We start from the raw sequence: 42,727 nt of genomic DNA, 5'->3' as shown, positions 1-42,727 counted from the left end.
GAATGGCTTATACCAAGAGCGAGGTTTTTCCTCGGAGCCCTAATTCTGACCCTTAGCTTGGAAGGTTGTTCAGGGATCCTCTCTCAGAGGAAACCCGTCCCGGGCGATAAGGACCGAAGCGATAAAATTTCGCAAGCCCCGGCGAGGGCGAAAGCTGAGGAGTCCCCCCCATCCAAACCCGCTCAACCAGGGGTTCCGATGACTCTGCCTTCGGCCGCCCCTCCCTCCTCTTCGCTCGTATCCCAGGCCTCTGTCCAAAGACCCCAACCCCCGTCTTCATCGGCACCAACCCTGCCATCCCCTCCTGCAAGGCCGACGGAGACCCGAACGGGTGCGGGCGTGGTCTTCAATTTCGACAACGCCGATATCTACGAGGTGATCCGGGTGATGGCCGAGGTGATGAAGATCAACTACGTCATCGACCCGAGGGTCAAAGGGGTGGTCAACATCCGGACCACAAGCCCCATCTCGACGGAGGAGGTCTTCTCCGTCTTTCAGTCGATCCTGAGGATCAACGGGGCCACGGCGGTCAAAAAGGAGAACCTCTATGAGATCGTTCCTTTCGGAGAAGCCAAGAAACTGCCCATCCCTCCCTCCGAAAGGATCGAACCTGGGAAGACCGTTGCGGACGGAAGATATGTCATTCAGATCGTCCCATTGAAGTTCATCCCCGTGGCCGAAGTATCGAAGATGCTCAAACCCTTTCTCTCCGACGGGGCCGATCTCGTAGAGCATCCCCCCCATAACATCTTGATCATCGGCGATCTCGCCTCAAACGTCAAAAAGGCCCTGGACATCATCGCCCTGTTCGATCTCGATATCTTCGCCGACCTCAAAGTGCGGATTTACCCCATCCTCAACGCCGATGTCACGGAGATCGCCAAGGAGATGGAACGCATCTTTTCCTCCTTCGAGGTCTCTGTCAAATCGGGAAGGGGTGTGGGCATCACCTTCACGCCCATTTCAAGGATCAATTCTCTCCTGGTGGTGAGCTCCATTCCGGGCATCTTCGAGAAGGTAGAGGGGTGGCTCAGGGAGCTCGACCGGATGCCCCCCGAGGGGACCAAAATGGGCGTACACGTCTACTTTGCCCAGAACATGAAGGCCAAAGATCTGGCTGACGTTTTAAAACAGATCTTTGTAACCGTCAAAGATAAAAAGGCCGAATTTAAGGAGAAGGTGACGCCTGCCGAGCCTACGCCAAGGGGGGTGAGGCCCGCACCTGCGGCCCCACCGGCTCTGGCTCCAAAAGAAGAACCCCCTTCGGTCCCGGAAGGGGAGATCAATATCGTTGTCGATGAGACGAACAACGCCTTGGTCATCCGGGCCTTCGAGAGGGATTACCGGACGATCCTCGAGACGATCAAGAAGTTGGACATCTATCCCAGACAGGTCTTGATCGAGGTATTGCTTGCCGAGATCACCCTCGATGATGAGAATCGCTTCGGCGTGGAGTTTCTGAAACTGCTCGACACCGCTTCCCACGGTCGATTCCAGCAGACGATCGATATCGGTCCCACCACTGTTTCGGGCATCGGGATCAAGTACTCCATCGTCGAGACCGCGGGAAGGTTTTCTGCGGCCATCAAGGCGGCGGCCAAGGATGAAAGGCTCAACGTGATCTCCTCTCCCCATATCCTGGCCTCCAACAACAAGGAGGCGAGGATCCAGATCGGCGTCTCCCAGCCGGTCCTCACCACCACCTATACGACCACGGCCACGGCCACGACGAACGTGGTGGAAGGGACCATCGAATACAAAGACGTGGGGATCATCATCACGGTGACCCCGAGAATAAGCGACGGAGGCCTTGTGACCATGGAGCTGACCATCGAAGACAGCAAGGTCGATACGACCGCCCTCGGGACGCTCCAGAATATCCCAGTCTTCAGGAAAAAGATTGCCAAGACCGTGCTGTCGGTCCTCGAAGGGCAGACGATCGTGATCGGGGGGCTTCTCGAGGATTCCAAGACGACGAAGAAGTCGGGCATCCCCTATCTGAGCAAGATTCCCCTCATCGGGTGGCTCTTTGGGACCCACGAGCGAGAGAAGGACAAGAAGGAGCTCATCCTCCTCATGACCCCCCACATCATCACCGACCATATCCGATCGAAGGCCGTCACCGAAGAGTTTAAAGAAAAACTGGAGGGGATCAAAAAGGAGTTGGAGAGCTGGGGCGAGAAAAGGAGAAAGGAGCGGTGAAAGCTTACCCCTCCGTCAAATGACGAGGGGGATGATGTTCCCGCCGGAGGGAAAGACCGCGACATCGGCCCGGTCCATCTTTTGAGAGACCTGCGCGATGGCCTCCTGTATGGAGGGGGCGAAGGAGAATTTCATCCTCCGCACCAGATCTTCTGAAAGCCCTTCGGTCACGTGGACCACATTGAATTTCTCGGCCAACTCTTTAAAGTAGACGACCTGCATGATGTAAGAGATCCCGAAGGAACGGAGGTGTTCCGGAACGTCTCCCGTGATCAGCCTTCTGTGAAAGCCATTGGCGCTCTCAGGACTTCCCATCTCTTCGATGAGGGGCAAGATCGCTCCTGCCTGCTTCTGGGGAGCTACCCAGATGATGGCCCCTCCCGAACGGGTGCAAAAACTGGCCATGGTCAAGGCCTTTGTAGCCTGCACGCCGATTTCGAGGGGGTAAGCCGAGGTGATGGTCACATCGGCCAATTTGGGAAGGGACACCGTATAGAGAGAGGAGGCGAATCGGGAGGCCTCCAGGTGTTCCGCTACCGGGTCTCCTGCAAACCCCCTGAGGATCTCCTTCTTCTCGTTGATGACCAGGTCGAGTTTAAAAGCCATCCTGGAGAGCCGGCCGGCCTCGACGATCTCTTCGAAGAAGTAATTCCCCTCGAGGAGGTTGACCCTGCTGTTTCGGTGTCGCATCCAGTGAAAATGGTGATCGGCAACGGAACGGTAGGAGCAAACTCCTGGCATGATGATCTTAAACCCTCCTCCAAAGCCCGCTATGGGGTGGGGCATACACTCTCCGACGCCGAGGATCAAATCGGCAGAGGCCACATAGCGGTTCAGCTCGATGAGCGTCCCTCTGTGGGTTTTACCAATAATCACCTGATCAGGGGCATGGGGATCGTGGGCGAGAAGGCGGCCCTTGAGCCGGACCGAAACCTCTTTGCCTACCTTCTGCTCGAGCTGTTGGAGGGCGGGAATCGGATGGGTTCCGAGGGCACAGATTCCGATCATCCGTTCGTCCGGTATCCCGGCGCGGTTCAGGCGGTTCATCATCTCGGGCAGGGCGAGATGGGCTGGCGTCGGTCTCTGCAGGTCGTCAAAGAGTAGTACGACCTCCATCCCTGGCCGGACAAGCTCTTCGATCCTTGGCGAGCCAATCGGGTGGTCAAGGGCCCGTCGAATCTCTTCGATGGGGTCCTTCAGGCCCGTCTGAGGTGGTCGGTCATCCGAGGAGATCACCTGCCATCCTTCAGGGATTGAAAATCCTAATTTTTTGCCTTCGTAATTGATAAAAAGGTCCATCTGGGTCTCACGATGTTCGGTTTTGAGGTTTTAAAATCAGTGTAAAATTAGGCGATTGTCGAAGTCAAATCCGAACTTGAAAAATTACGAAAACTGGGGTACAGTACACCACATGCGAAGGCTTGTCATCAAGAACCAGAAGACGATCCGAAAGAAGGTTTATGACTACCTGCGCGAGAAGCTTCTGAGCGGGGAGATCCCTCCGCATGAGCGGTTGATCGAGACGAAGATCGCAAAAGAGATCGGTACCTCCCGAACCCCGGTCAGAGAGGCCCTTCACAATCTCGAGATCGAGGGGTTGATCGAATCGATCCCGAGGGTGGGCTATGTGGTCAAATCGACGAGCGAAAAGGAGGTAGAGGAGATCTGCGAGATCCGGAGGGTGATCGAAGAACTGGCGATACAGTGGGCCATGGGAAAGGCCCGGGATCGGCTGATCGAAGAGTTGAAAGAGAACATCGCCCAGGCAGAATCGAAGGTCGCCTCCGGAGAGGTGAAGGCCTTTGTGGAATTGGACGCCCAGTTTCACGAGATCATCGCCAAACACAGCGGTAGCCAGCGGCTTCTCGAACTGGCCCAGACGCTGAGACGTCACATGCTCCGTTATCGCGTCCAGAGCATCTACCTGGCAGACAATGTGTTGCGGGCGATCGAGGGCCATAAAAGAATTCTCGAGGCCATCCAAAGGGGTGAGCTTTCGGCGGCGAAGGAGGCGATTGAGCACCACCTGAAACAGTCGAAGATCGATGTCTTGAGGTACGCCTTTAAGGAGGACCAACACCGGTGAAGAGGGAAGGAAGATGATCGAGATCAAGTTTAAAGGGAGAGGGGGGCAGGGGGTGGTCGTCGCCTCTGAGATCTTAGGGAAAGCCCTTTTCGAAGAAGGGAAATATCCCCAGTGTTTTTCCCTCTTCGGATCGGAGAGGCGGGGAGCCCCGGTCTTCGGGTTTCTCCGGGTGGACCAAAAGCCCATCCTCCTGAAATGCCAGATCAGGCGGCCCGATCATCTGGTCATCTTCGATCAGAGCCTGTTGGATGAGGCCGAGGTCCTCCAGGAATTGAAGCCCGGAGGCACGCTTCTGGTCAATACGGAGAGGGAGATCGATGCCTTTGAGAGGCTGAGGCAGTACCATATCGGCCTGATCGATGTGGGACCCATTGCGAGGAAGGCGGGCATCGGAGCCGTATGGAACACCGCCATCCTCGGCGCCTATGCCTCTTTGACCCACCTCGTTAAAAAGGAGACCCTGATCGAGGTCATCCGCAAGACGATCTCCACGAAGATCGAATCGAACCTGGAGGCCTTTGAGGAGGCCTACGATAAGGTGAAAACTTATGAAAGGGTCTGTTGAGGCGACGGAATTCGTCATTCCCATCTCTTATGAGAGCACCGAGCTCATTGAAACCGGCAAGTGGGGGTTTCAGAAACCCGAAACCCTTTTTTCCCTCGCGCCCTGCATGGAGGCCTGCCCAGCGGGAAACCCCATCGCCTCCTTCATCCATGCGGTAGGAGAGGGACGTTTCGAGGAGGCCCTCGAAATGATCTTGAAGGAGAATCCCTTCCCAGGAGTCTGCGGGAGGGTCTGTTACCATCCCTGCGAAGCCGGGTGCAATCGCACCCAGTTTGATCAACCCGTCTCCATCAATGCCCTCGAGAGGTATCTCTTCGATGTCACCGCCAGCTGGACTCCTCCTTGGAACCCTCCGGCCTATAACGATCCCAAAAGGGTCGCCATCGTCGGAGCAGGCCCCGCAGGTCTCTCCTGCGCCTATTTCCTCGCCCTGCTTGGCCACCGGGTGACCCTCTTTGAGGCGAAGGGCGAGCCAGGTGGGGTCCTTCGATGGGGGATCCCTGACTACCGTCTTCCCAAGTCAGTCCTGAGGAAGGAGATCGATAGGATTCTGAGATCAGGAGTCGAGCTGAAAACTGGCCTGACCGTGGGCAGGGATCTTCCTTTCGAGGCCTTAAAGGATTACGACGCCCTCTTCCTCTCGATCGGCGCGGGCAGGAGCCTTTCGCTCGGGATCGGAGAGGATGGGGTCGCGAAGGTCTGGCGAGGGATTGATTTCCTTGCACGGATCAATTCCGGCCAACGCCTAAGACCCGGAAGGGAGGTGGTCGTGGTCGGAGGCGGGAACACGGCGATGGATGTCGCTCGTTCCGCCAGGCGCCTCGGCTCCTCCGTGACCGTTGCCTATCGACGGACGAGAAGGGAGATGCCTGCCCTTCCGGAAGAGGTGGAGGAGGCCGAACAGGAAGGGGTCCGATTCCAATTTCTCCTCCAGCCCATGGAGGTGAAGACCCTTAAAAACGGCAGACTCCGCATCAAGTTCCAACGCATGAAGCTGAGGAAAACCCCCAAGGAGGATCGTCCGAGGCCCGTTCCCGTCCAGGGAAGTTTCTTCTCGATGGAGGCTGACCGGCTCATCACCGCCCTCGGGGAGGGAGTCGATCTCTCTTGGCTTCCTCCGGAGATGGCCTTCCAGGGATTCCTCAGGCCTTCGGCCCTTTTCGAAGACGGGAGGACGAAGGTCTTTGCGGGCGGCGATGCCATCGATCAGCCCAGGAGCGTGGTCATGGCCATCTCCTCCGGGAAGAAGGCGGCCATTGCCATCGATCTCTCCTTCAGAGGGTTCGATCCTGAGGAGGTCTTTTCGAAGATCCGGATCGGATCGAAAGGAGCGGTTTCGATGGAGGCCTACCTCAGAGGGAGGGAGACGGGGATCTGGGAGGAACCCCGAGGGGTGGTCCTTTACGATCAGCTCAATCCGATCTTCTTTTCCCCCTCGGAGAGGGTCTCTCCCAAGCGGATCGATCCCAGCAAGGCCCTGAAGGGGTTTTCAGAGGTGCGGGTCGGATTCTCCTCCGATGAGGCGAGGCAGTCTGCCCTGAGATGTTTTTCGTGCGGGACATGCAATTATTGCTATAACTGTTACTACTTCTGTCCGGAGGGGATCGTCACCTTCGAACCCCTTCGACGAATCCGAAAGGTCGACCTCGATCATTGCAAAGGGTGTGGCACCTGTGCGAGGGCCTGTCCGAGACATGTCATCCAGATGAGGCTGATCTCATGAGAGCGTTCATGACCGGAAATCATGCGGTGGCCCATGCGGTCAAACTCTGCAGGACGCCGCTCATCGCCGCCTATCCCATCACCCCTCAAACGCCCATTTACGAGAAGCTCTCCGAATGGGAGGCCTCGGGCGAGCTCAAAGGGATCATGATGCGAACCGAATCGGAGCATTCGGCCATGGCCTCCTGCATCGCGGCCTCATTGACGGGGGTTCGGACCTTCACGGCCACCTCTTCCCAGGGGCTCGCCCTCATGCACGAGATGCTCCACTTTGCGGCGGGCTGCCGGGTCCCTGTCGTCATGGCCAACGTCAACCGGATCATCTCCGCCCCCTGGGGGTTTTGGGCAGACCAGCTCGATAGTCTCTCCCAGAGGGATACCGGGTGGATCCAGATCTATTGCGAAAATGGACAGGAGGCGCTTGACAGCGTGATCCAGGCCTACCGGATCGCCGAGCGGGTCTATCTCCCTGCTATGATCTCCCTGGAGGCCTTCTTCGTCTCCCATTTTATGGAGCCGGTCGAGGTCCCGGAGCAGGAGAAGGTCGATCAATTCCTTCCTCCCCTCGATCTCCCCCATCGATTCGATATGGATAAACCAGGATTTTTAGTTCCGGTCGTCCCTTCGGAGTTGTACCGGAAGTATCGCCATATGGCCCAGCTCGCCATGGATTCGGTGAAGACGGTCGGGGAGGAGGTGGATGAGGAATTCAGGAGGGTCTTTGGAAGGGGCTACGGGATCATCGAACCCGTGAGGGTGGAGGAGGCCGAGGTCGTCCTCGTGACGGCCGGGTCGATCACCTCCACGGCGAGATTGGCCATCGAGGTCATGCGGGAAGAAGGGTTACCCATCGGGCTTCTCAAGATCCGCTTTTTGAGGCCCTTTCCGAGAGAGGCGATCCAACGGGTTTTGAAAGGGAAGAAGAAGATCGCGGTGATCGATCGAAACAACTCGATCGGAGGAGGCGGGATCTTCTGTCAGGAGCTGCGGGCGGCCCTGGTCCACTCGCCGGATCATCCTCAGATCTTCAGTTACGTGGCCGGGGTCGGAGGGACGGATGTCACGCCGGAGGTGATCCGGAAGATCGCCCTCGATGCGCTCGGCCGGAAAGAGGCGGTGGACGAGTCGATTTGGATCTTGGAAGGGTGATACCGAAAAAAGAAAATGGGTACGATTTCGATTGCCGGGTTTTCCAAAAAGAGAAGAGTTCGGGGAAAGCGCCTATGGTGATTTCTGAGCAAGAGGCCAAGTTGTTGAGGCCGGGCCATGCGGCCTGCGCCGGTTGCGGTTTGGCGGTCGCGATGAGGCTCGTCCTCGAGGCGATGGGGCCCAAGACGATCGCGGTCATCGTCCCCTCCTGCGAAGGATCGATCGGAGGGCTTTACCCCATCACCGCCTATGGAGTGCCCACCTTCCATTCCGCCTTCGAGATTGCCGCGCCCACCGCAGCCGGGATTGCCAATGCCCTGAAGATCCAGGGAAGGGAGGACATTCAGGCCCTGGCCTTCGCGGGAGATGGAGGGACGTATGACATCGGACTGGCTGCTCTTTCCGGGGTGACGAAGAACAACGAGGATATCATCTACGTCTGTCTCGATAACGAAGGCTATATGAATACGGGCATTCAGGTGAGCTCTTCGACCCCGTCCTTTGCCTGGACCGGGACGACCCCTAAGGGAAATCCGAGGCGAAAGAAAAACATCATGGAGATCATGGCGGCCCATTACAACCCGTATTCCGCAACGGCCACCATCGGGTTTCCCCAGGACCTCCAGAGAAAGGTGATCAAGGCCAAAGGGATCCGCGGGACGAAGTTCCTCCATCTGCTCACCCCTTGTCCTACCGGATGGCGGATGGCCCCGGATCTTTCTCCGGAGATCTCGATCCTCGCCGTGGAGACGAACATCTTTCCCCTCTACGAGGTGGAGGACGGGGTTCGATACACGATCAACCACGAACCCAGGCGGCTCCCGGTGGAGGCCTATCTTAAGAGACAGGGGAGGTTTCAGCATATCACGGAGAGGGAGATCCGGAGGATCCAGAGGGACGTCGACGAGGAATGGAAGAAATTGAAATGGAGGGCAGAGCAGTCGGTCCGGCGAGAGGAGGAGGAAGAATGAAGGGGGGTGGGATGAGAGGGCGGCTTGAAAGAACCAGAGGATGAGGATAAAAGAGAATCCAATCGAACAGGGGACCGATTCCAAGGGGATTACGGGTTTTGACAGGACGGGATCTTTTAAAAGGAGGGAGATATGAAAAAGAGGATACCTTGGTTCATCGTCGTTTCAATGGCCATAGTTCTAAGCATCGGAGGAATCGGGCGGTCCGGGATTCCGGTGGCCTATGGACAGGCGGTCAAGCCGGTGGAACTGAAATGGGGCCACTTCGTTCCCACCTCACATGCCATGCATGCCGAGGTGATCGAACCCTGGGCCAAGGAGGTGGAGAAGGCGACCGAAGGGAGGGTGAAGATCACCATATATCCCGGGGCGACCTTAGCCAAGCCCGGTGACCTCTATGATTCCGCCATCACGGCCATCGCCGACTTTGTCTATACCCTGCCCGCCTATTCTCCAGGAAAATTCCCCCTGACCGAGGGCTTGGAGCTCCCCTTTCTCTTCAGTTCTGCCAAGCATGTGACCGAGACCCTCTACGGGCTCTGGGAGAGGATCCCTGAGTTCAGGAAAGAGTACGGCGAGACGAAGATGTGCTGGATCTGGGCCGGAGATCCCGGACAGCTCTTCACGAAGAAACCGGTTCGCACCATGGCCGATCTGAAAGGAATGAAGATCCGGGTCCATGGCCCGGCCACGAAAGATCTGGCCACAGCCTTCGGGGCCTCGCCCATCACCTCGCCCGTGGGCGAACAGTATGAGATGTTGAAACGGGGTGTGATCGATGGGGTCTTCACCCCGTGGTCGGCGAGCCTTCACTTCAGGCTCTACGAAGTGACCTCTCATGCCACGATCATGAACGCCTATGTCCCCATTATGGTCTCGGTCATGAACAAAGAGAGTTTTGAGAAACTTTCGCCGAAAGACAAGAAGATCCTCGAGGAGATGATGGGCAAGAAAGTGGCGATCAAAGGGGCCATGATCTACGATGACCTCGCCCTGAAGTCGATCGAGACCCACAAGAAGGCGGGCATCCAGATCATCGAGCTTCCTCCCGCGGAGATGGAGAAATGGAGGTCGGCTGCGGACCCCTTGTACAAAGGTTGGATCACGAAGACGGAAGGGAAGGGCCTTCCTGGAAAGAGGTTCTTTGACGAGATGGTGAAGCTCAGCAAGGAATTTGGATCTAAATAATCCATCCTTCCTGGAAAGAGAGGTCGAGATGTCCTTCCTGAAGATCGCAAGGCGTGTGGAACGGGCCGTCTATCCCGTCGTGGGGGCCGTCCATAAAGTCGGGTTAGGACTGCTCATCGCGATGATGCTCCTGACCGTGGTCGATGTGATCGGGCGAAAGTTTTTTGACTCGCCCATCACAGGGTCTTATGAGCTGACCGAGTTCATGCTGGCCCTCATCGTCTTTTTTTCGGTGGGCTATACCCAGATCCAGAAAGGACATATCGCCATGGAGGCACTGGTCTCGAGGTTCTCTTCGAGGGCCCAGGCCCTTACCGATAGCATCGTCTATCTGATCAGCATCGGATTGGGAGGGTTGCTGACCTGGCAGTTGGTGGCCCATGCGAAACGGACCTACCTCGGAAAACATGAGACGGGCGTGCTTCACCTGCCCCTCTACCCCTTTCTCCTGGCTGCCGCCTTCGGTTGTTTGCTCTACAGCCTGGTGCTGCTGGTCGATTTTCTTCTCTCCCTGGAGAAAGCGAGGAAACCATGAGCCCCGAAATCGCCGGCCTTGTGGGAATCGTTCTCTTTTTCGTGGTCCTGGCCTTCCGGATGCCGATCGGCCTCTCCATGCTCTTCGTGGGGCTTCTCGGGTTTGCCTATCTCAGCAGTCCCAAGGCCACCCTGGCCAAATTGGGGATGGATGCCTTTGCGAGCGCAAGCGTCCACGCCCTCAGCGTCATCCCGCTCTTCGTCCTGATGGGGCTCTTTCTCCTCCATGCCGGGTTAGGCCGCGAGATCTACAAGGCCCTGGATGCCTGGCTTGGCCGGGTGAAGGGAGGCCTGGCGATGGCGACCATCGGCGCCTGCGGCGTCTTCGGAGCCCTCTCCGGGTCGATCATCGCCACCGTCGCCACCTTCACCGCGGTCGCCCTTCCCGAGATGCGACGCTACAAATATAGAGATATCCTGAGCACAGGATGTATCGCGGCAGGAGGGGGCGTCGATATCCTCATCCCCCCGAGCACCGTCCTCGTCCTTTACGGCATCCTCACCTACGAATCGATCGGAAAACTCCTGATCGGAGGGATCCTTCCGGGCATTCTCCTCGCCTTCCTTTTTATCGGGACCATCTACCTCTGGGTCAGGATCGATCCCAGCCTGGCTCCCCTCGCCCCCAGGGAGAGGATGAGATTCTCCGAGAAGGTGAGGCTTTCGGCAAGGTTGTATCCCATTGCTTGCTTGTTCCTCATCGCCATGGGAGGCATCTATTTAGGGGTCTTCACCCCAACCGAAGCGGCGGCCATCGGGGCCTTCGGCGCATTGATCTATTCTTTGGTTACACGACACTTAACACGCGAAGGGTTTTATAACGCCCTCAAAGAAGCGGCGAGCGTGACCGGGATGCTCTTTCTCATCCTGATCGGCGCGGGGATGTTCGGAAGATTCATCACGGTGAGCAAGATCCCCATGGCCCTTTCTTCTTTTGTGGCCAGCCTTGAGGTCTCTCCTTATGTCGTGCTGATGGGGATTTATCTCTTTTATATCCTTCTCGGCTGTTTTGTGGAGGGTTTGGCCATCCTCGCCCTCACCGTCCCGGTCATCTACCCCCTTGTCATCAGCCTGGGTTTCGATGGGGTTTGGTTCGGCGTGGTGCTGATCATCATGATCAGCATCGGCACCCTGACGCCCCCGGTAGGCATATGTGTCTATGTGACCGCGGGCGTGGCCAAAGACGTTCCTCTTGGAACGATCTTTAAGGGGGCGGTTCCCTTCTGGGTCGCCAAGATCGTCTTGGCGATCCTCCTCACCGTTTTCCCCGAGATCGTGACGTTCCTTCCCAGCTTGATGAAATAACGGAGGAGATGGTGCCCGAGCCAAAGGCCCTCTTTACAATCGGGAGGGGTGATGGTTAAAATTTTTAGGATTTTATAGGCGATCACCCGCAGGTTCGAATGAAGAAGAGATCCGTTTTTCTGGCTTTGTTGTTGATTGGATTATGGGGCGAGGTCGGGTGGACGACGTCTAAGGAGTTGACCATCGAAGGAAACCGTTTAGTTTCTCAGAAGCCCCCTTTCACCTCCACCGTTCCCTTACACCTCAAACTTGTCCATGCCTTCTCCCACGAGAACCCATCAGAGAGCTCTCTCACGAGGGTCTATTTCTACATCGCGGAGAAAAACAAGATCATTGAAGAGATGTTCATCGTCCAAATCGCCGATAAGACCAATCCTCAAGCCTTGCCCATGACGGCCCCGGCGCTCAAACCTTATATTGAGAAGAGGGCTTATTCAAAAGGAAAAGTAAAAAGAGGGGATCTTGACATCGAATACCTTATCCAGCTCATGGCGTGGAATCCGGAGGCAAAATCCCTACTGCCCATCGTGAAGAAGGGATGGGTGATTCCCAATCAATGGGCCCTTCAGGGACAATACCAGTTCATCTACCTCGGCGAGCATGGGATATTAGTCAGGTATTCCAAGGATATCAATACGTTCGGGGTTAAGGTCTCAACAGAGGGAAGAGATTGGGAGAGGGAGCGCCTCACCGGGAACGAAAAGAAGGCCTATCAACTTTTTCAGACCCATTTTATGGAAATGGTAAACTCCATCCAGCTAAAAAATTAGCCTTTTCGCTCCGTACAATTTATCGTTAAAACAACCCTCCAGATGGTCAACCTTTAACCACACCCCATTCGATTCTCCCCTTAAGCCCCCAATTGAGGGATTCAAGCGGGGCGTTTTAAAAAGCTAATATTATCCAAACATTAAAATGAATTTAAGAAGCCGGAGGCCATTAGAATGGCCTGGCATTTATTTTGCAAAAAAATTTATACATGACGGAAATGGTCTTCGGCGATCTCTCTCAGGTCAGACTCTTCGATGTCCTGAAGCCTCTTTTGACGGATAAGAAGACCGGCAAAGTTTTTATTAAAGGAAAGGAAGAAGGGGAGATTTGTCTGGAACAGGGAGATATCGTCCATGCAAAGACTTCCCATTTCGTCGGAGAGAATGCCTTTTTTTTGATGATGGGGTGGAGAACCGGCCGGGTCGTCTTTGAGGCGGGGGCCATTACAGACCAGAGATCGATTCCCATTCCGAGCGAACAGCTGATTCTCAACTGGGCCTCCAGGAAAGAAGAGTTTGAAAAGATCAAAGAGGCGATCCCATCTCCCCAGGTCATTTTCCGCCTCTCTCTCAAAATGGGAGGAGAAGAAAAACACATCACCGCGGATCAATGGAGCGTCTTAGCCCTGTGCAACGGTACCAAGACGGTTTTCGAGATCGCCCAATCCCTCGGATGGGAAGAATACAGGACCTTAAAAACCGTGTATCAACTAATCCAGATGGGGTTGATCGAAAAGGCCGAAGGAAGGGGGCCGGTCTCGAAAAAGCTGGTCAAAGAAGACTTCTTCCCCCTCCTTGAGTTGGAATTGAAAAGGGCGGTTGGGCCCGTGGCCCCTTTCCTCATCGATGACAAATTGGCTGAGTTCGACGAGAAAAAGGAATCCTTCCCGCAGGACAGGGCGTTGCCTTTCATAGAGGCCCTGAGCGAAGAGATTCCTAACCCGACCAAAAGGAATGAATTTTTAAAGAGGATCATGAAATTGGTCTCGTTCTGATCGACATCATTTGAATAAAGGGGAGCTCGGAGCGTTCCATCCTTGAGAAAGGAGGCACCGATGGCCGTTTCAAAAACCGTTCGAGTGGGTCTGTTTCCAAAATTGCTGATAGGGGTCTTTCTTCCGATCATCCTCGCCTTTGTCCTGATCGGGAGCCTCATTTTTTACAGCTGGGATTTTGGCCAGTTTCGCTTTGCCAGCATCAAAGATGTCGGGTCGGAGAGCTTGAAAGCGCTCTCGACTACGGCCACCCAGGAATCTAAGGCCTCGCTGGACAAATTGGGCGAGAGGATGATCCGGGAGAAGGCCATCGACGTGGCGGCCCAGATGGAGATTTACATCAAATCCCGTCCCCCCAAAACGAGGCGGGAGGATCTCTTGAAGGACCCCATTCTGAAGGAGATCGCGGTCCAGAAGGTGGGGGAGACAGGATATACCGCCGTTCATGATACCAACGCCATCAACCATTTCCACGTCAACCCCCAGATCGTGGGTTCCGATCTCCGGCAGCTGGCGGGTCGATTTCCTGCTTTCTGGAAGATCTTAGAGGCAAGCCTCAGCGGGCCGGCCTCGGGGTATTATGACTGGAAAGATGCCGATGGGAAGGTCAGGCCGAAATATATGTACTTGGCCCCGGTCAAGGGAACAGACCTGATCGTCGCGGCCACCACCTATATCGATGAATTTTCCAAACCCTCGCGATTGATCGAGGCGAGGTTGAAAGAGATCGAAAGGGGATACCTCGAGGAGTACGAAAACCGTATGAAAATCTTCTATACCATCATCCTCGCCGTCCTTCTCATCCTGCTGGTGAGGATCTTCTTCTTCGCCCGCTCCGTGATCAAACCCATTCTCCAGCTGGCGGAGGTTGCCGACAAGATCAGCATGGGAGAACTGGACACGCCGATTCAGGTGAAGGCCAAAGGGGAGGTGGCGGTCCTGGCCGAAGCGATCGAGAGGATGCAGACCAGCGTCAAAGCGGCCATCGAGCGGTTACAGAAGAGAAAAGAAGTGAGAGGATAACCTTTCCCGGGCGCAGACCCGTCCCTAGGAGGGGGAGGGGAGGTCAGGGTGATCCTTCCAAAAGGAGAAGCGGTTCATAAAAATCTCTCGACGGCCTACACCGACCTGGTGGCGCTCCTGGAGGCTTTGAAACTGGAGGACTTCTGTGGCACGGTGGAGCTCGATTTTCTCGAGACCAAAGGGGTCCTCTTTATTGACTCCGGAGAGATCATCAACGGGCAAGTCCAGGGTCGCGGAGAGACCGAGGTCTTGACCGGCAAAGAGGCGGTCAAAACCCTTTTGACCCTCTCAAAGCGGAAAGACGGGGTGCTCAACCTTCATCAGCTTCCTGCGGAGAAAGTCGCCCTCGTGGCGAACCATCTTCATCAGCCTTTGCTTTTTAAAGAACTCTCCACCCAATTTATCCGATTCGACGAGTTTCTCCAAAAGATGAAGGAGGAGAGGCATACGGGGTATATCGAGGTCCTCACCAGGGACCGTCAACCGATGGGGGTGGTCTTCCTGGAAGAAGGGGAGCTGATCGAAATGTTCATCACCCCGAAGACCGGACCTTCCATCTTCGGTTCGATCACCCTTCCGGCCTTCATCGAGAACGCCACCACCCTGGGGGCCCTGTTCAATGTCTACGGCGTCCCGGGAACCTCAGGAAAGGCCGAGGAGTCGGCCAGGGTTACCTCGGAGGAGGGAACCCCGAACCGCAACGAAGGAGACGGGACGGGTTCCCAAGGGGAGCGGGAGAGATTGCAGGATCTCCTTCATCTCTTTCAGAACTTCCTCTCGGATGCCGAGAAGGTTGTCGACAGCCTCACTCCTAAAGGGACTTTTAAAAAATTATTTAAGAAGGCCCGGATCGACCAAGCCGAAACCTTCGGATTTCTGGACCCCTTTGCCGGCGAATTTGAGTACGAAAACGGGACGATCCGTTTCCTTGGCGAGGTCACAAGGGAGGAGTTTACCAAAGGCCTTATTGAGGCCTTCCGCTCCGCCATGGCCCGCCTCGAAAAGGAAGTGCCCAAAGAGAAGATGGTCTCATTGAAGTTGAAGGCCGGCATCGAATCGTTCATTGTGGCTCACAGGGATGCTCTCGTAAGACTGAACCTCGAAGAGCCTCTATCCTCGCTTCTCCCTTGATGTCCCAATTGGAGGCCCAAACGTCTTGAAATCCCCTTTGTGAAAAAGATTCCTCTCTTGATTCATCCACGGATGAACCCGTCTTCTTCCTTCGGCGATGGGTCTCCGTTTTCGAACCTTCCTCCACCGAGAAAAACCCTCAAAGCCCATCTCCTAAAATGACTTGACAAAAATATTCTACCGATTATACTAAGTTCACAAAATCACAAGTCTGTTGTTGAATCTTGAAGTGGGGGTGGATCCTTCCTCAAGGGTTCACCAAATCTGCCAAAAGGAGGTGATCCAAAGAAAGAATTCAAATCCCATCAACCGCAAGTTCACACCACATCAGAAAAGGAGGAACTTATGGGACGATTTAAACTCGTTTTCGCATTATTAGGGATCGCCATCATCGGTGGGATGGGATGGGTGACGATGGCCTCAGCCCAGACCAAACCCATTGAGTTGAATTACTCCACCTTCTTTCCGGCTCCTCATCGGATGACCGTCCTCGCGGTGGAGTGGTGTAAGGAGTTAGAGAAGAGGACGGATGGAAGGGTTAAGGTGACGATGTTTCCGGGGGGAACCTTGACCAAGGGAGACGTGGCCTACGATGGGGTGGTCAAAGGGATATCCGATTTCTGCCTGACGGTGCTCGGTTACACGAGGGGGAAATTCCCCCTGTCCGAAGTGATCGATCTTCCCCTGGGATATAAGAGTGGTTATGCCGCAACGAAAATGGCCAACGATTTTTTGAAGCGGTTCAACCCCAAGGAGTTTGAGGATGTAAAGGTCATGTATTTACATGCCCATGGACCGGGGATCCTTCATACCTCCAAAAAGGCCGTCAGCAAATTGGAAGATTTAAAAGGCCTCAAGATTCGCAGCCATGGGTTGAGCGCCAAAGTGGTCGCCGCCCTCGGAGGGGCCCCTGTGGCCATGCCCATGCCCGAAACGTATGACGCCCTCAGCCGGGGGGTGGCCGAAGGGGTGATGGCCCCCGTGGAGGCCCTCGATGGTTGGAAACTGGCTGAAGTGACGAAATATACCACCCAAAATTTCGGCTCTGCTTACTCCACGGCTTTTATTGTTGCGATGAATAAGAGCAAATGGGCTGCTTTGCCGGCCGACATCCAGAGGACCATCGAGAAGCTAAACGAGGAATGGATCGAAAAGACCGGTAGGGCCTGGGATGAAATCGATAAAAAAGGATATGACGTGATCAAAGCCAGGGGGAATCAGATCATCACCCTCTCTCAGGATGAAGACTGGAAATGGACCAAATTGGTGAAGCCGATCTTCGATGATTATATCAAATCCATGAAAGAAAAAGGCCTGCCGGGGGAAGAGGCCTTTCGGTTCTGCCTGGAGGCGTTGTATAAATACCAAAAATAACGTTCCCACCCTTCGGGGGAGTGTGAGGATCTTTCCTCCTTCTCCCCCTTTTTTGTTAAAAAGGCATGGAAGAAGGAGCCCTCGATGAAGGTCTTTTTGAATAGCATTAAAGGATTCAGTCGTGCGATGTACGGGATGGCGGGTATCGCCCTGACGTTCATTATCGCCCTGACCGTCTGTGATGTCATTTTAAGGTATTTCCGGAGGCCGATCACGGGCACATTTGAGTTGGTGGCCTTTACAGGCGCCATTGTCATCGGCTTTGCCATCCCCCTCACCTCGTGGGTGAGAGGCCATATATTTGTCGATTTCTTCATTCTCAAACTTCCGAAAAAGATAAGGGATGCGTTCAATGTCACTACCCGATTGATGGGAATCGGCCTGTTTTTTTTAGCGGGATGGAACCTCATCAAGGTGGGAATGGATTTGAAGAAATCGGGGGAGGTCTCTCTCACCCTCCAGCTTCCTTTTTATCCGGTGGCCTACGGGATCGGGATCGCTTGTTTTGTCCAGTGTCTGGTCTTGGTCTGCGATATCATGAAAATCTTCGGAGGAGAATATGAGTGAGGTGACCGTCGGTATTTTAGGCCTGGCGATCGTTCTGGTTCTGTTTTTGACTGGGATTGAACTGGGTTTTGCCATGGCGATCGTAGGTTTCCTGGGATTTGCTTACATCATCTCGTTGCCCGCGGCCCTGAACCTCTTAGCGAAAGATTTTTTCGATGTCTTCGCCTCTTATGGATTTACGGTCATCCCCCTTTTCGTCTTGATGGGGCAGATTGCCTTCAACGCGGGGATTGCCAAACGATTATATCACGCCTCCTATAAATTCATCGGACACATCCCGGGTGGGTTGGCCATGGCGACCGTGGCCGGGGCCACGGCGTTCAAGGCCATCTGTGGATCCTCTCCGGCAACCGCCGCCACCTTCGCCAGTGTGGCCGTCCCCGAGATGGACCGTTACCATTACGATAAAAAACTTTCCACAGGGATCGTCGCCACGGTGGGGACCCTCGGGATCCTCATCCCCCCCAGCGTCACATTAATCGTATTCGGCATTATCACCGAACAGTCGATTGGAAAACTGTTCTTGGCCGGAATCATCCCGGGTTTGATCATCGCCTTTTTCTTCGTCGTCATCATTTATGGATGGTGTAAGATCAATCCTCGTTTGGGTCCCAAGGGGGCCAAATCGACCTGGAAGGAGAGGATCGCATCCCTGCCGGAAGTGACATGGGTGTTGATCATTTTTTTGCTGGTCATCGGAGGGTTGATGAAGGGGTATTTTACACCGACCGAAGCAGGCAGTATCGGAACCTTTGCCGTCCTTTTGCTGGCACTGCTGAAGGGCGATATCAACTTCAAGGGATATGTCAAATCGGTCGCCGAATCCCTTCGGACCGCCTGTATGGTCCTCATGTTAATTGCCGGGTCCACCGTGCTCGGCCATTTTCTTGCCGTCACAAAAATTCCGATGATCGCCGCCGACTGGATCGTAGGACTCCCCTTTCATAAATATGTGATTATGGTCTTCATCGCCTTCATCTATCTATTGGGAGGATCCTTTATTGATGACCTGGCCTTTATGGTCTTAGCCACCCCCATCTTCTATCCGGTCATCATCAAATTGGGCTTTGACCCCATCTGGTTTGGTATGGTGATCGCCGTCACGGTGATGGTGGGTGTGGTGATCCCTCCGGTGGCCATCAACGTGTTCGTCGTCAAAAATATTACCAAAGTCCCCTTCGGTACCATCTACAGAGGCGTTTATCCCTTTTTAATCAGCCTCGTGGTCGGTGCCGTGTTGCTCTTTTTATTCCCCCAACTGGCGACTTATCTTCCATCGGTATTGATGAGGTGAGACGGGGTGATCTGCTAAGGTGCCCCGCCCCATTTGGAGCAGAAGGAATCCAGGGCAGAAGGCTTGAAGGCCTTAGAACGTCCCTGACCCCCTTAAACCCCCGATAGCGCCCTTCCTCTGTTCGAAGGTGAGTTGCCTTCGTTTACGATCCCCCAGGCATCCCTGTAGGGAGGGAGGTTGGAAGTTGCTCCCTTGCCTCTCGGCCGAAAGGCCCCCGGTCTTTCCTAAGGGGGGTGGTGAAGGGGTCTTCTTTTGATGCGGAGTTCTTTTGGCCACCAGGGTAAGAACCCCGGGGGAACGGCGTTGCGGATCAGTCGGGGGACTTTCTCCCCTTTGGCCTCCGCTTCGAGGCCGAAGAAGAGGACGGCGTCTTTGAAATACCTTTTGGTCCGGAACTTCTTGGGCAACATTCCCCTCTGGAGGAAATGCCTTAAATTCCATTGGGCGGCAAGGACCTGGATGGTCAATTCCTTCGTTCCCTTTTGGACCGAGAAGGGGTTGAGGAGCTGGTGGACCGCCCATCGGATCATCTCGTTCCGATAATGGGACTGGACGTTCTTAGGGAGAAAGGGATGCTCGAAGGGAAGGGCCTGGAGGAAGGGTGTGACGAAACATGCCAGAAGGATCGCATCCGGAATGGTCTGGCCTTCCCTCACCATCCGGTCGACCAGATGGAAGAGGGAGAGAAGGTATTCCTGATTTTTCCTCCCTGTCCCCCCTTCCCCTCCTAAGGCCCGTTTCAAATCCGGAAAGAGGGGGAAGAGGAGGCCCGTGTTGATCATCAGTCGAAGCGATTCGACGGCATAGCCTTCTTTTAATTCCCTCAGAAATTCCTCCCTGACCCGGGAGGGAGCGCAGGTCTTAATCTTTTCGCGGTGGACGAGAAGGGCTTGATAGGTCTTCTCTTCGATGGGGAAACCGGTGCGGGCCGCATGCCGGATCACCCGAATCATCCGAACCGGATCCTGAATGAATTTTTCGTCGGGATCGCCGATGGTTCGGATGATCCCCTTCCGGAGGTCCTCCACTCCTCCCACATAGTCGATGATGGTAAAATCGGCGATGTTGTAAAACAGGCCATTGATGGTAATATCCCGACGTAAGGCGTCCTCCTCGGGGGTTCCGAAGGCATCGGTCCGGGTGGCCGATGCGTCCGAGGCCTCGATCGCCTCAAATTCTGAATGGCTCCTAAAGGTGGAGACCTCGATCACCTTCCCTCCCTTAAAGAAGACGTGTACCAGCCTGAATCGTCGTCCGATGATCCGGCTATTTCTGAAAAGCTCTCGGATCTGATGGGGATGGGCGTTGGTCACCACATCGAAATCTTTGGGTTTCTTCCCCAGCAGGAGATCCCTGACACTTCCTCCGACGAGATAAGCCAAAAACCCGTGTCGATGGAGCCGGTAAAGGACCTTGAGGGCCTCTTCGTCGATCATCGACCGCGAAAGGGGATGCTCAGACCGTTGTAGGATGATGGGATTCATCCTCATGCCTTTGATATAACCTTATCTACCCGAAGAATCAAAATGTCCTTGACAAAAGAGGAGTTTGGCCAAACAATAAGATGAGAGAGGTGATCCATGAAAATTCAGGAGATCAGGGCGAAGGCGAAAACCCTTGGGCTGAAGAATACCTTTGGATTGAAAAAGGGGGAGCTGATCCGAAGGATCCAGAGGGCCGAGGGGAATTTCGACTGTTTCGGAACGGCCACCGACTATTGCGATCAACTGCAGTGCTGTTTCCGAGAAGATTGCCTTGGCCATAATCGGAAAGACAGGACGGACCGGCGGGGATAACCTTCGGGTAAGGTGAAACACCAGGCACAATACCAACCGGGTTGAGGAGGATCTGGTGGGCAGCCCACGCCTTGGGTTCGGGTGGGTGGATCGGTCCTCTCCGCAAAGGTTCGGTATTCGACCCTCTCATTTGAATAAGTCAACCTGTGAAAGGTCGGGGATCCCTCGGGAGATCAGTCCTCTCACATGAGGAAAGGGGTCTCTCAAATGGGGGAGGGGCATGGCCTCGATGAACTCCTTCTGAAAATCGGGCTCGAGGGTCAGTTCGAGATATTCCACCCTTCGGGCGATCTCTCCCGCTTCCCTCCTCCTCTCCCGGTTCAAGAGGGCAATCCGGGCTCCCTCTCCGGCGGCGTTGCCGACGCTGAAGACTCTTTTTAAATCGCAATCCGGGATCATTCCAAGGATCATGGCCTTTTCAGGATCGATGTAGCTTCCGAAGGCCCCTGCGAGGACGACGCGCTCGGGTGCCTCTACTCCAAGTTTCTTCATCATCACCTTGGCTCCGGCATAGAGGGCCGCTTTGGCCAGCTGGACGTTGCGGACATCTTGCTGGGTAATGGTCACCTCTCTCCCATGGGAGGTTTCCTCCTTCCATGCGATGACGAATTCAGGGCCTTCGGCGGTGAATTTCAGACGCGATGAGGAAAGGGTCCTCTTGAACTGACCGCTCTCCTCGATCACCCCGCAACGGAATAACTCGGCGACGGCGTCAACGATCCCAGACCCACACAGCCCCTTTGCCCTCGTCCTTTCTGTTTTCCAGGTCTCCTCGCCGATCACTTTGTAGTCGACCTCCAGGGACCCGGGCTCGATCCTGACGCGTTCGATGGCCCCCAGGGCGGCCCGCATGCCGAATTTGATATGCGCCCCTTCCAGGGCCGGACCGGTGGCACAGGAGGTGGATAGGAGACGCTCTCGGTTGCCCAAGACGAGCTCCCCGTTGGTTCCCACATCGATGATCAGCGTCAGCTCCTCCCTTTCAAAGGGCCTTTCCGCAATCAGTACCGCGATGTTATCCGCTCCGACAAAACCCGCCTTGACGGGAAGGAGGTGGACGTTGGCGGAGGGATGGACCCGCAGCCCCAATTCCCTCGCCTTGAGGTCCAGAGAACGATTTAAAGCCGGGGCAAAGGGGGAGACGCCGAGATACCGGGGATCGAGTCCGAGAAAGAGGTGGTGCATCAAGGTATTGCCTACGACCGTCACCTCGAAGATCTCTTCCGTAGAGAGACGGGCCTCCTCGGTCGAGGCTTCGATGAGCTGGTTCAACCCCTCGATCAGTACCCGGTGGAGTTGGTTCGTTCCCTCGGCATGAGTGGTGGCGTAATGGATCCTGGAGATCACATCTTCACCATATTGAACCTGAGGGTTCATGATCGATTTCGTCGCCACGACCTCTCCCGTCCCGAGGTGGCATAGATAACCGACGACAGTCGTCGTTCCGATGTCGATGGCCAATCCGTAGCAGTCGGAAAAGGACCCTGGTTTCACATCCAGAAGTTCTCGGTCCATCCACACCAGGGCAGTGACCTTCCAATCCCCTTCCCGCATTACCCCGGGACCTTTCCTTAGCGCCAAGGGGTCGACCTCAAGGGGAGGGAGCCCGTAGCGTTCGGTGAGGGCCTTTTGGAGTCGATCGAGATCTCCCACGAGGTCCTGGAGAGTCGGGGGAGGCATCTCGACCGGGTAGGGGAGGAGGGCCGGATTGACCTCCACAGTCCCCGAAGAAATATCCTTCCGGGCGACCATCGCTTGGGTCAAACTTTCTTGTGGGGTCAAGAGCGTCACGTCTTCGACAACTCTGGCCTCGCAGGCCAGACGAAAACCAGCCAATCTTTCCGAATCGGTCAGGCGGCCTGTTTCCTCCTCCGTCAGCGGAGAGGCGACGCCCTTTAGAATTTGAACTTTGCATCTTCCACAGATTCCCTCACCCCCGCAAGGGGATTCAATGCCCACTCCCAATTCCCGAGAGGCCTCTAAAACCGTTTTCCCCGGTAGGACCCATCCACGTATCCCTACCGGTTGAAAACAAACCTGGACCTTTTTCATAGGGGTGCTCCCAAGGAGGCGATGGAAGGTATATAGAAGATTAAGAAGGGAGATGTCAAACGACACCGCTGGTTTTTTCCTTGGAAACTCGGGGCCCATCCGAAAAAGGAAGGGAATCAGGAGGGGATCTTTTCTGGGACGAGGGAGAGGAAGAGGTTCGGATTAAAGAAGATGTCTGTTGGGGGTCGAGAAATCGGCCTCTATTTCCGATACACTCCCGCTTCTTTGAGGTATCGGCACATCTCGACCAAGGCCTCGAGGTGGATCCCTTCGTGGGCCGAACCAGCGATGGAAAAGATATACCCCCCGCCCTCCATTCCCTCTCTGAGGCAGCGGTCTACTTCCCTTCTGACCAAGGAGAGATCAGACTGGCAGAGGATCTGATTCCCATCGGCATTTCCAAGGAGGACCAGATCCTTTCCGAACTCCCTCTTGAGCTCTCCCATGTCCATCCCGGCGGCCGGTTCGATCCCGTGGATTCCTTTAATGCCTGCCTCGATGGCCATCGGGATATAATCCCGGATATACCCCTCCGAGTGCCAGAAGACCGGAACCGCAATGGCATCGACGATTTGTCGATAATAGGGGAAGGCCAGCTCTTTGAAATCGGCAGGGGAGACATAGCCATGCTCTTTGAACCCGAGGTCATCTCCCATGATGACGAGGTCCACCCCCATCTCGACCGCATAATTAGAGGTTTTAATGAACCATTCGGTCTTCCGTTCGACGCTCTCCTGGATTAAAGCCCTCTTGTCGAAGAGGGCGTAACAGAATTCGATGAGGCCGAAGGCCTCGATCGTCAACCCCAGCGGACCGCTGTGGGAGAAGAGGGCGAAGGCATGGTCCGAATACTCCCTCTTCCAGGCCTCGAACTGGGACCGATTGTAACGTTGTTCCAGTTTGAGTTCGGGAGAGTATCTGAGGAGGTCCTCTCTTGTGGCCACGGCCCCACCGAGGTATCTCCCGTGCTCCCACCTCCTTCCGAACTCATCCACTCCGTTCCAGCCTGCATAGATGGCCCCACCCAAGGAGTCTTCCGGAGGAGGGGGGTCAGGGGCATAGCCCAATCCGGTCGGTTTCCCCTCACACCATGAACGTCGGGCGATGACGAAGATGTCCACTCCCAGCTCGAGCCAGGTTTTCACCATATCGCCTCCTCCGATGGCCCGGACGAAAGAGGCCTCGATGGAGTTGAAAAAGAGGGGGACCCGATCCGGTTCCTTATGCTGGATGGTCGTCAAAACCCTTTCTCTGGAGTTCATGGATCTCGTCCTTTAAATGTTTCATCGCCTCCGAGCCTTTCTCAATAGGTGATAAAGCTCGGAAGATAGGTGGCGAGCTGGGGAAAGATCATCATGATGATGGTCATCACGATCAATGCCCCGAGGAAGGGAAAGATCCCTTTGAAAATATTCTCCAGGGGGACATCGGTGGCTATTCCTTTAATGACAAAAACGTTGACCCCGACGGGCGGGGTGATGACGCCCATCTCACCCACGAGCACGATGATCACCCCAAACCAGATGGGATCGAAGCCCAGTTTCCTGACGAGGGGATAGAAGATGGGGATGGTGAGAACGATGAGGGCCATCGAATCCATGAAGAAACCGCCAATAAAATAGATGAAGATGATAATGCTGATAATCACGATGGGAGACAGCGGCAGGCTCCCAAGCCAATCGGCCAAAAGGAAAGGGATCCTCGAAACCGCCATGAAACGGCCGAAGATGACCGCCCCCGTGATGATGAAGATGACCATGCAAGAAGTCCGTAAACCTTCCTTACAGGCCTCGGCGAAGGACCGCCAGGTCAACTGTCCTCGTATCAGCCCGATCAATAAAGCCCCTCCCGCACCGATGGCCCCTGCCTGAGTGGGGCTGAACCAGCCGAGGAAAAGCCCCCCAATGGCAAGAAGGAAGAGGATGAGGGCTTCGATGATCCCTGTGATCGATTTTAACTTTTCCCCGAACGTGGTCGGGGGGCCTGCGGGTCCAATGGAAGGATTGATCGCACACAGGATCACGACGGTGGCGGCGAAGAGGAGAGTCAGGATGATCCCCGGAAGGACGCCCGCGATAAAGAGTTTTCCGATCGATTGTTCGGTCAGGATTCCGTAGATGATGAAGACGGTGCTCGGGGGGATCAAGATGCCGAGGGTCCCTGCGGCGGCCACGGCCCCTGTGGCGAGGGTGTCATCATATTTATATTTCTTCATCTCCGGCAGCGCGATCTGGCCCATCGTGGCCGCCGTGGCCGTGCTCGATCCGCAAATGGCGCCGAATCCGGCGCAGGCGAAGATGGTGGCGATCGTCAGCCCGCCCCGGTACTGTCCGGCCCAGGCATAGGTGGTCTGGTAGAGCCTTCGGCTGATCCCCGAGGCAAAGGCGAAGGTCCCCATGAGGATGAACATGGGGATGACGCTCAAGGGATAAGAGGAGAAATAATCGAAGATGTCTCGACCGAGGAGTCCGAAGGCGGCCGAAGGGGAAGACAGATAGGCGAAGCCGGCAAAACCCACCAGGCCCATCGCAAAGGCCACGGGCATCCGGAGGAGAAATAGCAGGATGAGAATGATGATGCCGAAGATGCCTACCGTTGTGGGACTCATTTCTGGACCACCTTGCGAAGAGATTTGAGAAACTCCTGGGTCAATACGAAACAGACGGGGATACAGGCGAGGGCAATGCCGAAGGCAAAGGGATAGTAGGGGATGTAGGCCGTGGCGCTGTGTTCGCCGGAGACCTTGAAAGTGTATCCGGCCAGAGAGAGCCTCCAGATGATCAAAAGGAAAAAGGCCAAAGAGAGAAGGGAGATCCCTCCATTGATGACCCCTTGGGCCCGTTTCGGGAGACGGTTGACAAAAAATTCGACCTGGATGTGGCGGCCGATGATGAGGGTCATGCTGGTGGCAAAGGAGATGGCCACGATCTGGGCCAGCTGGACGATATCGATGGCACCGAGGAGGCGCCAGAGGAAGACCTTCGCTCCTATGACATCGACGCAGGTGATCACCATCATCACCAGCATGGCAACCACTCCGATCCATTCAAAGAGGGCGCTCACTTGACGGGTCAAGGCATCGAACTTGGATGGCACGGTCGTCTCCTTTTAAGATTTTGGGCAAGGGCCCCGTTTTTGTCTTGCCCTTGCCCAAAAGGGGGATGGGGGTCCTTCTTTTCAAAGAACCCCCTCATTCCATTCTGGTGGAGAATCGCCGACTCTACCTTCTCAAAAGGGCCTCGGGTTTAATCTCAGGGGGCCCAGCGGGGGATGCAATCCGGAAATCAATCTGTTTTTTCGTCCAGAAGTCGATTCGATCTCGCAGGAATTTGATCCAACCCTTCACCTCTGCTTCGGTGTGTCCCCGGGCGGTCATGCGTTTGATGTAGGCATCGATGACCGGCTCGACAGCCGCCTTCCATCGGGTGACTTCCTCCCGGGAGAGTTCGATGAATTCCACCTTCTTTTCCACCCCGTAATCTTTTCCCGCAAAATCCACGGCATTCCACATCAAGAGGTATTGCTCCTTGTACTCTCCCACCAGGGCGTCGAAGATGGGTTTGATATCCGCTGGCAATTTCCGGTAGCTCTCCTTATTCATGATCAAGTAGAAGGGGAAGGGATTGGTGATCTGCCAGACCGAGGTGGAGAACTTCACCACTTCGGCAAAACGGAAGGTCCGGAGGGTTTCAAAATTGGAGGCCTCCCCATCGAGCACGCCCTTGGAGATCGCATCGTAAACCTCGGGCATGGGCGTGGGCGCCGGCGTCCCGCCCAGGGCTTTGATCACCTCTCCGGCCACTCCCGGGGCCCGGATGGTCAACCCCTTCAGGTCTTCAAGCCTCCGGATCGCCTTTTTGGAGGTGGCAATGGCACTCGGAGGCGAGGTGTTCATCCAGAGGACCTTCACAGGATCGAACTCCTTGGGTTTGAACTGATTGTAGAAATCGTTCATCACCTGGCCGCTCACCCAGGCACTGGGGTAGGCCAGAGGAAGCCCCACGGCCTCGGTGACCGGCATTCGACCCGGCGTGTAATAGACATGGGAGTATCCAATATCGGCCACTCCAGAGACGACATTGTCAAAGGTGGCCACGGGTGGAAAGAGCGAGCCTCCGGCAAAGAAATCCACCTTCACCCGGCCCCCGGTGCGGCTTTCGAGTTCGCGACAAAATTCCTCTAAAAGTTTGGACTGCATGGAGGGAGGTGGGAAATAGGTAGCGACCCTCAGCCTCACCTCTTGAGCGTGGGCCTTTTCGAATAAGGAAACCGAAACCATTAGCCCCACAAAGAGAATAACGCTTACGACTCCCGCTAAACCTTTTTTGTGCCTCATGGTGAAGACCTCCTTTCTCTTTGGCTCAAAATTGATCTCCTCCCGATGCTGATCCGTTTCATCCCTCCTTTGATCCTAAGATTTATGAGACTGGCCGACTTTCCCGTTTCGATATCCCTAATACTTCGGGACCCTTTCTAAGGGCCGGGGATCCAGTGGTTCTATTAATAGAACAGCGTTGTCCAATTTGGCGTAATATTACTAAAGCCCTCTGGTCTTGTCAAGGGATATCGACTTTTTTTCAGACAGGGAAAGGGGTCAGGGAAGGAGTTTTTGCTCTCGATAAGCCTTTAAATATTCAAGGCAGTAAGGATCCTCGTTGAGGAGGGCTTTGGCCGCATAGAGGGAGGACATGAGGGCCTGATCCCGGACATCGATCAGGAGGGTATCCAAGCCGGAGGCGAGGGCCATGGTCAGGAAGGTCCGGTTGATCAGTCTTCTTGCAGGAAGCCCCATGCTTACATTGCTCACCCCGCAGATGAGGTGGGCGTTTGGAAAATGCGAACGGATGGTCTGCATGGTCTTGAGGGCAACGAGGGCCGCCTCGGGTTCGACCGCAATCGATAAGACCAGGATGTCGAAGAAGACGTGATCGGGAGGGAGTCCGGCGTCGACCAATTTTTTATACAACCTTTGAGCGATGGTCAATTTTTCTTCAAGGGATTTTGGAATTCCTTGATCGTCCATCAGGAGGACGACGACCTTGCAACGCCTTTCGATGACGAGGGGGAAAAGGCGATCCCATTTCGCCTGTTCCCCTGAAATGGAATTCAAGATCGGGGGTTCCGAATGCCGATAGACCTGTAAGGCAGAGGCGAGGGCTTCAGGGTTGGCGCTATCGATCATCAGGGGGATGGGGACCTCTTGCTGAACGAGGTCCACCAGCCAGGGCAAATCCCTCACCTCATGGCCGCTTGCCACGCCCGCATTGACGTCCAGAAAGTGGGCCCCGCATTCGTATTGGGTCCTGGCCAATTGTTTGAGAAAGGTTTCGTCCCGGTTCAGGATGGCCTCTCCGACCTTAGGGATGGTTCCGTTGATCGATTCTCCGACGATGAGCATGGTCAATTGTCTCCCTTGCTTTATTAAGCGGTTGGATAGCCTTCCTTCGCTGCGGCGACGATGGCTTTCAGATTTTCGACAGGGGTCTGCAGGGGAACCGCGCATTCCGGGGCAAGGATGTCCACGCCGGCCTCGATGCTATAGCGGGCCTGTCGGTAAACGTCCTCCGGCGTCCCTCCGAAGAGGGCGTTCTTGTTCGCGATATTTCCGATAAGGGACATCTCGTGGTTGACCACCTCGACCGCTTTTTTCGAGTCCACCTGCCATTCAAAATGGTAGGCATCAAACCCCGCCTCCACAAAGAGGCGGAGGCGATCGGAACAATTTCCGCAGAGGTGGAGAATCGTTGGGCCCCCGATTCTTTGATTGATCTCCTGATGGACCGGAAGCAAAAAGTCCTTGTAGGTCTTTGGGCTGACCAGGTCGCCTGTCGCATGATCGGCCACGACCACCACATCCGCTCCTGCCTTCAACTGGGCGTTGGCAAAGGTGATCGTCACCTCTTTCAAGCGTTCGAGAAATCCCTTCACTTTATCTGGCTCCGTGATCGTCCATATGAGAAAATTCTGCACCCCGGCCAGATGGTAGGAGATCGTCCAGGGACCCATCACCTTTCCGATAAGGGCAACCCGGTCTCCGTATCTCTTTCGTAAAAGTTCAAGGGCTTCCAAGACCACCCTCATGGAGGGTTTTTCAAGAAGGTTTTCGGGGATGACAAGGTCCTCAATTTCCTGGGCGGGATGGGTTTTAGCATCGGGCATCATCGTGGGGCTTCCCCAGTCGACCACACAGCCAAGGGCCTCGGCCTCCTGTTGAACGCTGAATTCCGGCATGATGGAGTCGAACCCCAGGATCTCATATCCCCCCGCGGCCAGGACGGCCATCTGCTCGGCATTCAGATGAGCTTCCGGAAAATAGACCCCCACCTTCTCCATCAATTCCAAGGAGACGATGGAAGTGGGGTTTCCGACAGAGATGCGGTCTCCTTTTCTCCCCCCAAACAGACCTGAGAGAAACCTTCGTTTCGGTGTCACAAGGGAACCTTTCATGAGTTTCGACCTTTAGGTTGTAGGAGTCGGTCTGCCAGTTCCACGGCCCGGACGGCATCCTCGCCGTAGCCATCCGCCTGGATCTCGTCGGCGAACCCTTGGGTGACCGGTGCCCCTCCGATGATGATCTTGGGTGGGGCCGGGAAGGTCTGCCGGACGACCCGAATGACCTCCTTCATCTCGAGCATGGTGGTGGTCAAGAGGGCAGAAAGACCGACGAGGTCTGGATGGTGTTGATCGATCGCCTGGACGAATCGCTCTGGGGGGACATCGATGCCCAAATCGATGACCTCGTAACCCGCACCGGTCATCATCATGGAGACGAGGTTCTTCCCGATATCGTGAATATCCCCTTTGACGGTCCCGATGAGGAATTTTCCCTTGGGCTCGGCCTTTTGCTTCATCAATTCCGGTTTGAGGAGTTCAATTCCCCTGTGCATGTTTCTCGCGGCCAATAGGACCTCCGGGACCCAAATTTGAGAGGCTTTAAATTCTTGGCCGATGAGGGCCATCGCGCCGATCAGGCCGTCGTTGAGAAGGACCAGCGGAGAGGCTCCCTGATCGAGATGTTTTTTGACGAGGCCCTCCATGACTCGAAGATCGGTATTCTTCAAAGCCTCGTAGAATTCCTTAAGGGAATCAGGAGTCACCGCCTCCCCCTACTCTGCCAGGAGCCTTCGGACCAGATCGACGGCCGAGGCCGCATCAGGGCCATATCCATCGGCTCCGATATCGTCGGCAAACTTCTGGGTCACCGGGGCTCCTCCGACGATGACCTTCACCTGATTCCTCAGGCCAGCCCATTCGATGGCCTGAATCGTGTTTTTCATCTCGATCATCGTGGTCGTCAGCAGGGCTGACATCCCGACCACCTGGGGCTGATGGGCTTTGATCGCATCGATGAATTTGTTGGCAGGGACATCGATCCCCAGGTCGACCACCTCAAAGCCCCCTCCCTCCAGCATCATCACCACGAGATTCTTTCCGATATCATGGAGGTCGCCCTTTACGGTCCCGATGAGCACCTTCTGCGCCTGTTTGGTTGAGGATTGGGAGAGGATCGGTTTGAGAACGGCCATCCCTGCATGCATGGCCCGGGCCGCGATCAGGACCTCGGGAATGTAAATTTCTCCGCTCTTGAATCGGGCGCCAATGCGGTCCATGGCCGCAAGAAGGCCCTCCTTTAAGACTTTATCCACCGGGACGCCCCCCTCCAACGCCTCCTGAACCAATCGCTTCACCTCATCCACCTTGCCCTGGGAAAGTCCAGTATAAAATTTCTCCTGATCCAGCATTGTTCTCCTCCTTCTTCAATCGATCATCGGTAGCCTTCCCCAGTCCTGGACCATCTCTGTGATCCGCAAAAGCCGCTCAAATTTGGCCCCGGGTGGGGTGGTATCGCTGACTCCCAGGATGAACCGATCTCCCGGTTTGATTTCGTTGAATAAGTTTTTCATAAAATGCTCAAACTCTTCATCCGACATGCTCTCTTCCATCAAGGCCACGGAGGGGACCCCCCCAAAAATGGTCACCTTTCCCCTGAAGGCCTGTTTCACTTCTCGGATGGTGACTTTGGTCATGGGTTGCGGGCAGATGGCTTCCGCAATATCCATGCCGCTCTCGGGGATGAGATCGAGGAGCCCTTTGTTTTCGCCGTCGCAATGGCAGAGGAGCAGTTTTCCTTTAGGGTGGAGCAGGTCTGCTAATTTTTGAAGATGGGGCATGATGTGATCCCGGAAGAAGGGGGGGTAAGTGATCATTTCATCAAAATTGGCCCCCGAGAAGATGACCTCTGCCGGGGAGTCAGCGAGGACTCGGAAGATTTGGTCGAAATACGGTTCCATATCCTCGCAGAGGCCCTGCATCTCTTTGGGATGATCGTACATCTCGAGATAAAATTTCGTTGCATCGAGGAATTCTTTCATGATGTGATGCATCGGGCTGGCCGATAGGTTCGCAAAGGCTGCCGCAAATCCTTTGTCCCCCACCTTCCTCTGAAATTCCAGGTAATTTTCATAATCGGGATGGATCTTTATATTCTTGAATATGTAACCGACCACCTTATAGTCCTTCGGTTCTTTGATGACGTGTTCGGTAATCCAGGTGATGGAGGCACCCGCCCGTTTCATCTCCTCCGTATAAATATAGGTGCAAGAGACGGACCCCAGAGGAGTGTGGTAAGTGACGCGGGTGGCATCCCCTTCTTTTTTGACCTCCCGTTCCACGCCTACCAGTTCTGGCCGGTAGGCCATCCCCCAGAGACGATACACCCCTATCCCGCGGTCAATGTTGTCTTCGGGTGAGCGGACCTTAAGAAACTCTGGGACGATTTTGTGGTACCCCCCGCCGATGTAATCTGCGATCTCGTCCAGCGTGGCGTCCGGTTTAAATGGTTTGGGTAACGTGCCATGCATGGCGTTTGAATTGTGCCAGAGGTCGATCCGGGGAACCCAGGGGAGGTGATCGGCCCACTCCCCTCGGGCAGCCTTCAGCATCCGTTCTTTATGAGTCATCATACGATCCCCCTTTAGGGTTTGGCCTTTACCAACCTATGATCTTCGAAGGGAGCCATAAGGCAATTTGGGGAATGAGAGCGACCAGGAAGATACCCGTGAGCTGAAGGAGGACATAGGGGATCACCCCATAAAACATCTCTCGCATTGTCACTTCAGGCGGCACGATCGACTTTAGATAGAAGATCGCGGGCGCCAGGGGCGGAGTCAGATAGGAGGTCTGAATCATCATGATGAAGAGGATTCCGAACCAGATGGGATCGAACCCCAATTTTACGATGATCGGAGAAAAGATGGGGATGAAGACAAGCAGAATACTGGCCCAATCCAGAAAGAACCCCGACAGAAAAGCAATCGCGAGAAAGAGGACTAAAATCCCTCCCCGACCGAAAGGAAGGCCCATCAAGATCTTTTCCGTTACATCCCCTCCTCCCAATCCTAAAAAGACGCCGCTGAACATATATCCGCCTGTGAGGATCAACATCATCATGCTGGTAATTCTCAAGGTTTGAAAGACCGTCTCTTTTAACGACTGCAGGGTCAGTTGGCCATATATCGCCGTTAAGACCAGCGCCCCGAAGGCGCCCAAGGCTGCGGCCTCTGTCGGGGCTGCTAGACCAAAGACGATGCTTCCCATCACGGCAAAGATGAGGAGAAGGGGTGGGAGAAGGGCCGTTGCGGTCATGGAGATTTTTTCTTTGATCGGGATCCTCAACTCCTCCACGGGAACGGGAGGGGCGATCGAGGGGGAGAGATAGGATCGGATCCCGATATAAACGAGGTAGATCAAGGACAGGAGGAGTCCCGGGAAGATGCTGGCGATGAGGAGTCTTCCCACCGACAACCCGGCGGCCGGGCCATAGACGACGGTGACGACGCTGGGAGGGATCAGGGTCCCCAGCGATCCGCCGGCACAGATCGTTCCGCAGATGAGACTGTGTCGGTAATTCCGTTTCAACATGGCGGGGATCGCCATGACGCCGACCATTACCTCGGAGGCCCCGATGATCCCAGTACAGGCGGCGATGATGGTGCACATGAGCACCGTGGCCATCGCCAGGCCACCCCTAAGACGGCCCGTCCAGATGCTGATGGCATTGAAGAGTTTATGGGCGATCCCGGATCGCTCGAGCAGGGTGCCCATAAATACGAATAGGGGAACCGCCGCGAGGACATAGTTTTCTGCCTGGCTGTAAACCCGCCGGATCAACATCGGAAAGATCCCTCCCTCAAATCCGACGAGGCCAAACAGGAAGGCAATGCCCATCAACGCAAAGGCCACCGGAAAGCCGGCGAAGATGGAGATCAGCATGCAAGGGAACATCAGAAGGGGAAGATATTCTGAACCCATTACTCTCTTCCTTTCAGGAGGAGATTCAAACTCCGTAAAAATTCAGAGACGCCCTGAAGCAGGAGAAGAAAGAAGCTTAAGACCAACACGGCCTTAAAAGGGTAGAGATGGGGCCGCCAAGGGCTGGCCCCCGATTTTTCTCCCATCTGGAAAGATTGGATCGTAAACTCCGTCCCCGCGTAGATGAGGGCCAGGACCACGGGAAAGAAGAGGATGAGGTAACCCAGCACATCGATCAAAGCCCTTCCCCTTGGGGAGAGATGCATATAGAGGACGTCGATTCGGATATGGCCTTTGAGAAGGAGGACGAAGGCCGCTCCGATGAGGAAATGGGTGCCATAGAGGAAGTAAGTGACCTCGTAAGACCATATCGTCGGACGTTGGAGGATGTATCTCGCGATGACCTCGTAGACCAAGGCGAGCACATTGGGCAGAATCAGCCACGCCACGGCCTTTCCAGACCACTGGCTGATTGAATCGATGGTCTTCGTGACGGAAGCGAGCATGATAAGATCGCTCTCCTTTCTTTGACAACGAGGGAGGCTCAGGCCAGGGTAGAAGGGGTGGGACTCCCTGGCCCCGAGACGACTCAATCGTATTTTAAAAATCTTATTTTCTCAATGCTTTTCCATCCCTCTTCGAACTTCCTCTGAGAATCCAAAATTCGCTTGAACCAGGGATCTTTGGCGGCATGAGCATCCGCCCATTCCCGCCCCAACTTATAAGCGGCCGCCTGAACTTCAGGGGCCAATTCGATGATGATATTTCCTCTCTTTTTGAACACCTCCATCGCCCCCATATCCAGGATCCCGATCTTCGTCCAGGACATCAGGGTGGTAATTTTGGCCGCCTCCTCGATAATGGCTTTGAGGTCCTCGGGAAGCTCTTCCCACGCTTTTTTATTGATGACAAATTCAAAGGGAGCGCTGGGTTGGTGGATCCCAGGGATGATGACATACTTAGCCACTTCGTGGAACCCCATCGGCAGATTTTCGCCCGCGCAAGCCCATTCGGTGGCATCGATGACCTTTCTCTCCAAGGCCGGCAACACCTCGCCGCCCGGGAGGGTGATGACCGATGCCCCTAATTTGGGCAGGATGTCTGCCCAGGCCCCCACCGTCCGGAATTTGATGCCCTTGAGGTCGGCCAGAGTTCGGATGGGTTTGTGGGAATGGGCAAAGACCTCGGTGGGCCGTAACCCTCCCGGGAAAGAGATGACATCGAATTTTTCCAGTCGGAAATCTTGCCAGAGCTTGTAACCCTCAGCGCTATACATCCAGTGGATCATCACTTCCGAGTTGGGGCTTCCTGCATACCCTCCGAGCAAGCAGGTGGCGGGGTGAATGCCGATATCGTATCCTGGCCAGGTATGGGCCATCTGGCATACCCCTCTTCTCACAGCATCAACGCCTTCCAAGGCGGGAGCGATGGCCCCGGCAGGGAAGATATCGATCGTCATCCGGCCTCCGCTCAATTTTTTGACCACGTCCGGCAAGACCTTCGCCATATCGGTAAAGAGAGGGATCCCGGTTGGCCAAGCGGTCGTTAACCGCCACCTGAAGGTTTTGGTCTGAGCATGGCTCCTCTTCGGTTTGGGAAGGATTGCCCCGGCGCCTAATGCAGTGACGCCCAACGCCTTTAAAAACTTCCTCCTCGATTTTTCCATCTTTGGCCTCCTTTCTCCGTCTGGATGGTTTGGGTTCAGGGGTAGGGTTTCTCGTCCTCCTCGCTTCAAGATGGGAATGGATCAGGACGTTCCCATCTTCCCAGGAACGCCTTCTTCGGGCAGGGGATACTTGCCGTATTTTTTGATGGCCCTCGCCATGGCCCAGACATTTTCGACCTTGCAATAGTCGGTCAGACTATTGGCGCTGGTGATGATGTATCCTCCCCCTTTCCCTGCGATGAGGATCCTATCCCGAACTTCCCGTTCCACTTCTTCAGGGGTTCCGAGGGTCAAGGTGTAATCCAGATCGATATTTCCGGCGATACAGACCCGATGGCCATATCGGGCCTTGATCTGACCGATGTCCATGGCCGCAGGCTGAATGGGATGAATCCCGCTCATCCCCAAGGTCAGGAGGTCTTCCAAAAGGGGAAGGATGTTTCCGTCGCTGTGAAAAATCCAAGGTTTCTTGATGGCGCTGGCCACGATGCGCTGGTAGGGGAGGAAGAATTCCTGGAACATCTCCCGACTCATCCAAGGCCCTTTCGTATCGGCGAGGTCGTCGTTGGCCCAGAAGAAGTCGAAGTCGAGCTGATTCAGGTGTTCGACGACCCTCGCGGACCACTCGGAGAATCTCCGGTGGACCTCCTTGACCAGATCCGGGCGGTCATACACATTGTAGGCGAATTCGAGGATGCCCATGCTTTCGAGCATCGAGGCAGACCCCAGACGAATTCTCGCGAACACGGCATAGTCCCCTTTATACTGGGCGAGCCATTTTGCAACCGCCTCATATCGTGCCGGGTGATCTGGGTCTGGGAGATATTCATCGAACAGTTGGAGGGAGTCCGGAGACGTCAGGAGCCCTTTTTTGATATAAGTGCGACCGGTTTCGGGGATCACGCCCATCTCGGCAATCCAAGGGGGGACAAAATCAAAGGTGACTTTCGGAGGGTAATAATAGTTCTCTTTGAACCCCTTGGCCGATTGAAGGGCCTGTCCAGCGGTGGCCTGTCCGCCCATCGGGAAGTGATAGCCGAAACCGTCCATGCCCAGTCGTTCGCAGAGCTCGCCGGGCGTAAATTGGGTGGTCCCCATGATTTTCTCTTGAAGATTTTCTTCGATGTCATTTTCGATCCACGGGACCCGGTCCGGCATCCCCCTTTTAAGGGCCGTCAATATCCGATCACGAGGTTTCATCTCTTCCATGAGATCCTATCCTCCCCCTATTTTTATCCCATGAAGGGCGTTCCCGTCTCTTGTATAATCTTGCTCAATTTTGGTAAAATCCTGCTATGTCCAGGGGGGCGGGGAGCGATTGACTTCCTGGGGGGTTCCGTTTACAATGGGGGGTGGAGCGATCCAAAAGAGATTCGAAACATGAAGGGAGCGTGGGTTCCACCATGGGAGGGCCAAGATTGTTTGTGTTGGCCTGTTCCGTTATGGAAAGGGAGTTCAGGCGGTTCCAGGACGGGAAAACGGAGTTTGTCTTTTTGGACTACGGGTTGCACCGGACCCCTGAGCAGATGGGGCAGGCCATTCAACGGGAGATCGAGAAGGTTTCCTCTCAGCCCTATGAGGGGATCGTCCTGGGGTACGGGCTCTGTAGCAACGGGATCGTAGGGGTGTCATCGACCTTCCACCCGCTCATCATCCCCAAGGTGCACGATTGTATCTCCCTCTTTCTCGGGTCGGTAGAATCTTACCAGCGCCAGTCGAAGGAGCATCCGGGGACCTATTATCTCACCCCGGGCTGGATCGAGAAGGGTCAGACCCCTATTTCAAAATATGAGTCCTATGAGAAGGCTTACGGGAAGGAGACGGCCCGGTGGGTCCTGAACGAGGAGATGAAACATTATACCCGGATCGTCTTCATCGATACGGGAGTCTATCCCCCAGACCCTTATCGGGCGGTGGCCAGGCAGAACGCTGAATTTTTGGGGATTTCTTTCGAAGAGCTCAAGGGCTCTCCCGATCTCTTTCGGAAGTTGGTCCAGGGGCCATGGGACCGGGATTTCCTTCTGATCCGTCCTCATCAGACCGTCGAACAAGAGATGTTTTTTGACCTATGATTCCTCGTCTCCGTCGCGACCCCCCAGATATCGAAAGAGGTGCCTTCCCTCCTCCTATGGCCGTTGAAAAGCGGTTGGCGGCCCTTCAACAGGCCGTGGTCTCCAGGGATGGCAAGGCGGTCCGGGAACTCACTGAGGGGCTGGTCCGTGATCAAGTGGATCTCTTCCGAATTCTGAATCAAGGGCTCATCCCCGGCATGCTCGAGGCCAGCGAGCGGTTCCGGAGGGGGGATTTCTTCATTCCGGAACTCCTGATGTCCTCCAGGGCCCTCCAATTCGGGTTAAATGTGATTCGGCCCTTGCTTCAGGAGCGAAAGAACCACAAGATGGCCAAGGTCGTCATCGGAACGGTGAAATTCGATCTTCACGATATCGGGAAGAACCTGGTGGTCATCCTCCTCGAGGGGAATGGCTTTGAGGTGATCGATCTCGGCGTGGATGTTCCTCCCGAGCGGTTTATCCGGGCGATCGAAAGGCATGAGGCTAAGATCTTGGCCATGTCCTCCCTGCTGACCTCCACCATGAGCTGGATGAAGTTCACCATCGAACGCCTCCATGCCTCTGGCTTAATCAAACAGGTGAAGACCCTGGTAGGAGGAGCTCCGGTCACCCCGATCTTTGCCAAGAACATCGGAGCGGATGGGTACTGTCGGGAGGCCACCTCCGCCCCGGCGATGGTGAGGCAGCTCCTGAATATCGACGATCATGAGATCCCTCCCACCGAGCCCTAAGCTACGGATCTCCGGCGAAACCGACCGTCAGCTCAAAAGATTCGTTCAGACCACACGGATCCCCCTGCGCCTTTATGGCCGGGACGGACATCTCTACTGGAGGTCGAGGTATTTCCAAAGCCCTTCGAATTTCTGCGCGTCGATTCGACCCGGTCAGACTCAGAGGAGGATCTGTCGGAAGGTTCAACGGGAGGCCCTTCGCGAAGCCCTCCGGTGGGGGGAGCCGATCCTCTCAAAATGCTGCTATGTGGTCATGCAAATGGTTTGCCCCATTCTCCACCGGGGGCGAGTCGTCGGCTCGCTCGTGGCCTCTCCCTTTTTGCTCATCCCTCCCTCCGAACTGGAACCTGAGGAGTTGCAGGCCATCCATGGGGGACCCTCCCTCAACCTTCGACGCCTCCGATCTTCCCTTAGGGGCCTTCCGGTCCTGAAGGACGAAGAGGTGAAGGGGGTCTCTCAACTGCTTTTCGGAATGGCCGATCAGCTTTCCGATCCCGACCTTGGCGATCTGCTCAAGGTGAGGGAAGCCCAGAATCTTCAAGGGAAGATTGCCGATCAGATCCAGGATCTGAAGGATTTCGATCGGGAACTCACCCCGGGTTTCCTGAGCAGACGGTTCTATGAACGGGAAAGGGAAATTGTCACCAGAATCCGGTTGGGCGATAAGGCTGGAGCCAAGGAGATCCTCTATCAGCTCCTGGCCATCGTCCTGATCCAGTACCTCGAAAATTTCGAGCTCCTCAAGGTTTCCACCCTCGAACTCCTCATCATCCTCTCTCGGGCCGCCGTGGAAGCAGGTGCAAAGACGGAGGAGATGCTCGGTTTACGGTATGGGTTTGTCACGGAGCTTTCGAGGATTCGGAACCAGGAGGAGCTCTGTCTGTGGATCGTCAAAGTCCTCGACAAGATCACCGACCGGATCTACCAGACGCGAAATGCGAGAAATTACCAGCGGTTGAAAAAGGCGATGCAATTTATCGAGACCCACTGTAACGAGCCCCTCACCGTGGAACGGGTCGCCAAAGAGGTCTTTCTCAGCGCCTCCCGCTTAAGCCACATCGTCAAGGAGGAGCTGGGGATGACCCTCATCGATTACCTCTCGAAGGTGAGGATCGAGAAGGCCAAGAGCCTTCTCTTCAATGAGGAGCTGCCAATCGCCCGGATCGCCCAGGAGGTGGGGTTTTCAGACCAGAGTTATTTCACCAAGGTCTTCAAGAAGATCGTGGGCTGTACGCCCCGGGCCTTTCGGCTCGGCCTCCAACAGGGACCCTTTTTCCCCAAATCGTCCCCTTCTGCTGGGTCTTAATGCCCTTTGGGATGCTCGCAGAGTTCGATCAGTACCCCGCCCGTCGACTTGGGATGGACGAAGGCCACCTTGGAGTCGTGGGCTCCAGGCCGGGGTTTTTGATCCACCATGGTCGCCCCCCTTTCGAGGAACGCCTTCACTTCCGATTCTACATCATCCACTTCGAAGCAGATATGGTGAATCCCCTGGCCTTTCGTCTCTAAGAACTTTACCAGGGGGGAATCGGGTTCGGTGGGTTGGACCAGTTCGATGTTGGACTCTCCGATCTTAAAAAAACCCACTCGGGTCTTCTGAGCGGTGACCACCTCCACTCCCGAAAGGGTGAGGCCCATCACCTCTTGATAGAACCTGGCGGCCTCTTCGAGGTTGTGGACGGCGATGGCGATGTGGTCGATTTTTTTCAGCATGTCTCGCTCCTTTCCCTCCGACCTTAGAAAGTGGCACGAGGGATTTGAATATTCAGGTGGTTTTTACATTCTCCCGGATGTAGTGAATGATCTCCTCGGTCGAGGTCCCCGGCAAGAAGATTTCACGAATCCCGACCTCCTTGAGACGAGGGATGTCATCCACGGGGATGATCCCTCCTCCGAAGACGTGAATATCTTCCGCCCCCTTCTCTTTGAGGAGTTGAACCACCTTCGGGAAGAGGCTCATGTGGGCCCCCGAGAGGCTCGAGAGACCGACGATGTCGACCCCTTCCTGGATGGCGGCATTGGCGATCTGTTCCGGAGTCTGACGTATCCCGGTATAGATCACTTCCATGCCCGCATCCCGGAGGGCCCGGGCGATGACCTTGGCCCCCCTGTCGTGGCCATCCAATCCGGGTTTTGCGATGAGGACTCTAATTTTTCGGGGCATCTGTCACCTCCGGCCTGATCGAGAGCTTTTTGATGATGACGCGGAACAGGATATCGGGGCCTTGAGGGATTACCGTTCCCGGTACTCCCCGAACACCTCCCTCAGGACGTCCGAGATCTCTCCCAGCGTGGCGTAGGCTTTCACGGCCTCAAGGATCCGGGGGACGATGTTTTCAGTCCCTTGAGCCGCCTTTTTCAAGGCGCCCAAGGTTTCCCTCACCCTGGCCTGATCTCGCTCCCCTTTGACCCTGGCCAGTTTCTCTTTCTGGTACCGTTCGATCTCGGGGTCGATTTTCAGGATGTCCCTGAGAGGCTCTTCTTCGATCTGGAATTGGTTCAGCCCCACGATGATCCGTTTTTTGGTTTCGATTTCTTTCTGATACTGATAAGCGCTCTCGGCGATCTCCTCCTGGATGAAGCCCGATTCGATCGCCTTGATGGCCCCTCCCATGGCGTCGATCTTGTCGATGTATTCCTGGGCCTTTCTTTCGATCTCGTGGGTGAGGGATTCCACCGCATAGGACCCCCCGAGGGGATCGATCATCTCTGCCACGCCGCTTTCGTAGGCGATGATCTGTTGGGTCCTCAGGGCGATCCTCACGGCCTCCTCCGTGGGAAGGGCATAGGCTTCGTCTTTGGAATTCGTGTGAAGGGATTGGGTCCCTCCCAAGACCGCGGCAAGGGCCTGGAAGGCCACCCGGACGACATTGTTCTCGGGTTGCTGGGCGGTGAGGGTGCATCCGGCGGTCTGCGTATGGAATCGAAGCATACACGATTCATCCCTCTTGGCCTTGAACCGTTCCTTCATGATCCTGGCCCAGAGCCTTCGAGCGGCCCGAAATTTGGCCACCTCTTCGATGAAATTGTTATGGCAACAGAAAAAGAAGGCGAGCCTGGAGGCAAAGGAGTCCACATCCAGGCCAGCCCGTATGGCGGCCTCCACATAAGCGATGCCGTCGGCAAGCGTAAAGGCCACCTCCTGGACCGCCGTGCAGCCGGCCTCCCGCATGTGGTAGCCGCTGATGCTGATGGTGTTCCATCGCGGGACGTGCTCCTTACAGAAGGCGAAGATGTCGGTCACGATCCGCATCGATTCGAGGGGTGGGTAGATGTAGGTCCCCCTGGCCGAATACTCCTTTAAGATGTCGTTCTGAATCGTTCCCTGAAGAACATGGCTTGGGACCCCCTGTTTTTCCGCCACGGCAATATACATGGCAAGCAGGATGGCAGCGGTCGCATTGATGGTCATGGAGGTGGAGACTTGATCGAGGGGAATGCCGTCGAAGAGGATCTCCATGTCTTTTAGGGTGTCGATGGCCACCCCGACCTTGCCCACCTCTCCCTCCGCAAGGGGATGGTCGGAGTCATAGCCGATCTGGGTGGGGAGGTCGAAGGCGACGCTCAAACCGGTCTGTCCCTGTTCGAGGAGATATTTATATCGTTTGTTGGTCTCCTCCGCCGTGGCGAACCCGGCATACTGCCTCATCGTCCAGAGGCGACCCCGATACATCGTGGGCTGGACGCCCCGGGTGAAGGGATATTCACCCGGGAAGCCCAGGTCTCTGCAGTAATCGAGCTCTCCGAGATCGAGGGGGGTGTAAAGCCGTTTAAGTTCGATATGGGAGGTGGTCTGGAAGGAGGGTTGACGCTCCGGGGCTTTGGACACCGCTTTCTGGAGGGTCGTCTTCTCCCAACGCTCCATCTCTTCGCGTATGTTTTTGGACATGATTCACACCTCCACCCTCCGGACGTCCGATCTCGGCCTCCGGAGGTCGGATTTCCTGTTAAAGGGGGATGTTACCGTGCTTCCGCCAAGGGTTCGTATCGACCTTGGTTTTTAGGATGTCGAGGGCCTGGATGATCTTGGGACGGGTCTCCTCCGGTTCGATGATCTCATCGACATATCCCAATTCGGCCGCTTTGTAAGGACTGGCAAATTTCATCTGGTATTCCTCGACCAGTCTCTTGCGGGTCTCTTCGGGGTTGCTGGATTCTTTGATCTCGTTCCGGAAGATGATGTTGACCGCTCCCTCGGCGCCCATGACGGCGATCTCCGCGGTGGGATAGCAATAGTTGATATCCCCCCGGATGTGTTTGGAGGACATGACGTCGTAGGCCCCCCCGTAGCCTTTTCGGGTGATGATCGTGACCTTGGGGACCGTCGCCTCGCAATAGGCGTAGAGCAGTTTGGCTCCGTGGCGGATGATCCCCCTTGCCTCCATATCGATCCCCGGCAGAAATCCCGGGACATCCACGAAGGTGACCAAGGGGATGTTGAAGCAGTCGCAGAACCGGACGAACCGGGCGGCCTTGACCGAGGAGTCGGGGTCGAGGGACCCGGCCAGCCAGTTGGGCTGATTGGCCACGATCCCCACCGGCATCCCGTTGTAACGGGCGAAACCGACGACGATGTTCTTGGCCCAATCTTTCTGGACCTCGAGGAAATATCCGTGATCCACCGTCCCCAAGATGATCTTCTTCATGTCGTAGGCCTTCTTAGAGTCTTCAGGGACGACGGTCTTGAGCGACTCCTCCATCCGGTTGGGATCATCGGTACATTCGATGACCGGAGGTTTTTCCCGGTTGTTCTGGGGCAGGAAGCTGAGGAGCTCCTTGATCAGCCGGATCGTGTCCTCGTCGTTCTCCCCGGCGAAGTGGGCCACGCCGCTTTTCTCCATATGAACCTGTGCCCCTCCGAGGAGCTCGGAGGTGATCGGTTTGCCATCGGGCGTCTCGGTCTTTCCGAGGGCAGCCCGGATCACGTCCGGGCCGGTGATGTGGAGGTAACTGGTCTTCTTGGTCATCAAGATGAAGTCCGTGATGGCAGGAGAATAGACCGCTCCTCCGGCGCAAGGGCCCATGATCGCGGAGATCTGGGGCACCACGCCGGAGGCCAGGACGTTTCGAAGGAAGATGTAGGCATAACCGGCCAAACTTTCTACCCCCTCCTGGATTCTCGCCCCCCCCGAGTCGTTAAGCCCGATGATGGGGGCGCCGGTCTTCATGGCAAGATCCATGATCTTGCAGATCTTTTCGGCGAAGGCCATCCCGAGGGCACCG

40 protein-coding genes (1 of these 40 running past the window's edge) are annotated in these 42,727 nt (G+C 55.4%); 20 read left to right on the top strand and 20 right to left on the bottom strand.

The window, feature by feature from the left end; genetic code table 11:
- The first annotated feature begins 198 nt into the window (after nt 1–198).
- On the top strand, nt 199–2,202 hold the full coding sequence (gene gspD, locus N3G78_07480; GenBank protein MCX8117753.1) for a type II secretion system secretin GspD: 2,004 nt from the start codon (nt 199–201) through the stop codon (nt 2,200–2,202).
- A 15-nt stretch (nt 2,203–2,217) separates the two neighbouring features.
- Here the strand turns inward: gspD and larA are convergent, their stop codons facing one another.
- A complete protein-coding gene (larA, locus tag N3G78_07475) occupies nt 2,218–3,501 on the bottom strand; it encodes a nickel-dependent lactate racemase (GenBank protein MCX8117752.1) in 1,284 nt (427 codons plus the stop codon).
- 112 nt (nt 3,502–3,613) lie between these two features.
- Between larA and N3G78_07470 the strand changes: the two genes are divergently transcribed.
- From N3G78_07470 to N3G78_07400, 15 genes are all read left to right on the top strand, one after another.
- A complete protein-coding gene (locus N3G78_07470; GenBank protein MCX8117751.1) occupies nt 3,614–4,288 on the top strand; it encodes a GntR family transcriptional regulator in 675 nt (224 codons plus the stop codon).
- A gap of 13 nt (nt 4,289–4,301) precedes the next feature.
- Nucleotides 4,302–4,853 carry a 2-oxoacid:acceptor oxidoreductase family protein gene (locus N3G78_07465; GenBank protein ID MCX8117750.1) on the top strand — a complete coding sequence of 184 codons (552 nt, stop codon included), beginning with the start codon at nt 4,302–4,304 and terminating at the stop codon, nt 4,851–4,853.
- Nucleotides 4,837–6,576 carry an NAD(P)-binding protein gene (locus N3G78_07460; GenBank protein ID MCX8117749.1) on the top strand — a complete coding sequence of 580 codons (1,740 nt, stop codon included), beginning with the start codon at nt 4,837–4,839 and terminating at the stop codon, nt 6,574–6,576. The genes N3G78_07465 and N3G78_07460 overlap by 17 nt, the downstream gene beginning before the upstream one ends.
- Nucleotides 6,573–7,724 carry a pyruvate ferredoxin oxidoreductase gene (gene porA, locus N3G78_07455; GenBank protein ID MCX8117748.1) on the top strand — a complete coding sequence of 384 codons (1,152 nt, stop codon included), beginning with the start codon at nt 6,573–6,575 and terminating at the stop codon, nt 7,722–7,724. Before N3G78_07460 ends, porA begins: the two co-directional genes overlap by 4 nt.
- A gap of 74 nt (nt 7,725–7,798) precedes the next feature.
- Nucleotides 7,799–8,695, top strand: a complete 897-nt coding sequence (locus N3G78_07450; protein MCX8117747.1) for a thiamine pyrophosphate-dependent enzyme — start codon at nt 7,799–7,801, stop codon at nt 8,693–8,695.
- Between the two features lie 132 nt (nt 8,696–8,827).
- Nucleotides 8,828–9,883, top strand: a complete 1,056-nt coding sequence (locus N3G78_07445) for a TRAP transporter substrate-binding protein (GenBank protein ID MCX8117746.1) — start codon at nt 8,828–8,830, stop codon at nt 9,881–9,883.
- 28 nt (nt 9,884–9,911) lie between these two features.
- A complete protein-coding gene (locus N3G78_07440) occupies nt 9,912–10,418 on the top strand; it encodes a TRAP transporter small permease (protein MCX8117745.1) in 507 nt (168 codons plus the stop codon).
- Nucleotides 10,415–11,722 carry a TRAP transporter large permease gene (locus N3G78_07435; GenBank protein ID MCX8117744.1) on the top strand — a complete coding sequence of 436 codons (1,308 nt, stop codon included), beginning with the start codon at nt 10,415–10,417 and terminating at the stop codon, nt 11,720–11,722. The genes N3G78_07440 and N3G78_07435 overlap by 4 nt, the downstream gene beginning before the upstream one ends.
- A 131-nt stretch (nt 11,723–11,853) precedes the next feature.
- A complete protein-coding gene (locus tag N3G78_07430; GenBank protein ID MCX8117743.1) occupies nt 11,854–12,492 on the top strand; it encodes a hypothetical protein in 639 nt (212 codons plus the stop codon).
- A 209-nt stretch (nt 12,493–12,701) separates the two neighbouring features.
- Nucleotides 12,702–13,487 carry a DUF4388 domain-containing protein gene (locus N3G78_07425; protein MCX8117742.1) on the top strand — a complete coding sequence of 262 codons (786 nt, stop codon included), beginning with the start codon at nt 12,702–12,704 and terminating at the stop codon, nt 13,485–13,487.
- 60 nt (nt 13,488–13,547) lie between these two features.
- Nucleotides 13,548–14,510 (top strand): HAMP domain-containing protein, encoded by a 963-nt coding sequence (locus N3G78_07420; GenBank protein ID MCX8117741.1) that lies wholly within the window; start codon nt 13,548–13,550, stop codon nt 14,508–14,510.
- Nucleotides 14,511–14,558: 48 nt separating this feature from the next.
- The gene (locus N3G78_07415) at nt 14,559–15,641 is read left to right on the top strand and encodes a hypothetical protein (protein MCX8117740.1); all 1,083 of its coding nucleotides are present in this window, start codon (nt 14,559–14,561) and stop codon (nt 15,639–15,641) included.
- A 345-nt stretch (nt 15,642–15,986) separates the two neighbouring features.
- Nucleotides 15,987–17,015: a TRAP transporter substrate-binding protein gene (locus N3G78_07410; protein MCX8117739.1), complete on the top strand. Its 1,029-nt coding sequence runs from the start codon at nt 15,987–15,989 to the stop codon at nt 17,013–17,015.
- An 84-nt stretch (nt 17,016–17,099) separates the two neighbouring features.
- Nucleotides 17,100–17,582, top strand: a complete 483-nt coding sequence (locus N3G78_07405) for a TRAP transporter small permease (GenBank protein ID MCX8117738.1) — start codon at nt 17,100–17,102, stop codon at nt 17,580–17,582.
- On the top strand, nt 17,575–18,876 hold the full coding sequence (locus N3G78_07400) for a TRAP transporter large permease (protein ID MCX8117737.1): 1,302 nt from the start codon (nt 17,575–17,577) through the stop codon (nt 18,874–18,876). The genes N3G78_07405 and N3G78_07400 overlap by 8 nt, the downstream gene beginning before the upstream one ends.
- 224 nt (nt 18,877–19,100) lie before the next feature.
- On the opposite strand, the gene pcnB is transcribed toward N3G78_07400, so the two are convergent.
- Nucleotides 19,101–20,360: a polynucleotide adenylyltransferase PcnB gene (gene pcnB, locus N3G78_07395; protein ID MCX8117736.1), complete on the bottom strand. Its 1,260-nt coding sequence runs from the start codon at nt 20,358–20,360 to the stop codon at nt 19,101–19,103.
- A gap of 96 nt (nt 20,361–20,456) precedes the next feature.
- Here pcnB and N3G78_07390 point away from each other — a divergent pair, with 96 nt between their 5' ends.
- Complete coding sequence (locus tag N3G78_07390) at nt 20,457–20,672, top strand: Rho termination factor N-terminal domain-containing protein (GenBank protein ID MCX8117735.1); 216 nt, start codon at nt 20,457–20,459, stop codon at nt 20,670–20,672.
- Nucleotides 20,673–20,798: 126 nt separating this feature from the next.
- On the opposite strand, the gene N3G78_07385 is transcribed toward N3G78_07390, so the two are convergent.
- From N3G78_07385 to N3G78_07320, 14 genes are all read right to left on the bottom strand, one after another.
- A complete protein-coding gene (locus N3G78_07385) occupies nt 20,799–22,724 on the bottom strand; it encodes an ASKHA domain-containing protein (protein ID MCX8117734.1) in 1,926 nt (641 codons plus the stop codon).
- A gap of 200 nt (nt 22,725–22,924) precedes the next feature.
- A complete protein-coding gene (locus tag N3G78_07380) occupies nt 22,925–23,986 on the bottom strand; it encodes a hypothetical protein (protein MCX8117733.1) in 1,062 nt (353 codons plus the stop codon).
- Between the two features lie 41 nt (nt 23,987–24,027).
- Nucleotides 24,028–25,332 carry a TRAP transporter large permease gene (locus N3G78_07375; protein MCX8117732.1) on the bottom strand — a complete coding sequence of 435 codons (1,305 nt, stop codon included), beginning with the start codon at nt 25,330–25,332 and terminating at the stop codon, nt 24,028–24,030.
- Nucleotides 25,329–25,820, bottom strand: a complete 492-nt coding sequence (locus tag N3G78_07370) for a TRAP transporter small permease (GenBank protein ID MCX8117731.1) — start codon at nt 25,818–25,820, stop codon at nt 25,329–25,331. The genes N3G78_07375 and N3G78_07370 overlap by 4 nt, the downstream gene beginning before the upstream one ends.
- A 124-nt stretch (nt 25,821–25,944) precedes the next feature.
- Entirely contained in the window at nt 25,945–27,060 is a 1,116-nt protein-coding gene (locus N3G78_07365; protein MCX8117730.1) for a TRAP transporter substrate-binding protein, read from the bottom strand.
- Nucleotides 27,061–27,318: 258 nt separating this feature from the next.
- Nucleotides 27,319–28,122: a dihydropteroate synthase gene (locus N3G78_07360; protein ID MCX8117729.1), complete on the bottom strand. Its 804-nt coding sequence runs from the start codon at nt 28,120–28,122 to the stop codon at nt 27,319–27,321.
- 23 nt (nt 28,123–28,145) lie between these two features.
- Nucleotides 28,146–29,156: an MtaA/CmuA family methyltransferase gene (locus tag N3G78_07355; protein ID MCX8117728.1), complete on the bottom strand. Its 1,011-nt coding sequence runs from the start codon at nt 29,154–29,156 to the stop codon at nt 28,146–28,148.
- Between the two features lie 11 nt (nt 29,157–29,167).
- On the bottom strand, nt 29,168–29,821 hold the full coding sequence (locus N3G78_07350; protein ID MCX8117727.1) for a corrinoid protein: 654 nt from the start codon (nt 29,819–29,821) through the stop codon (nt 29,168–29,170).
- A gap of 9 nt (nt 29,822–29,830) precedes the next feature.
- Nucleotides 29,831–30,466, bottom strand: a complete 636-nt coding sequence (locus N3G78_07345; GenBank protein MCX8117726.1) for a corrinoid protein — start codon at nt 30,464–30,466, stop codon at nt 29,831–29,833.
- A 15-nt stretch (nt 30,467–30,481) separates the two neighbouring features.
- A complete protein-coding gene (locus tag N3G78_07340; protein MCX8117725.1) occupies nt 30,482–31,684 on the bottom strand; it encodes a hypothetical protein in 1,203 nt (400 codons plus the stop codon).
- 28 nt (nt 31,685–31,712) lie between these two features.
- Nucleotides 31,713–33,008 (bottom strand): TRAP transporter large permease subunit, encoded by a 1,296-nt coding sequence (locus N3G78_07335; GenBank protein MCX8117724.1) that lies wholly within the window; start codon nt 33,006–33,008, stop codon nt 31,713–31,715.
- A gap of 26 nt (nt 33,009–33,034) precedes the next feature.
- Entirely contained in the window at nt 33,035–33,541 is a 507-nt protein-coding gene (locus N3G78_07330) for a TRAP transporter small permease subunit (GenBank protein ID MCX8117723.1), read from the bottom strand.
- An 83-nt stretch (nt 33,542–33,624) separates the two neighbouring features.
- Nucleotides 33,625–34,701: a TRAP transporter substrate-binding protein DctP gene (dctP, locus tag N3G78_07325; GenBank protein MCX8117722.1), complete on the bottom strand. Its 1,077-nt coding sequence runs from the start codon at nt 34,699–34,701 to the stop codon at nt 33,625–33,627.
- Between the two features lie 81 nt (nt 34,702–34,782).
- A complete protein-coding gene (locus tag N3G78_07320; GenBank protein ID MCX8117721.1) occupies nt 34,783–35,910 on the bottom strand; it encodes a uroporphyrinogen decarboxylase family protein in 1,128 nt (375 codons plus the stop codon).
- Between the two features lie 233 nt (nt 35,911–36,143).
- Here N3G78_07320 and N3G78_07315 point away from each other — a divergent pair, with 233 nt between their 5' ends.
- The 3 genes from N3G78_07315 to N3G78_07305 are packed head-to-tail and all read left to right on the top strand — an operon-like array spanning nt 36,144 to nt 38,810.
- Complete coding sequence (locus tag N3G78_07315; protein MCX8117720.1) at nt 36,144–36,773, top strand: DUF1638 domain-containing protein; 630 nt, start codon at nt 36,144–36,146, stop codon at nt 36,771–36,773.
- Between the two features lie 56 nt (nt 36,774–36,829).
- Complete coding sequence (locus N3G78_07310; GenBank protein ID MCX8117719.1) at nt 36,830–37,504, top strand: corrinoid protein; 675 nt, start codon at nt 36,830–36,832, stop codon at nt 37,502–37,504.
- On the top strand, nt 37,479–38,810 hold the full coding sequence (locus N3G78_07305) for a helix-turn-helix domain-containing protein (GenBank protein ID MCX8117718.1): 1,332 nt from the start codon (nt 37,479–37,481) through the stop codon (nt 38,808–38,810). The genes N3G78_07310 and N3G78_07305 overlap by 26 nt, the downstream gene beginning before the upstream one ends.
- On the opposite strand, the gene mce is transcribed toward N3G78_07305, so the two are convergent.
- From mce to N3G78_07285, 4 genes are all read right to left on the bottom strand, one after another.
- Nucleotides 38,807–39,217, bottom strand: a complete 411-nt coding sequence (mce, locus tag N3G78_07300; protein MCX8117717.1) for a methylmalonyl-CoA epimerase — start codon at nt 39,215–39,217, stop codon at nt 38,807–38,809. The two genes, N3G78_07305 and mce, sit on opposite strands and share 4 nt — an antisense overlap.
- A 52-nt stretch (nt 39,218–39,269) precedes the next feature.
- On the bottom strand, nt 39,270–39,668 hold the full coding sequence (locus N3G78_07295) for a cobalamin B12-binding domain-containing protein (protein ID MCX8117716.1): 399 nt from the start codon (nt 39,666–39,668) through the stop codon (nt 39,270–39,272).
- 69 nt (nt 39,669–39,737) lie between these two features.
- Nucleotides 39,738–41,393 carry a methylmalonyl-CoA mutase family protein gene (locus N3G78_07290; GenBank protein ID MCX8117715.1) on the bottom strand — a complete coding sequence of 552 codons (1,656 nt, stop codon included), beginning with the start codon at nt 41,391–41,393 and terminating at the stop codon, nt 39,738–39,740.
- A gap of 58 nt (nt 41,394–41,451) precedes the next feature.
- Nucleotides 41,452–42,727: the 3' portion of an acyl-CoA carboxylase subunit beta gene (locus tag N3G78_07285; protein ID MCX8117714.1), read on the bottom strand. It continues 299 nt past the right edge of the window; only the last 1,276 of its 1,575 coding nucleotides appear in the window; its start codon lies off the right edge, out of view; its stop codon occupies nt 41,452–41,454.

The sequence above is a fragment of the Thermodesulfobacteriota bacterium genome, assembly GCA_026415035.1.
Taxonomy (GTDB): Bacteria; Desulfobacterota; BSN033; order BSN033; family UBA1163; genus RBG-16-49-23.
The sequence above is the reverse complement of the archived record's forward strand: the minus strand, read 5'-3'. Positions and strand labels throughout refer to the sequence as shown.

Excerpts from the sequence above, each read along its gene's own strand:
- N3G78_07290 (MCX8117715.1), bottom strand. The coding sequence starts at position 41,393 with ATGTCCAAAAACATACGCGAAGAGATGGAGCGTTGGGAGAAGACGACC.
- N3G78_07295 (MCX8117716.1), bottom strand. The coding sequence starts at position 39,668 with ATGCCCCGAAAAATTAGAGTCCTCATCGCAAAACCCGGATTGGATGGC.
- N3G78_07460 (MCX8117749.1), top strand. The coding sequence starts at position 4,837 with ATGAAAGGGTCTGTTGAGGCGACGGAATTCGTCATTCCCATCTCTTAT.
- porA (MCX8117748.1), top strand. The coding sequence starts at position 6,573 with ATGAGAGCGTTCATGACCGGAAATCATGCGGTGGCCCATGCGGTCAAA.
- dctP (MCX8117722.1), bottom strand. The coding sequence starts at position 34,701 with ATGGAAAAATCGAGGAGGAAGTTTTTAAAGGCGTTGGGCGTCACTGCA.
- N3G78_07360 (MCX8117729.1), bottom strand. The coding sequence starts at position 28,122 with ATGCTCATCGTCGGAGAATCGATCAACGGAACCATCCCTAAGGTCGGA.
- N3G78_07465 (MCX8117750.1), top strand. The coding sequence starts at position 4,302 with ATGATCGAGATCAAGTTTAAAGGGAGAGGGGGGCAGGGGGTGGTCGTC.
- N3G78_07405 (MCX8117738.1), top strand. The coding sequence starts at position 17,100 with ATGAAGGTCTTTTTGAATAGCATTAAAGGATTCAGTCGTGCGATGTAC.
- larA (MCX8117752.1), bottom strand. The coding sequence starts at position 3,501 with ATGGACCTTTTTATCAATTACGAAGGCAAAAAATTAGGATTTTCAATC.
- N3G78_07390 (MCX8117735.1), top strand. The coding sequence starts at position 20,457 with ATGAAAATTCAGGAGATCAGGGCGAAGGCGAAAACCCTTGGGCTGAAG.
- N3G78_07440 (MCX8117745.1), top strand. The coding sequence starts at position 9,912 with ATGTCCTTCCTGAAGATCGCAAGGCGTGTGGAACGGGCCGTCTATCCC.
- gspD (MCX8117753.1), top strand. The coding sequence starts at position 199 with ATGACTCTGCCTTCGGCCGCCCCTCCCTCCTCTTCGCTCGTATCCCAG.
- N3G78_07435 (MCX8117744.1), top strand. The coding sequence starts at position 10,415 with ATGAGCCCCGAAATCGCCGGCCTTGTGGGAATCGTTCTCTTTTTCGTG.
- N3G78_07315 (MCX8117720.1), top strand. The coding sequence starts at position 36,144 with ATGGAAAGGGAGTTCAGGCGGTTCCAGGACGGGAAAACGGAGTTTGTC.
- N3G78_07305 (MCX8117718.1), top strand. The coding sequence starts at position 37,479 with ATGAGATCCCTCCCACCGAGCCCTAAGCTACGGATCTCCGGCGAAACC.
- N3G78_07320 (MCX8117721.1), bottom strand. The coding sequence starts at position 35,910 with ATGGAAGAGATGAAACCTCGTGATCGGATATTGACGGCCCTTAAAAGG.
- N3G78_07470 (MCX8117751.1), top strand. The coding sequence starts at position 3,614 with ATGCGAAGGCTTGTCATCAAGAACCAGAAGACGATCCGAAAGAAGGTT.
- N3G78_07345 (MCX8117726.1), bottom strand. The coding sequence starts at position 30,466 with ATGCTGGATCAGGAGAAATTTTATACTGGACTTTCCCAGGGCAAGGTG.
- N3G78_07385 (MCX8117734.1), bottom strand. The coding sequence starts at position 22,724 with ATGAAAAAGGTCCAGGTTTGTTTTCAACCGGTAGGGATACGTGGATGG.
- N3G78_07310 (MCX8117719.1), top strand. The coding sequence starts at position 36,830 with ATGGCCGTTGAAAAGCGGTTGGCGGCCCTTCAACAGGCCGTGGTCTCC.
- N3G78_07425 (MCX8117742.1), top strand. The coding sequence starts at position 12,702 with ATGACGGAAATGGTCTTCGGCGATCTCTCTCAGGTCAGACTCTTCGAT.
- N3G78_07400 (MCX8117737.1), top strand. The coding sequence starts at position 17,575 with ATGAGTGAGGTGACCGTCGGTATTTTAGGCCTGGCGATCGTTCTGGTT.
- N3G78_07335 (MCX8117724.1), bottom strand. The coding sequence starts at position 33,008 with ATGTTCCCTTGCATGCTGATCTCCATCTTCGCCGGCTTTCCGGTGGCC.
- N3G78_07375 (MCX8117732.1), bottom strand. The coding sequence starts at position 25,332 with ATGAGTCCCACAACGGTAGGCATCTTCGGCATCATCATTCTCATCCTG.
- N3G78_07450 (MCX8117747.1), top strand. The coding sequence starts at position 7,799 with ATGGTGATTTCTGAGCAAGAGGCCAAGTTGTTGAGGCCGGGCCATGCG.
- N3G78_07410 (MCX8117739.1), top strand. The coding sequence starts at position 15,987 with ATGGGACGATTTAAACTCGTTTTCGCATTATTAGGGATCGCCATCATC.
- pcnB (MCX8117736.1), bottom strand. The coding sequence starts at position 20,360 with ATGAATCCCATCATCCTACAACGGTCTGAGCATCCCCTTTCGCGGTCG.
- N3G78_07420 (MCX8117741.1), top strand. The coding sequence starts at position 13,548 with ATGGCCGTTTCAAAAACCGTTCGAGTGGGTCTGTTTCCAAAATTGCTG.
- N3G78_07445 (MCX8117746.1), top strand. The coding sequence starts at position 8,828 with ATGAAAAAGAGGATACCTTGGTTCATCGTCGTTTCAATGGCCATAGTT.
- mce (MCX8117717.1), bottom strand. The coding sequence starts at position 39,217 with ATGCTGAAAAAAATCGACCACATCGCCATCGCCGTCCACAACCTCGAA.
- N3G78_07380 (MCX8117733.1), bottom strand. The coding sequence starts at position 23,986 with ATGAACTCCAGAGAAAGGGTTTTGACGACCATCCAGCATAAGGAACCG.
- N3G78_07330 (MCX8117723.1), bottom strand. The coding sequence starts at position 33,541 with ATGCTCGCTTCCGTCACGAAGACCATCGATTCAATCAGCCAGTGGTCT.
- N3G78_07340 (MCX8117725.1), bottom strand. The coding sequence starts at position 31,684 with ATGACTCATAAAGAACGGATGCTGAAGGCTGCCCGAGGGGAGTGGGCC.
- N3G78_07365 (MCX8117730.1), bottom strand. The coding sequence starts at position 27,060 with ATGAGGCACAAAAAAGGTTTAGCGGGAGTCGTAAGCGTTATTCTCTTT.